General features: G+C 59.6%; 51 protein-coding genes (1 of these 51 running past the window's edge). 26 read left to right on the top strand and 25 right to left on the bottom strand.

The window, feature by feature from the left end; all coding sequences use genetic code 11:
* The 12 genes from WB650_RS05250 to WB650_RS05195 form a co-directional block, all read right to left on the bottom strand.
* A protein-coding gene (locus WB650_RS05250) for a DUF2950 domain-containing protein (protein WP_422303800.1) crosses the window boundary here: on the bottom strand, nt 1-368 show its beginning. 559 nt of this gene lie to the left of the window's left edge; only the first 368 of its 927 coding nucleotides appear in the window; it begins with the start codon at nt 366-368; its stop codon lies beyond the left edge, outside the window.
* A 30-nt stretch (nt 369-398) separates the two neighbouring features.
* Nucleotides 399-2,009, bottom strand: coding sequence for a DUF3300 domain-containing protein (locus tag WB650_RS05245; RefSeq protein WP_423959673.1), 1,611 nt, complete (start codon nt 2,007-2,009; stop codon nt 399-401).
* 57 nt (nt 2,010-2,066) lie between these two features.
* Complete coding sequence (locus WB650_RS05240; RefSeq protein WP_422303780.1) at nt 2,067-2,657, bottom strand: PqiC family protein; 591 nt, start codon at nt 2,655-2,657, stop codon at nt 2,067-2,069.
* On the bottom strand, nt 2,657-4,246 hold the full coding sequence (locus WB650_RS05235) for an intermembrane transport protein PqiB (protein ID WP_422303779.1): 1,590 nt from the start codon (nt 4,244-4,246) through the stop codon (nt 2,657-2,659). The genes WB650_RS05240 and WB650_RS05235 overlap by 1 nt, the downstream gene beginning before the upstream one ends.
* Nucleotides 4,239-4,895 carry a paraquat-inducible protein A gene (locus tag WB650_RS05230; protein WP_422303778.1) on the bottom strand — a complete coding sequence of 219 codons (657 nt, stop codon included), beginning with the start codon at nt 4,893-4,895 and terminating at the stop codon, nt 4,239-4,241. The genes WB650_RS05235 and WB650_RS05230 overlap by 8 nt, the downstream gene beginning before the upstream one ends.
* A complete protein-coding gene (locus tag WB650_RS05225; protein ID WP_422303777.1) occupies nt 4,892-5,566 on the bottom strand; it encodes a paraquat-inducible protein A in 675 nt (224 codons plus the stop codon). The genes WB650_RS05230 and WB650_RS05225 overlap by 4 nt, the downstream gene beginning before the upstream one ends.
* A 6-nt stretch (nt 5,567-5,572) precedes the next feature.
* Nucleotides 5,573-6,019 (bottom strand): hypothetical protein, encoded by a 447-nt coding sequence (locus WB650_RS05220; RefSeq protein WP_422303776.1) that lies wholly within the window; start codon nt 6,017-6,019, stop codon nt 5,573-5,575.
* An 18-nt stretch (nt 6,020-6,037) separates the two neighbouring features.
* Nucleotides 6,038-8,557: an arylsulfatase gene (locus WB650_RS05215; protein WP_422303775.1), complete on the bottom strand. Its 2,520-nt coding sequence runs from the start codon at nt 8,555-8,557 to the stop codon at nt 6,038-6,040.
* A 114-nt stretch (nt 8,558-8,671) separates the two neighbouring features.
* Nucleotides 8,672-9,664, bottom strand: coding sequence for a hypothetical protein (locus WB650_RS05210; RefSeq protein ID WP_422303774.1), 993 nt, complete (start codon nt 9,662-9,664; stop codon nt 8,672-8,674).
* An 11-nt stretch (nt 9,665-9,675) separates the two neighbouring features.
* Entirely contained in the window at nt 9,676-10,494 is an 819-nt protein-coding gene (locus WB650_RS05205) for a DUF2092 domain-containing protein (protein WP_423959670.1), read from the bottom strand.
* Nucleotides 10,495-10,571: 77 nt separating this feature from the next.
* Complete coding sequence (locus tag WB650_RS05200; protein WP_422303772.1) at nt 10,572-10,889, bottom strand: hypothetical protein; 318 nt, start codon at nt 10,887-10,889, stop codon at nt 10,572-10,574.
* A gap of 566 nt (nt 10,890-11,455) precedes the next feature.
* Nucleotides 11,456-13,903, bottom strand: coding sequence for a tetratricopeptide repeat protein (locus WB650_RS05195; protein WP_422303771.1), 2,448 nt, complete (start codon nt 13,901-13,903; stop codon nt 11,456-11,458).
* A gap of 141 nt (nt 13,904-14,044) precedes the next feature.
* Here WB650_RS05195 and WB650_RS05190 point away from each other — a divergent pair, with 141 nt between their 5' ends.
* On the top strand, nt 14,045-14,737 hold the full coding sequence (locus tag WB650_RS05190) for a response regulator transcription factor (protein WP_423959668.1): 693 nt from the start codon (nt 14,045-14,047) through the stop codon (nt 14,735-14,737).
* Nucleotides 14,738-14,783: 46 nt separating this feature from the next.
* Here the strand turns inward: WB650_RS05190 and WB650_RS05185 are convergent, their stop codons facing one another.
* Both WB650_RS05185 and WB650_RS05180 read right to left on the bottom strand, forming a co-directional pair.
* On the bottom strand, nt 14,784-16,130 hold the full coding sequence (locus WB650_RS05185) for an ATP-binding protein (RefSeq protein WP_422301824.1): 1,347 nt from the start codon (nt 16,128-16,130) through the stop codon (nt 14,784-14,786).
* A gap of 213 nt (nt 16,131-16,343) precedes the next feature.
* Nucleotides 16,344-16,808, bottom strand: coding sequence for a response regulator transcription factor (locus WB650_RS05180; RefSeq protein ID WP_423959666.1), 465 nt, complete (start codon nt 16,806-16,808; stop codon nt 16,344-16,346).
* Nucleotides 16,809-17,057: 249 nt separating this feature from the next.
* Between WB650_RS05180 and WB650_RS05175 the strand changes: the two genes are divergently transcribed.
* The 6 genes from WB650_RS05175 to WB650_RS05150 all read left to right on the top strand — a co-directional run bounded on the left by WB650_RS05175 (nt 17,058) and on the right by WB650_RS05150 (nt 23,523).
* A complete protein-coding gene (locus WB650_RS05175; RefSeq protein ID WP_423959664.1) occupies nt 17,058-18,377 on the top strand; it encodes a hypothetical protein in 1,320 nt (439 codons plus the stop codon).
* A 39-nt stretch (nt 18,378-18,416) separates the two neighbouring features.
* Nucleotides 18,417-20,057 carry an arylsulfatase gene (locus tag WB650_RS05170; RefSeq protein WP_422301819.1) on the top strand — a complete coding sequence of 547 codons (1,641 nt, stop codon included), beginning with the start codon at nt 18,417-18,419 and terminating at the stop codon, nt 20,055-20,057.
* Nucleotides 20,058-20,146: 89 nt separating this feature from the next.
* On the top strand, nt 20,147-20,422 hold the full coding sequence (locus WB650_RS05165) for a hypothetical protein (RefSeq protein WP_422301817.1): 276 nt from the start codon (nt 20,147-20,149) through the stop codon (nt 20,420-20,422).
* An 85-nt stretch (nt 20,423-20,507) separates the two neighbouring features.
* A complete protein-coding gene (locus WB650_RS05160) occupies nt 20,508-21,269 on the top strand; it encodes a hypothetical protein (protein ID WP_422301815.1) in 762 nt (253 codons plus the stop codon).
* On the top strand, nt 21,266-22,552 hold the full coding sequence (locus tag WB650_RS05155) for an OmpP1/FadL family transporter (RefSeq protein ID WP_423959662.1): 1,287 nt from the start codon (nt 21,266-21,268) through the stop codon (nt 22,550-22,552). Before WB650_RS05160 ends, WB650_RS05155 begins: the two co-directional genes overlap by 4 nt.
* Nucleotides 22,553-22,638: 86 nt before the next feature.
* Nucleotides 22,639-23,523 carry a hypothetical protein gene (locus WB650_RS05150; RefSeq protein WP_422304895.1) on the top strand — a complete coding sequence of 295 codons (885 nt, stop codon included), beginning with the start codon at nt 22,639-22,641 and terminating at the stop codon, nt 23,521-23,523.
* An 81-nt stretch (nt 23,524-23,604) separates the two neighbouring features.
* Here WB650_RS05150 and WB650_RS05145 read toward each other — a convergent pair whose 3' ends face one another.
* A complete protein-coding gene (locus WB650_RS05145) occupies nt 23,605-24,012 on the bottom strand; it encodes a hypothetical protein (protein ID WP_422304894.1) in 408 nt (135 codons plus the stop codon).
* A 456-nt stretch (nt 24,013-24,468) separates the two neighbouring features.
* On the bottom strand, nt 24,469-25,200 hold the full coding sequence (locus tag WB650_RS05140) for a Crp/Fnr family transcriptional regulator (protein ID WP_422304892.1): 732 nt from the start codon (nt 25,198-25,200) through the stop codon (nt 24,469-24,471).
* A 367-nt stretch (nt 25,201-25,567) separates the two neighbouring features.
* On the opposite strand from WB650_RS05140, the gene WB650_RS05135 reads away from it, so the two are divergent.
* Nucleotides 25,568-25,894 (top strand): hypothetical protein, encoded by a 327-nt coding sequence (locus tag WB650_RS05135; protein WP_423959659.1) that lies wholly within the window; start codon nt 25,568-25,570, stop codon nt 25,892-25,894.
* A 9-nt stretch (nt 25,895-25,903) separates the two neighbouring features.
* A complete protein-coding gene (locus WB650_RS05130; RefSeq protein ID WP_422304898.1) occupies nt 25,904-26,326 on the top strand; it encodes an outer membrane lipoprotein-sorting protein in 423 nt (140 codons plus the stop codon).
* Between the two features lie 131 nt (nt 26,327-26,457).
* On the opposite strand, the gene WB650_RS05125 is transcribed toward WB650_RS05130, so the two are convergent.
* Nucleotides 26,458-27,855, bottom strand: coding sequence for an MATE family efflux transporter (locus WB650_RS05125; RefSeq protein WP_422304888.1), 1,398 nt, complete (start codon nt 27,853-27,855; stop codon nt 26,458-26,460).
* A gap of 104 nt (nt 27,856-27,959) precedes the next feature.
* Between WB650_RS05125 and WB650_RS05120 the strand changes: the two genes are divergently transcribed.
* The gene (locus WB650_RS05120; RefSeq protein WP_423959657.1) at nt 27,960-29,441 is read left to right on the top strand and encodes a glycosyltransferase family 39 protein; all 1,482 of its coding nucleotides are present in this window, start codon (nt 27,960-27,962) and stop codon (nt 29,439-29,441) included.
* A 92-nt stretch (nt 29,442-29,533) separates the two neighbouring features.
* Here the strand turns inward: WB650_RS05120 and WB650_RS05115 are convergent, their stop codons facing one another.
* Nucleotides 29,534-31,597, bottom strand: a complete 2,064-nt coding sequence (locus WB650_RS05115; protein ID WP_422304884.1) for an APC family permease — start codon at nt 31,595-31,597, stop codon at nt 29,534-29,536.
* A gap of 89 nt (nt 31,598-31,686) precedes the next feature.
* A complete protein-coding gene (locus WB650_RS05110; RefSeq protein ID WP_422304882.1) occupies nt 31,687-32,589 on the bottom strand; it encodes a bifunctional 5,10-methylenetetrahydrofolate dehydrogenase/5,10-methenyltetrahydrofolate cyclohydrolase in 903 nt (300 codons plus the stop codon).
* A gap of 130 nt (nt 32,590-32,719) precedes the next feature.
* Between WB650_RS05110 and gcvT the strand changes: the two genes are divergently transcribed.
* Genes gcvT through gcvPB form a run of 3 tightly spaced genes read left to right on the top strand, consistent with a single transcriptional unit; the run spans nt 32,720 to nt 36,788 of the window.
* Nucleotides 32,720-33,853, top strand: a complete 1,134-nt coding sequence (gene gcvT / locus WB650_RS05105) for a glycine cleavage system aminomethyltransferase GcvT (RefSeq protein ID WP_422304881.1) — start codon at nt 32,720-32,722, stop codon at nt 33,851-33,853.
* 53 nt (nt 33,854-33,906) lie between these two features.
* Nucleotides 33,907-35,259 carry an aminomethyl-transferring glycine dehydrogenase subunit GcvPA gene (gcvPA, locus tag WB650_RS05100; RefSeq protein ID WP_422304880.1) on the top strand — a complete coding sequence of 451 codons (1,353 nt, stop codon included), beginning with the start codon at nt 33,907-33,909 and terminating at the stop codon, nt 35,257-35,259.
* Nucleotides 35,259-36,788 (top strand): aminomethyl-transferring glycine dehydrogenase subunit GcvPB, encoded by a 1,530-nt coding sequence (gene gcvPB / locus WB650_RS05095; protein WP_422304879.1) that lies wholly within the window; start codon nt 35,259-35,261, stop codon nt 36,786-36,788. Before gcvPA ends, gcvPB begins: the two co-directional genes overlap by 1 nt.
* Nucleotides 36,789-36,824: 36 nt before the next feature.
* Here gcvPB and mobA read toward each other — a convergent pair whose 3' ends face one another.
* Complete coding sequence (gene mobA / locus WB650_RS05090) at nt 36,825-37,442, bottom strand: molybdenum cofactor guanylyltransferase (protein WP_422304877.1); 618 nt, start codon at nt 37,440-37,442, stop codon at nt 36,825-36,827.
* A gap of 39 nt (nt 37,443-37,481) precedes the next feature.
* Entirely contained in the window at nt 37,482-38,105 is a 624-nt protein-coding gene (locus WB650_RS05085; RefSeq protein WP_422304876.1) for an esterase/lipase family protein, read from the bottom strand.
* A gap of 156 nt (nt 38,106-38,261) precedes the next feature.
* Here WB650_RS05085 and WB650_RS05080 point away from each other — a divergent pair, with 156 nt between their 5' ends.
* Entirely contained in the window at nt 38,262-39,143 is an 882-nt protein-coding gene (locus WB650_RS05080) for an SDR family NAD(P)-dependent oxidoreductase (RefSeq protein ID WP_422304875.1), read from the top strand.
* On the opposite strand, the gene WB650_RS05075 is transcribed toward WB650_RS05080, so the two are convergent.
* The 3 genes from WB650_RS05075 to WB650_RS05065 all read right to left on the bottom strand — a co-directional run bounded on the left by WB650_RS05075 (nt 39,100) and on the right by WB650_RS05065 (nt 43,824).
* A complete protein-coding gene (locus tag WB650_RS05075) occupies nt 39,100-41,181 on the bottom strand; it encodes a prolyl oligopeptidase family serine peptidase (protein WP_422304874.1) in 2,082 nt (693 codons plus the stop codon). The genes WB650_RS05080 and WB650_RS05075 overlap by 44 nt on opposite strands.
* Before the next feature lie 73 nt (nt 41,182-41,254).
* Nucleotides 41,255-42,019 (bottom strand): hypothetical protein, encoded by a 765-nt coding sequence (locus tag WB650_RS05070; protein WP_422304872.1) that lies wholly within the window; start codon nt 42,017-42,019, stop codon nt 41,255-41,257.
* Nucleotides 42,020-42,309: 290 nt separating this feature from the next.
* The gene (locus tag WB650_RS05065) at nt 42,310-43,824 is read right to left on the bottom strand and encodes an aldehyde dehydrogenase family protein (protein WP_422292884.1); all 1,515 of its coding nucleotides are present in this window, start codon (nt 43,822-43,824) and stop codon (nt 42,310-42,312) included.
* Between the two features lie 144 nt (nt 43,825-43,968).
* Between WB650_RS05065 and mutS the strand changes: the two genes are divergently transcribed.
* From mutS to WB650_RS05005, 12 genes are all read left to right on the top strand, one after another.
* Nucleotides 43,969-46,545, top strand: coding sequence for a DNA mismatch repair protein MutS (gene mutS, locus WB650_RS05060; protein WP_422304870.1), 2,577 nt, complete (start codon nt 43,969-43,971; stop codon nt 46,543-46,545).
* Nucleotides 46,546-46,611: 66 nt separating this feature from the next.
* On the top strand, nt 46,612-46,968 hold the full coding sequence (locus WB650_RS05055; RefSeq protein WP_422304868.1) for a type II toxin-antitoxin system RelE/ParE family toxin: 357 nt from the start codon (nt 46,612-46,614) through the stop codon (nt 46,966-46,968).
* Nucleotides 46,965-47,243, top strand: a complete 279-nt coding sequence (locus WB650_RS05050) for a helix-turn-helix domain-containing protein (RefSeq protein WP_422304865.1) — start codon at nt 46,965-46,967, stop codon at nt 47,241-47,243. The genes WB650_RS05055 and WB650_RS05050 overlap by 4 nt, the downstream gene beginning before the upstream one ends.
* A gap of 100 nt (nt 47,244-47,343) precedes the next feature.
* Nucleotides 47,344-48,585, top strand: coding sequence for an N-acetylmuramoyl-L-alanine amidase family protein (locus WB650_RS05045; RefSeq protein ID WP_422304864.1), 1,242 nt, complete (start codon nt 47,344-47,346; stop codon nt 48,583-48,585).
* A complete protein-coding gene (glnD, locus tag WB650_RS05040) occupies nt 48,582-51,332 on the top strand; it encodes a [protein-PII] uridylyltransferase (RefSeq protein WP_422304863.1) in 2,751 nt (916 codons plus the stop codon). The genes WB650_RS05045 and glnD overlap by 4 nt, the downstream gene beginning before the upstream one ends.
* The gene (locus WB650_RS05035; protein ID WP_422304862.1) at nt 51,329-52,291 is read left to right on the top strand and encodes a tyrosine recombinase; all 963 of its coding nucleotides are present in this window, start codon (nt 51,329-51,331) and stop codon (nt 52,289-52,291) included. The genes glnD and WB650_RS05035 overlap by 4 nt, the downstream gene beginning before the upstream one ends.
* A gap of 1 nt (nt 52,292) precedes the next feature.
* A complete protein-coding gene (locus WB650_RS05030; RefSeq protein ID WP_422304861.1) occupies nt 52,293-52,955 on the top strand; it encodes a site-2 protease family protein in 663 nt (220 codons plus the stop codon).
* Nucleotides 52,952-53,710, top strand: coding sequence for a segregation and condensation protein A (locus WB650_RS05025; protein WP_422304860.1), 759 nt, complete (start codon nt 52,952-52,954; stop codon nt 53,708-53,710). Before WB650_RS05030 ends, WB650_RS05025 begins: the two co-directional genes overlap by 4 nt.
* Nucleotides 53,711-53,735: 25 nt before the next feature.
* Nucleotides 53,736-54,410, top strand: a complete 675-nt coding sequence (gene scpB / locus WB650_RS05020; RefSeq protein ID WP_422304859.1) for an SMC-Scp complex subunit ScpB — start codon at nt 53,736-53,738, stop codon at nt 54,408-54,410.
* Nucleotides 54,411-54,446: 36 nt separating this feature from the next.
* Nucleotides 54,447-55,616 (top strand): M23 family metallopeptidase, encoded by a 1,170-nt coding sequence (locus WB650_RS05015; protein ID WP_422304858.1) that lies wholly within the window; start codon nt 54,447-54,449, stop codon nt 55,614-55,616.
* A 32-nt stretch (nt 55,617-55,648) separates the two neighbouring features.
* Complete coding sequence (locus WB650_RS05010; protein WP_422304857.1) at nt 55,649-56,458, top strand: SDR family NAD(P)-dependent oxidoreductase; 810 nt, start codon at nt 55,649-55,651, stop codon at nt 56,456-56,458.
* A 52-nt stretch (nt 56,459-56,510) separates the two neighbouring features.
* Nucleotides 56,511-56,741, top strand: coding sequence for a hypothetical protein (locus WB650_RS05005; protein WP_422304856.1), 231 nt, complete (start codon nt 56,511-56,513; stop codon nt 56,739-56,741).
* A 39-nt stretch (nt 56,742-56,780) separates the two neighbouring features.
* Here WB650_RS05005 and dnaB read toward each other — a convergent pair.
* Nucleotides 56,781-57,671: replicative DNA helicase (gene dnaB, locus WB650_RS05000; protein WP_423959651.1), on the bottom strand; the 891-nt coding region annotated here is incomplete at its 5' end.

Genomic DNA, 57,671 nt, shown 5'->3' with positions numbered 1-57,671 from the left:
ATCCAACCGCTATCCTTCTTTACCAGTGGGATTGGAACCGGCCAGTTCCCGGCGCCGACATAAAGGATGACGCGTCCTTGATCGTCGTATTCGAGCCGGTGCATTTCCTGGTAGCGGCGCGCAAATTCCTCACGCGCATTCTTGTCGGCGACTGGATCTCCCGAAGATAGGATCTGATCCGCGTCGGGACCCAATATGGAGCTCAATGTTTTCGTGTCGTCCGCTTTGTCAGCGGCGACCAGAGCGCTGGCCGCAGCATCCGGTGACGGAAAGACTTTCTGCGTGGAGGTCTCATCTGCTGACGCGAATGGCGTCAGTAACAAGCACCCCAAAAGAAGAACGGATACAGCGAGGAATCTGAATCTCATCGTAATAATTTTATTCGTCATTGGAATTCCTCATTTCCCCTTTTTCCCGCCGCCGCGATTCCCGCCGCCGTTTCCGCCGCCACCTCCACGATTAGCATTGCCGCCGCCTCCGCGATTGGCATTGCCGCCGCCTTTTCCGCCTCCGCCTGCGGGTTTCTGGTTCCCCTTGAAGCTGGATTGCCCGCGGTCACTGGATGCTCGTGCATTTCCGCCGGGCTCATATCCGCCTAGGGCGCTATTGCGGCCGCCCGTGCTGCCGTTGTCCTTCGCAAAGCCTCGGGCTGGATCTGCCGCGCGATTGGCGGGTCTGGTAGCAGGCAGATTAGCAGCAGTGAGATTGGCCGGCCGATTTCCAACGGCAGGATTTGCGGGCCGATTTCCAGCGGCGGGATTTGCAGGCTGATTAGGACGATTCTTCGCGAGTTCCTTATTTTTCAGATTAGATCCACCTGGATTGTTGGGAAGCGTGCTCGCTTTAGGAAAGTTAGGTTTCGCGATCTCCGGGTTCGCCGGTCTCGCGGTTTTCTTGTCGTACGGCCGGGTCGCGGGAATTCCCGGATTGTTAGGATTGTTGATTCCGCCGCCACCATTGTAAGCAGGCCTGGTCGCCGGATAAGGCGCCGGTCGTGCCGGGTATCCTGGACGAGGATAGTTTCCATTGGGCGGACGATACGCGGGCGGCCGGTAACCTCCGCCTCCAGCAGGATATCGTCCGGGGTACACGTTGTTGTTGGTCACATAGACATTATTGTTGTACTTGACCGAGCTGTGGTAGCCGCTGCCGCCCCCATACCAATTGCAGCCCCAGTTATTGTTACCGTTGTTGATCAGCGAACCGAGCAAAATTCCCGCTCCAAAGGACAAGGCACCAGTGAGAAGCAAATCACTCCCCGTATATCCCGCAGGCGCCGGGACTGGTGCTCCGTAGGCTGTCGTTGGATTGTACTGAGGGACATAGACCGTATTCGGCTGGGCCGGCTGAATGATCACGGTCTGCTGCACTGAGGGTTGTGCGCTACCTTGTGCGGCTGCAGGAGCAGGCTGGACTTCAACTTTCTGTTGGTCAGTGGACTTAAGCGTTCCCGCGGCCATCGCCATGTTGCGGAGGGTCTGGATCGCATTCATTACGTCGGCGGGCTGATTGTAGTATGCCTCGCCGAGGTCTGAGGTCCACGCCAGGTTGTCGTTCATGGTTTGCAGCACGGTAGGAAACTGAGTCAGCGACTTTATGCTGGGATCCCATGCTTGCTGATTAACCTGGTTCGCCAACTGATCGCCAGTCAGGTTAGGGTTCTGCTTCATCCAACGATCGGCTTCCACCACCTGAGTCGGATAGGTTGAGCCGGCAAGGATCTGCGCAACCAGAACGTCAGGGTATAGCGCGATCGGGGAGACCAACTCCTGCAAGTCCTGCGCTGTCGCTGCTCCTGGGGGAGGACCGGGTTCAGCAGCCGCAGCAGGAGGAGGCGGAGCGGGCGCGGCGGTCGGAGCGATGCTCGGCTGCGCTTGAGTCGAAGGCGCAGCGGCAGGTTGCTCATCGCCTCGCGAACAACCGGTGATCACCGGCGAGGTCGACATCAGGACTGCCGCGGCAAGTATCAACGGCAAAGATCGACCCCTGGGACGAGATAGTAGTTTCATTCTGCTCATGAGATCAGTTTTTCCTTCACCTCGGATGAATCGGCTACCGGGGTAGCGTTACGATTTCTGCTCTGCTTCAGCGCGAATCGCTGCCGCGATGTCGCCGCTCATCTTTGCTATCGCCTGGCTGTGGGCCGCCGCGAGTGCGTCGTAGCTCTGACCCTGCACGGGTTCGCGCGCAACCGTGCGGCCCGACCGGATTGCTCCACTCGCAGTCTTCCGAACTGTCCAGACCGCCTCGACAACTGCCGCCTGTCCTTGTATCGACTCGAAGCGCTGCACGTCGATCGTGACTCTGTAGTCCGGGACAAAGTTAGCCAGCTGCGAATTGGCTACCTCGGGGGTACCCAGCAGCACGACGAGATCGCCGGCAACAGCGCGCGCGATCGAATCGTTCAGCGGCGAGACCCATCGATTGAACTCATCAACCTGGACGCGGTTCGGAGCTACCTGCACCACGAATTCAGGCTGATCGACGGACGCAGGTATCGTAACCGGACCTACCATCACTGCGGCGGCCGTAGCCGGTGTACCATCTGCCGTCGCCGTCGAGGACAGTGCGTAGAAGCGCGACGGGGAAGTACTGCATCCCGCTGCTGCCGCAGCGATCAATGCGATCGAGATCAGTTGCGCGATACGTCGTGCCATTACTTCGCCTCCCCGGCCTTGCCTCGAAGGAGCGCCTCGGGGTGGCGCTCGAGATAGTCTGCTAGCACCCGCAACGATCGCGCGGCGCGACTCACTTCCTGCAGCGTGTTGCCTATTTGCTGGACCTGCGAGGAATTCGGCTCGGTAAGCGCGCTCGTATTGTCAAGAGTACCGCGTGCGCTCGTCAACGTACCTTGTGCGCTAACCAGTGTTGTATTCAGCTGGGCGATAGCTTTTTGCAAATCTTCGCCGATCTCCTGGAACGGCACCTTGTCGAGTTTCTTGATAATGTTCTCGACCGTCGCCTCGGTCGACTGGAACTGTCCCGGTGTGGTCGGAATCTGCGGTGGCTTCTGCGACCAGTCCACCGTCGCCGGTGGCGCACCCGGGAAAAAGTCGATCGAAACATACGCGGACCCAGTAAGCAGGTTACCCGTTGCCAACTGCGCACGGGCCCCATGAGCTATCAGGCTATCGATCAACCTTCGGCGCATCGACTCGAGATCAATGCCGGCTGAGGCATCAACGACTCTTACTCCAAGCCGAGTCGGGTCCAGGCTGATAGTTACAGGCACCGAAAACTCGAATGTCTTCAGGTCAATCTGCGCCCGGACATCCGTAACCGCGCCGATGGGAATGCCGTGGAACTCGACGGGCGCTCCTACTGTCAACCCTCGCACCGATTCCTTGAAGTTGAGCACATAGGTCTGCGGATTGCGCGGCGGCGGATTAAAGGCTTCAGTCCTATTGGCGTAAAGAGTAAAGACTGCGTTCGCTTCGGCCGGCGGCAAAACCGGCTCGCTCGCCGCTGTTTCGAAAGCGACACCACCTATAAGAATCGACAACACCGACTGGGTCTGCACAGTTAGACCGCTCGCCGAGAGTGAGACGTCGATCCCGCTTGCATGCCAGAAACGAGTGTTAGGGTTGACGTATTGGTCGTACGGCGCCTGCACGAAAACCCTTACGGTCAGATCCTTGCCGTCCTTGTCGAGCGCATAGGATGCGACCTGCCCGACCTGTACACGCCGGAAGTAAATTGGAGTGCCGGTGTCGAGCGAGCCTAAGTCAGCAGTCTTCAAAGTGAAAAAGCGGCCGGGAATGTCGCCGGTTATGACGGGTGGGGTTTCTAGCGCCGCAAATACGCGCTTCTCTTCCTGCGAAGAACCGATTTCCACGCCTATATAGGCGCCCGAGATAAGAGTGCCTAAGCCGGAAACATTAGCGCCCGATATTCGGGGCCGAACGACCCAGAATTTAGTGTCCGCAACCAGAAATTCCTCCGTCTTAGGCGCCATCTGGGCGGTCAGAATCACACGCTGGTGATCGGGCGACAGCTCAATCTTTGAAACGGTTCCGATATCAACGCCGTTGTAATGGATCTTTGTTTTGCCAGCCTCCAGTCCTTCCGCCGATTTCATGGTAATCGTTATCGTGGGGCCTTCAGCCAATACTCGTGTAACTGCCACCCAAGCTCCGACAACCGCTGCCAGAATCGGAATGAACCAAACGAGCGAAAGCCGCGTGCGCTTCTTGGGCACGTTCCTGGATTCGGGGACTGACGAGCGTGGTGGATCGTGGTCAGGCATACGTAACCTCTCTCGAATCTGCCTCTTGCGAGCTTATGGAATCCCAGATGAGCCGCGGATCGAATGATTCGACCGCGAGCATCGTAAACACCACCACCGCGGCGAAGAAGATCAGCCCCGGCCCGGGTTCCACCGACATGAGGGGTTGGAGCTGAATCAGAGCAGCGGTGAAGGTATCGACGAAAACGTCGACCATCGACCAGCGGCCGATGAACTCGACCATCCTGTACATACGAATCCGCTGCTCGTTGTTTGCGATTGAGCCGCGCTGAGTCGTGATCAGGAGGTACCCAAGCGCGAGAATCTTAGCGCTGGGTATCATGATGCTCGCGACGAGCACGATGATCGATAGCGGCCATCCCGTCGGCGACCACAGCAGTACGACACCTTGCAGAATAGTGTCGGAATCGGCGCCTGCCGCGGTGGTGGTCGTCAGCACGGGGAGCACGTTCGCCGGGATGTAACAGATTGCAGCGGCAATAAGGTACGCCCATGTGCGCTGGAAGCTGGCAGCCTTTCGAAATTCAAGTTTCTCATCGCAGCGCGGGCAGCGTCCTTCATGCTCGCCCGGCTCGGGACGCGAGAGTAAGCCACAACCTTCGCAGCTTTGGAGACCTCGCTGCATCGCGGTAATACCGGGCGCGCTCACGACCTTCCCTCCAGCAGGCTCTCACCCACCGCGTCGTGTTGCGCTTCGTCCGCCCATTGGATCCTCTCCCACACATCTCGAGAATCGAAGGCGGCCGACATCCCCGCCAGAACGAAGACGAGCACCCAGAGCACGAACAGCGCCATTCCCGGAATCACAGTTGCGTAGTCCGCAATTTTGACCAAGGCGACCAGCACGCCAACCATCATGACTTCGATCATGCTCCAGATGCGTGTGGTCGGGTGATAGCGAAGCAGCGTTCCCACCCATCTAGGCGGTCGCGCGAGCATCCCGCCGAGCACGATAGCCAGCATCAGACCGATTTGCAGTGCGGGCGCGATAACTGCCGTGAATAGGACTAGCACCCCGACTATCTTCTGCCCGTTGTCCCAAAGGTGCTGTGCGCCGCCGATCACAGTGGTCGAGGCGTCTCGTCCAACGATCGTAAGACCAAGCATAGGAACCGAGTTCGCAATCACGTAAAGCAAAACTGCGCCGACGGTGAGCGCCAGTGTCCGGTTGAGTGAGTCCACCCGATGGCGCCATAGTTCTTTGTTACATCGCGGGCAGCGCGCCGACGCGCCGGGTTCAAGATCCGGAATCCGCTGCAGCAAGTCGCAATGCAGACATGCAATAAGTGATGTATCTCCGACCGGTTGGTTATAACTCATTGCGCACTACGACTGATGGAGATTCGGGGTCCCTTCAACGAGTCCTAATGATCGAACGCTCATGATGCACCAGGCAGTCATGGCAGTATGCAGTACGACCGCCGGCCATAACGCCACGCCGACGCGCTGCGACCCGATACCGAACGCTCCAAGGACAAATGCCGCGCCGAGATTGTACAGCACCATCGCGGCGATCATCCCTTTCGAGGCGCGGCTTTGCGAGTCGCCTCGAGCAAGCCAGAATGCTGCACCCAACGTAATCAAGGCCATGCCGCCAATACGCGCCACGGTCAAGGCATCGGCCGCGTCCAATGGCGCGCCGAGCAGGAGTCTCGCCGCTTTGGAGGGAAAAATCAGTAGCGCGAAGCCAGCACCTGCTTCAATCACCGCGGTCGCAGATTGCAGAGCGTACACTGACGGAGAACTGTTCAGCAAGACGTCCGCAGCTTCCATGATCGTAATTCCAACGGTCTAGTCCCTGGCTCTCGCCATTTTCTCCGCGATGGCTTTTCGATCCGAGTCCGTCAATTGCTCAGGGCCGAGGTTGAAAGTCAGCTTGTCGATCGTGCCGGTGAAGCGGAATGGCAGCTTGTAGTCATCGTTCACTGCCGTGCGAGTGTCGCTCCCAACATCGAATGTCTCGTCTATCGACATAAGGAGCGGAATCGTATGCGGGATCTTCTTGCGGGCGATCTCATTGCCATCGACAGTGAACACTCCTGTGCCACCTTTGCCGGGTCCAGGTCCGTCGTATTTGAAGTCGAACACTATAGTATGCTTGCCCGGCTTGAGCGCCTCAGCTGTCAAGCCGTGGCCTAACACTCCCCCCTCCCAACGGTAATGGGTGAGGTCGAGCATGTTGTAGTCAAAGACCGGCTTGCCTTTGAGCAAATATAGGCCATAGCCGCCGAAGCGGCCGCCCAGGGTCACGATCATTCCTTCAGCGCCACCCTGCGGGATTGTCACTTCGGCAGTGATGGTATAGTCCTTGTCCAGAATGCTGGGAGCGTTTCCCACCGGGATGTTGGTGTTCTCACCCTTATAGGTGAAAACAGTTCGCCCTGCGACCGCGCTCGGTCGCGGCGTTAGAAGACGCGAGAAGCCAGTGTTGTCCAAAGGCAGTACCTGATATTTTGCGGCTTCAGTCAGGAACAATGCCTGCATTTCCTTCAGCTTGTCCGGCATTTTCGAGGCTAGGTCGTTGTTTTGCGAGTAATCCTCGGTGATGTGGTATAGTTCCCAGTTATAGTCGTTGACGTCGGTCAGCTTGCCGGTTGCAAGAAGCCACGGAGCGGCAGGCGGCGTCGTCGAGGCAATCCAACCGTCGTGGTAGATAGCACGGTTACCGACCATCTCGAAGTACTGTGTTTCGTGCTTCGATGGAGCATTGGCGTTGGCCTTGTCGAACGTATAGGCCATGCTCACTCCTTCAATCGGTTTCTGCTTAATGCCATTGACTATCTCAGGCGCCTTGATACCCGTCGCTTCGAGGATCGTCGGCACGATATCAATGACATGATGGAACTGCGGGCGGATGCCGCCAACATCAGTGATGTGACCGGGCCAACTTATCGCCATCCCTTGTCTAGTGCCGCCAAAATGCGACGCCACCTGCTTGGTCCACTTGAAAGGGGTATCGAATGCCCACGACCATGCCACCGACATATGCGGATAAGTCTTGTCCGAGCCCCAGTCCGCGTAATGCAGTAACTGCAGAGGCAAGGGAAGGGTCAAGATGCCGTTGTAGGCGGTCATCTGGTTATAGGTACCCTCAAGCGTCCCTTCGGCGCTGGTGCCGTTGTCGCCACTGATATAGATGATAAGCGTGTTATCAAGCTTGCCTTCGTCCTGAACTTCCTGGATAACGCGGCCAATCTCACGATCGGTGTAAGCAGCGTACGCGGCGAAGACCTCCGCCTCGCGCGCGTAAAGCTTCTTCTGAAGCAGCGAGAGCGAGTCCCACCTCGGCAGCTTTGCGCCGCCATAGGCAGCCTGTCCGTCCGGCCACGGAGTGAGCTGGGTTTCTGCTGGAATCACACCGAGCCGTTTCTGGTTGGCGAATATTTGTTCGCGCAACTTTTCATAGCCCGTGTCGAACTTGCCTTTGAACTTATCGATCCATTCCTTGGTCGGCTGGTGCGGCGAGTGCGTGCCGCCCGGTACGTAGTAGACGAAGAATGGCTTATCCGGCGCGGCCGCGTTTAGACCGCTTATGTATTTGATGGCATCGTCAGCCAGGTCGGTAGTAAGGTTGTAGCCAGACTTGCCGACCCACGGAAACACCGGCGTCGTATTGCGATAGAGATAGGGCGTCCACTGGTCGGTCTCGCCACCCAGGAACCCGTAAAAGTACTGGAAGCCCTCGCCTACTGGCCATTGGTCGAAAGGCCCAGCTGCGCTGTACTGAAAAGCGGGGATATTGTGGTCCTTCCCGAACCATGAGGTGGAATAGCCGTTGTCCCGCAACATGGTACCGATGGTCGCGCTATCCGGACCGATCACCGAATCGTAGCCCGGATAACCGGTGGACAATTCGCCGATCACACCGTATCCGACTGAATGATGGTTGCGACCTGTAATCAGCGCGGCGCGTGTGGGCGAACAAAGTGCGGTTGAGTGGAACTCCGTGTAGCGCAATCCGGCGTTGGCTATGCGATCCATCGCAGGCGTCGGGATGACTCCGCCGAAGGTGCCCGAAACGCCATAGCCCTGGTCGTCGGTCATGATAAGGAGGATGTTTGGCGCGCCCTTGGGAGGCACTACGCGCGGCGGCCACCACGGTGTGGAATCCTTGGCGCTTTCCTTGATCACGCCGCCGAACGGCATCGGCGGCGGCGGAAGTTGCTTGCCATCGAGAATCACCGTGGCGCTGGGCGACCCCGGCACGCCGTTGATCTGCTGCGCTCGAGCCGGCGCTGTGCAAAAGCCGACCATGATGAATAGGGCGACGACCGTCAGTGTAAGAACAGTTTTTTGGCGTATAACGTTCATCGCTTCATATCCCTATGTGTACTCTTTCAACACTCCGTAGTCGTCGAAAACATCCCAATCCACTTTCCGTTCCTACAGGACTCCAGGAATCGAGCTCGCGAGTTGGGAAACGAATCAACCTGGAGGAGGCACCACGCGATAGTAGACTCCATTCGCGCCGTAGGATGGCAGGAACCACGTGTTGGTGTTGTTGCAAAAGTAGTAGGTCGAGCCGCTGACGTATTGTTGGATACATCCAGCAGGCGTCGTCGGGTAGATCGCACCCATAGCGTACGCAGTGTTGTAGCTGCCGGCGGCGTAGCCAGAATTGTAAGCGTTCGCCGCGTTTGCGTTCGAGTTCGCGGTGGCGACGGTCGCACCGACAACCGCACCGACCGCGACGCCCGCAGCAGCGGCGCCAGCGGTGCTCCAGCCCCCGCAATTGGAACAACTGCTGCCGTAGTAATTCACTGTGGTAGGTGGATGGTAGGTGCTATAGCTACCGCCATAGTAAGTCCCGTTGTTGCTGTACGTAGTGGTCGCGTAGCTATTGCTCGCGTGATAGGTATTACTGTTGTAGGCGGAAGTACTCCCGTAGCTGCCGTAAGTATTGTGATTATAGGTGCTGCCGTTGGCGCCTTGGCCACTCCACGACCCACCACCGCCGGATGCGGTACCGCCATTTTCAGTGTGGCCGCTCCATGAACCTTCGCCGCCCGACGCGGCGCCTCCGTTGGCACCATGCGCATTCCACGATCCTTCTCCGCCCGACGCGGTGCCGCCATTTTCAGTATGACCGCTCCATGAACCGTCCCCACCTGACGCGGAGCCGCCGTTGCCGCCTTTGCCGCTCCACGAACCGCCTCCACCCGATGCCGAGCCGCCGTTGCCACCTCGTGCGTTCCAGGAACCTCCCCCGCCTGATGCGCTGCCGCCAAAGGCGCCCTTGCCGCTCCAGGAGCCACCTCCGCCCGATGCCGAGGCTCCGTGCGCACCGTTGGCGTTCCATGAACCGCCCCCGCCAGATTCAGAGCCACCGTACCTTCCAGCATGAGACCAGGCACCGGCGAGGCCGGGCATAAGCGCCGCGATCGAGAGACCTAGTAAGCCGATCAATACTCTTTTCATGATGCGACTCCTCAATTTGCCTTTGATGAGGCTGTTCTCTTTGGAGGCTTAATACCTGGCGGAAGCTGAGGGTCAGGCCGGCTGAACGAGATTCGCTTGGCCGAAGCCAGGCCAGGTGACGTGAAGGCGTTTGGGGCGACTGCCTGGTCGATTTGCCAGTTAGAGAATTCGATCTGATGACGCAATCCGACCGGGTCGGCGTGGAACACCGCGCGTGCCATCCGGGGCAGCTTGTCGTCGGCACCGATCCAGAGCTGTTCAAACACCCAGTTGTTGTTAACCGCGACCATGTCCGTAGTGACCCCTCCCATGACGTGCGATTGACCGATGTAGAACGCGGTCGTCATTCCGTCGGCGATTCCTTCATACGGATCTGCGACGATCACGTCGGTGAACGGGTAGTAGATGGCGGCGTCCCGGTGCGCTGCCTCCAACATAGCGTCGATCGTGGGTGGAGCGCTGGCCACCGCGACTAGGTTCTCGGCCGGCGCATAGGCGGACATCGTCTTGCCGTCATAGTAAAACTCGTTCACAGGACCATCACCCGGTGTTATCACCTTGAGTTTGTCAGGCCGCTCCAGGGTTACATCATCGCGTACCGTATAGATGAGTGGCGGACCGAGCCGGCTCGGGTTCTCGTAGCTGATAACCGCTGTGAACGACATCGAGTGCGCTGCGGCTAGCTTGGCGCATGCTGCTTTGAGAATTTCGATCGCCTTGGGCTCGAGCACCGGCGCGGGCGCGGGCAGCGTCGGCACCGACGCCTTCGCAGACTTCGATGCCTTGTGCGCCGTCTGGGCATTGGCGGGTATCGTTAGAAGTACAGCCAACGCTACTACGAGAACGCGCGCAGTTGACCTCGCGACGAATGTTGATGGCCAGGATTGAAGTGCTTCCTTCGCGGCGATCATGGGATCATCCCGCATTCGAACATCTTGTTCGCGACAGGCGCCGCTACTCTGTCGATGAACATCCGGCGCATCTGCGGATCGTTGTGCAGAAAGTTCACGGCTTCCTGTTCCCTCTGCGATTTTGGCTGCTGTCGCTCTTGCCACAATTGCTCGCAAGACGAGTTCTGGTATTTCTGGACTACCTTGTTGGAAACCCTGTCCAGTACCGGGTATTGGCCGTACTGGGCGCCGGATATTCCAGCAAACAAGAGCATGGGAAGGACGCCGAGGACCGGCACCACAATTCGACGGAGGATCGCCTTTGCGTTCCACATGAGTGTTCTCCTTGATCCCACTTCTGTTCTCTCCGATTCACTGGAATCGAGAGAGAGTTGAACTTGAGTTTCGAGGAGCACATTCTGCGACGCGCAGAAGTTTCCTGCTATTGTACCAAAGTACAATACCTCAGCCGGAAATACGGCGAGGTGACATTGACTCAAAACTTCAAGGAAGAAACGGCACAACCCCCCGAAGTTTGCCCGGGCGAGCGACGACAGGTGTTTTGGCCGTTTAGACAACGGCGCTACGCAGGCGCTCGATTTTGTCTTTGCTCGCCCACGTCATTTGACTATACATTTTGTAGTAATATGTTTCGACCTGTGAGATTGCGCCACACGCTATCGCGCTCACGTTTCTGATGCCGTTTCTTTGCTGCCTCGCTCTGCCCACCGTCGCGCGCGCGCAAACGGAGCAGTCGGTGTATACCGACGCCCTGGTCAACTCTCAGGGAAAGCTTCAGCGGAACCAATGGCACCGACTTCTCGATAACCGGTGGCACCTGCGCCGCGACTCCAGGGGCTGGTAAGGCATGCACGATAACTGTGACCTTCAAGCAGCGTTATCAGGATTTCGGTTTTGAATCCTGCAAGTGCCCGTGTAGCTCTTTCAGCATCTGCTGGACCTGTTGATTATCCGGCTCCAGCTCAGCAAGACGATTCGCATAGGTCAATGCTTTCGCGGGATCGCCAGACTGTTCCAGGAAATTTACCAGCGCGATGAGTGAATCGAGATCATAAGGATGCGCCTTGATGGAACTCTCCAACGTCTCGATTGCTGCGGCGGTCTTTCCTGCATCGTTTAACGCGATCGCGTAAACGTAGGCATAACGCGCATTGCCTGGTTCGTCGCGCGTGGCTGCTCCGAGAAACTCCAGTGCTTGCGCGTTGCGCTTCTGGCGCACCATTAGCAGACCTAGCGCGTGCTCGAGCGATGCGTCGTCCGGCGAGCGGCTGAGAGCATTCTTGAGGACGCGTTCACCCTCATCATCGCGGTTCTGTGCGCGATAAAGGTCTGCAAGATTGACGGCGCCCGGCGCAAAGCTCGGGTCGAGCGACAACGCGGTCTTGAGTTCCTGCTCCGCCTGGTCGAAGTGATTCTGTCTTGCATACAACAAACCCAGATTCATGTGCGCCTCGGGGCGATCCGCGTTCAATTGCTGCGAACTGATGTACTCGTCAGTGGCACGATTGAAAGCAACGGAAACCTCTGCGGGAAGGTTCCCCGCGGGCAACCCAGCAAGGACTTCCGCCGCTTCGGTCCGCACTGCGCGGACGGGATCGCTGAGTAGCGGCGCCAATGTATTCACGCTGGTTGCTGGATCGGTGTTCGACAGTGCGTGAGCGGTGGCGCGGCGCACGAGAGCCCAATCGTCGACAACGCCAGCGTGAACGGCATCGTCGGTCGGAAGCGGCGCGAAGTTGGCGAGCAAAGCAAGCGCAGTCGCGCGCGCAATCGCAGGCTGCTCGCGGTTCGCGACCAATCTCTCGAGTGATTGTTGTGCGCCTGGTGCTCCCGCCTCGCCGGCATTCAGGGTCTCAGCAAAACGCTGGAAGCCTTCAGGCGCATGCCTGTACCACTTATTGACTGAATCCAATGCCCACTGCGTCGATTTGTCGGTGTGGCAATTGGTGCACGCGTTGGGAGTGCCAAGCTTCACCGATAGGTCAGGGCGCGGAATCCTGATGCTGTGATCGCGGCGCGCATCGACGACCATGTACGTGCGCGTCGGCATATGGCATTCGACGCATCGCGCTCCGGCCGATCCCATTTTGTGAAAATGATGCGTCGGCGAATCGTACTTCCGCGCCGAATGACACTGCATGCAAACGTTGTTGCCCTCGGCGCGGAGCCGCGAACTGTGCGGCTCGTGGCAATCGCTGCAGGTCACGCCTGCATGAAACATCCGGCTCTGGATGAAGGAGCCATACTCGTAGTCTTCCTCCTTTATCTGGCCGTCCGGGAAATAGTGATCTTCATCGAGCAGCGCGACATGGTAATCATCGCCCACCGGCTGGCCGTGCACATAGTCTTCGTGAATCTCGCCGCGCCGCGCATGGCATCGCGCACACGTCTCGATTTCCCGCTCTGATTGACGCGGCGAGCTTCGACGCGCATTGCCGGTGACTGGATCGATCGGCCACGCAACGCCTTTGCGCTCATCGAGTGCGATCGTCAGGCCCTCAGTCGCGTCGAGTCTCTGCCAATCGCCCTGCTTCTTCGCCCACGACAGGTGATTCGATCCGGGACCATGACAGGCCTCGCACGAGACATCGATCTCCGCGTAGGCAGTCGAAAACGTGCGCGTTCGAGAATCGTAGTTCTTGCGCAGGTTGGTCGAATGGCAATCGGCGCACATGTAGTTCCAGTTCTGATCGATACCCGTCCAGTGCTGCGTGTCCGGCGCCGTGATCTTCTGTCCGGGATACAGAAAGAACCAACGTTGGCCGCCGCGCTCGCGGGTCCTGGTGTCCCAAGCTATCCCCAACGCCTGCAAGCGCCCGCCCGGCATCGCGATTAGATATTGCTGAAGTGGGTAAACGCCGAACGTGTATCCGATTTCGTAATCATGCAGCGCGCCGTCGGGGCCGTCGGTACGCACCATGAACTTCGAGCCATTGCGGGAGAAGATCGTCGTTACGCCATTGTTATCGAAGCTGGCGTGATTGAAATCGCCAAGGACCGTGGAATCCGTCGCCGGCTGCATCGCCAGTTGATGATGCGATCCGCGCCAGAGAGAATTCTCCTGCTCGTGACAGGTCGCGCACTCCGCCGCTCCGACGAATTTCGCGTCGAGCACCGGCGGTGTTGCTGCCACCAGACTCACAGATTCCTTCGTCCGCCGAACCAGAAGTGTGATCGCCACCAGCAGCGCAAGTATAGGCAGCAGCCAAACGAGACGGAGCCGAGACTTCGACGACTCCATCGACGACGGCGCTCGCGTCGGGGTCGTTACCTTTCCGATAGCAGCGGTGTTCGACTTGCTGTTTCGCGGCTTTTTTTTCTTACTCAACGTTCACTCTTGAGGATGATTCCTGGCGCCGCGATCGCTCTTCAGAATTTGATATGTGACAAAAGTCCAATTGCTCGATGCCGTCAACGAGCTGTAATATCTCGACAGCTCTGGCTACTGATCACCCGGGGAGGGAAATTCGTGGCAAGCACAAAACCTTGCACTGGACTGCAGAGTGTCGCGGCCAACGGCGTTCAAAACATGAAATCTCAGCCGATTTCCAAACGCGTCAGAGTCGCAGTTATCGAGGACGACGATAGCGTGCGCCAAGCCCTCTCGTTCCAGCTCCGCACGGCAGGCTTCGAGGTGGCAGCCTACTCTTCCGCAGAAGAACTTCTCGAGGCTTCCGACGCGAAGGAATTCGATTGTGTGGTGGCGGATATTTACCTGCCGAAAATGAACGGGCTCCAACTTCAGGAGGAACTCAACCGCACTATTCCCTACGCGTCGATCGTGTTCATCACGGGTCACGGCGATCTGTCACTCGGTATGCACGCGATGAGAAAGGGTGCTGTGGACTTCCTCGAAAAGCCGGTTGACGAGCGTGCGCTGTTGAGCTCGATAGCTCGCGGCGCCGATATTTCCCGCCGGCGTCGCGCCGAGAGATCGCAGCTGGTCGGACTTGAACAGCTGCATCGCTCACTGACCTCTCGCGAACGGGAAGTCTTCACGCTGATAACCTCTGGCTTGCTGAACAAGCAAGTCGCCGCGGAGTTGGGGACTACAGAACGTACCGTTAAGGCGCATCGCGCAAGCGTAATGGTCAAGATGGATGCTGGGTCATTGGCCGATCTGGTGCGAATGGCTGGAGTCCTGCAGATTCACTCGAGCTGAGCGGTTGAAGGAACCGCGAGAGGGTCAACGACCCATCCGAAAACCTTCAACCCATGCGTCTCGATGCGCTTGATCGTTTCCTTTCAGCCATCGGGAGCGTGAACGTGAACGTGCTGCCCTGGTCTGGATTCGGCGACGCCCAGATTCTTCCGCCGTGACTCTCGACGATAGAGCGGGTCACGAGCAGGCCCAGTCCCATCCCGTCGATCTTGGTCGTAACGAATGGCTCGAACAGGCGTTTCGCGACGGCAGGGTCAATGCCCCCGCCGCTATCGCATACGCAAACTGCCGCCCATCCGATCTTTTCTGGAGCGACCTTGATTACAACGTCGCGTCGAGGAGACCTCGCTTCCGTGATCGCGTCGAATGCGTTCATCACCAGGTTCAGCACGCACTGCTGCAGCTGGATCGAGTCGCCGATAACCCGTTGGCCTGGGGGCGAGACCTCGATCCGTACGGCGATCTTCCGGACGGAGGCCTCGCCGGCAGTGAGTTTTACCACCTCGCCGATCAGTGGTCCGATGCCGATCGGGGCTTTGTGTTCGACCTGGTTCTTGAACATCGAGCGGATTCGCCGAACGATATCAGCAGTCCGCTTGGTGTCCTCGATCGCGCTGTTGACCGCTTCCAAAGCCATGGCGGGTTGCGGATTTCCCTGGGTCAGCAAGCGCGCGACGCCGCCAAGGTTGCTCAATATCGCTCCAAGCGGCTGGTTGATTTCATGCGAGAGCGAGGCGACGAGTTCGCTCATCACGTTGCGACGCGAAGCGACCCTGAGTTCGGTGCGGACCGCCCTGATTGCTATCTCGGCTTGCTTGCGCTCGATCGCGCTGCCAAAGAGCCGTACCGCCATGGCCAGTTGATCGAGCAATTCAGGCGGCCACTTTCGGGGCGATCGGAACTTACCGAAGCTCGCTGCGCCGATAACTCGGCCACCGGCCCACATCGGAATGGCCGCAGAAGCTTTAGGTCCGTATTTCGCAACCATCCGCCGTGTATCCGGGTTATCGGCCGGAATCTCGCTCGGATCCGCGAAGACGAGTGTTTCCCCCGACATGACTAACTGGGTGCTTCTTTGAATGAGCTTCTCTGGTTCGTAATTCTTCGGGAAAGCGGGGAAATTCGGTCGAACCCAGGTATGCGTTGCACGTACCGGTTGGTCCGGTGAATCGCGCTCGTATACGGCGCTCCGGTCGAGATCCAGCGCCCGGCAGATTTTGCCCAGCCACGACTCGATTTCGCGGTCGACTTCGTCAGCCGGCGCGCGCGCCATCGCGGCGGACAGCTCGCCTACCAATGATTCGAAGCGCGAAATCTCATGCTGATCGCGATCGACAAGCGCACGCCGGTCACGTTTCGGCTCGAGAGTTTTCTTGGTCGGTCGTGGTTGCATCAGTGAAGAATAAAACCGTTCGCTGAGGTTCAGTCGTTTGGATCCGAGCCGGAAGTGGGAGAGGGAGGCGACGGAGCACGATCCTTTCGTTTGGCAAACTTTACAATATGTTTCCGCGATAAAGCGAGCGCGTATTGCCAGTCGTTGCCCCGAAAATTCAGGGTCACGAGGATTTAACGAACGGTTTGTTCGCTGTTGAGCAGTTGGCGGTGCTTAGTGCGGCAGATTCGACTGATTGGGCAACGCCTTCCTGATGGCGCGCAGCAGGCTTTTTTCGTCGAACGGCTTGAGCAGACTGGCGATCGGCTTTGCCTCGCGTATCAGTTTTTTGGTCTGCGCATCGTCGCGGCCGCTGATCAGGATTGTCGGCAGATGCCGGCCGGCCTCAGTCATTTTTTTGCAGAGTTCGATACCGGTCATCGCCGGCATGTAAACGTCGAGCAGCAGGCACGCGTCGCCATCTGGAAAGTCGTTCGTCAGGAATTCTTCGGCGCTTCCGAAGTCGAGAACATTGAATCCCAGGATTTGTAGTTGTCGTCGTAGCGCCCGGCGGATGGACGCGTCGTCATCTACCACAATAACTGTGGCCGTCGATTTGTTCGGCAACTGACGATACCGGCTGTCGTGGGAGGACGGCCGCCCGTCATCCGCAAGCTTCCTTGCGACGTAACTATGCATCGCGCGGCGCCCAGTCGGCCATTGTACCAAAGTACAATACCGCTCTCCTGAAAAATGGACGAATCTTGGCCGGCAAGTGAGCCATGAATCTCATACGTCATTCGCGGCAGTCGAGTTACAAACTGGCCGGAAGCGAAAGCAGCCGGCCCAGAGCTGAAAGCGCATCGATTCCGAACGCTGCAGTAAAAAAGAAAACGGTCAGGAGAAATGAATTTGAACTCCAGAAGTATTAAGCGCGCGACGGGCTTGATGTCAGTACTGCTCGCAGGATTGTTGCTGGTGGGATGCTCTCAAACATCCTCACCCGCACCGAGCCAGGCTGCGCAAGCGCCTGCAGCACAGGCGCCGCCGCCACCTATGACCAGTATGCAACCCTCCCAACCCGGCGCGGCGGGAGGACAGTACGAGGAACCGCCGGTCGTCAACGTGGCCGACCTGCTGCCCGCGACTCCGCTCTCGGGACAGGGATATACAGTTCTACCGCAAGCGCCGACTAACGGCGCGATGGGCCAATACACCATCGTCGCGGACCCGAGCGTGTTTCATGATGACGCAGGCACCTACTACGTCGAAAGCCTCGACATGCTGAAGATTCGGCTTTCCGAAATTCCAGCGATCGCTCAGCTCGATAGCATGAGCAACAGCAGTGTATTTGCCAAATCGCTGGTCACGAGCGCAGTGCGTCCAGTGGGCGCCGCCGCCAATATGGTCATGCATCCGATGGATACCGTTACCGGGCTGCCGAGCGGAGTCGGAGATCTATTTGGACGCGTCAGTATGGGCGCGGGAGAGATAGCATCGTCGGCTACGAATTCCTTCGGCAGTGGAAAGGCTGCCGGTCAGGCCGGCAACGCTACGCTCACTGCGTTGGGCTATGACCAGGTCCGCCGACAGCTCGCACACGAGCTACACGTCGATCCTTATAGCTCTGATCCTATTCTCACCAAGAAGCTGAACCATGTCGCCTGGGTCATGTTCTCGGCCCGCATGACTGTCTCCGCAGCCATGATGGCGGTGCCGGGCTCGATGATCATCACTGCAGTCACGGTGACAAACGATCTCGTTTATCAGACACCGAGAGCCGACCTCATTATCCTCGTTCAAAAGAAGCTGAAGAGCTTCGGCCTGTCGCAGGAGGAGATCGTAGCCTTTACCACCAACACCGCGATTCCTTTGAGTCTGCAAGTTGATGCAGTCAAAAATCTCGAGGCGCTCGGCAACATTCCCGGTCGTCGGGCGGCAGCGGTCGATATCGGCAACATGATGACTGAATACCAGGCGCGCTTCCTGGTCACCTCGCTACATATGCTCGCTCAATGGGGCCAGCAGTCGAGCCCTATCACCAGGATCTATGCCCCCGGAGTGCTAATCGCGCACGATCAGAATCGCAATACGATACTTCCCGCGCCGGTCGATTACCTGTCATGGACACCACGCATAGCGGGATTTGCGACTGATCCCCAGTTGATGGCACAGCACAATCGCGTCTTGTGGATCACCGGCAAAATGACGCCGCTCGCGCATCAGCAACTGACGGCCAACGGCTGGAATGTGCACGAAGGCCAATAGCAGTAAGGGTTAGGTTAAATTCCAGGAGGGAATTTTCTTATGTATGTCTGGAAGAATAGTTATTTTGCGATCGCGATCCTGGTCGGCGCAATCATAGGATTGTCCAACGCGCGCTCAGTTTGGGCGCAAGAGAAACAGCCTAACATCGTTGTCATCATGGGTGACGACATCGGCATGTGGAACATCGGTGCCTATCATCGCGGCATGATGGCGGGTAGGACGCCTAACCTCGACAAGCTCGCGAAAGAAGGTATGTTGTTCACCGACTATTACGCCGAGGCAAGCTGCACGGCAGGTCGGGCGAACTTTATCACTGGCGAGCTGCCTATCCGCACCGGTATGACCACTGTCGGCCAAGCCGGTGCCAAGATAGGCATACCTGCCGAAGCGGTGACCATCGCCACGATCCTTAAGTCCGTGGGCTATGCCACAGGTCAATTCGGCAAGAACCACCTTGGCGACCTCAATGAGTTCTTGCCCACGGTTCACGGCTTCGACGAATTCTTCGGCTACTTGTATCACCTCGACGCGATGGAAGACCCTGCCCATCCCGACTATCCGCAAAACCTCTTGAATGTCGTCGGCCCGCGCAACATGGTTCATAGCTGGGCCACCGACACTGATGATCCGACGGTAATGCCGCGTTGGGGCGCGATCGGCAAACAGAGAATCGAGGACGCTGGCCCGCTCTATCCGAAACGGATGGAAACGGTGGACAACGAAATTCGCGACCTCGCCATCAATTTCATGGACAAGGCACAAAAAGACGGCAAGCCATTCTTCGTCTGGCTCAACCCGACGCGCATGCACATCGTCACCCATCTTTCGCCCAAGTACGAAGCGATGCGTAACTCGGAAAATGGTTGGTCGGAAGAGGAAGCCGGCATGGCCCAACTCGATGACGATGTCGGCCTGGTAATGAAGAAAATCAAGGACATGGGCGTCGACGACAACACTATCGTAGTCTTCACCACTGACAACGGCACCGAAGTCTTTACCTGGCCTGACGGCGGTCAGACGCCATTTGCACAGTCCAAGGGAACAGTCCTCGAAGGTGGTTTCCGTGTGCCATGCCTACTTCGCTGGCCGGGACATACGCCGGCGGACTCCGTGCAGAACGGCATCTTCTCGGGGATGGATTGGCTTCCTACCTTCGTGGACGCAGCCGGCAATCCGAACATCACTCAAGAGCTACTGAAGGGCAAAACGATCGGCGACCGGACTTACAGGAACCATCTGGATGGTTACGACCAGATGGCAGCCATCACTGGCAAAGGGCCGTCAACGCGTCACGAGATCTTCTACCTCGGCGAAAGCACTGTCGGTGCTGTGCGGATTGATGACTATAAGTATCGTTTCATCGACCAACCCGAGGGTTGGCTGGGTCAGAAGACCCATCCGGACGTGCCTTATATCACCAACCTGAGACTGGATCCCTTCGAGCGCACGGGCTGGCCCAACGATGGAACGAAAGAAGGTGCCCAGCAATACTTCGACTGGTTCAAGTACGAATTCTGGCGCTTCGTATTCGTGCAGCAGTTGATGGCCAAGGAACTGCAAACCTTCATCGAGTATCCGCCGATGCAACGGGGTGCGAGCTTTAATCTTGACGCGGTGAAAGCTGAGATGGCGAAAAAGATGGCGGAAGCTCAGACAGCAAGCAAAGGCACTGGGGAGTAACTCGCAAGACCTTCGTCGCACTTAAGGTATCAATACTGAATGGAGGTAGTTCAATGACGAATCGAAACTCAAGAGTGAGGAGAGGAACAATGCCAAAACGGATGCTTTTAGTGATCGCAGTAACGGGGCTGCTGACACTTGGCGGATGCTCGTCGTCGCCTGATCCATCCGCATCACAGCAGGCGGCGCTGTCAAAGACTGAGTTACATTTCGATGTCAATAAGTGCCAGGATATGGGAGCTGGATTGTATAAGTGTCCTGCTTCGGACAAACCCATTTGCAATCCCGACTACAATGGCTCGGTCGAATGCGTCCGGATCGGACCTAAGGGTGGCATCTTCATACAAAGCCCGTCGAGCAACTAGCGGGGACGGCGACGGCTGTTACTTGCGCCGATGGTTCTGGAGGACTCAAGGGCGCAGTCGCTAGAGAGAGAAAGGAAGGAACCAAATGCGAAAGCTTGTAACCGCAACGCTCGGTGTGTTGCTGTTGGCTTCAGGATCGGCGCGGGCCCAGGGAGTCGTGCTGCCTTTGCCGGCCGCGGATCAGCAAAATATAACTGCCCAGCTTGGGCCGGGTGTAGTCGGCGCCGCGTTGCCGAGTAGCCCTATCAACGACCCGTCCCTCTACTTTCCGCTCCAACAAAAATCACAACAGTTCCAGGTTGTTGCGGGGCCGCACGCTGGTACCGTGCAGACGCTTGGGCTCTGGCAGGCACGGCGCCCGGGAGGAAGGAAGGCCTGGCGGTTTCAGATGACGCCATCGTTGGCGGGCTTCATGCGCGAGACGGACCAGGGCGACATTATAATGGCCGCCCTTACCGACTCGGGCGAAGGCGTCGTAGTTGTCACTACCCCCGCCAATCCATTCGTGCCCAAGGGCATGCAGCCAGGTGAATCGCGGAGCTACACGCAGCAAGTCTCGGTAAACTATCTCGACGACCCGAGCGACCAGAGGTACTCAGGCTCGATCAACGGTACCTACACCTACGTCGGCACCTATCAGGTAACTGTACCGGCAGGCACATTCCCGGCGGTCCTGTTCAGAGTCAACTGCGAAGGAAAAGTAGGTCCAGCTCATACGCAAAACACCGGCTACAATCTTTTCGCACCCGGCGTCGGCATGGTCGCGATGATCCTGGAGGAGGACGTAACCGCCTTCTGGCTGTTTAATATCGATAGCACTACCGGCAAGGTGTTGATGTCAAAATGAATGACCTGCGAGTATTCAGCCGCATTCGTAGGACCCTATGTCTTGCGACCGTGATCCTGCTGGCCTTAGTCACGTCTGCGCGCGCCGCCGGCTTATTGCTGTATGAGACCGGCGCACCCGACTTGGGTACCGCCAGCGCCGGACGAGCGGCGATGGCTGGCGACGCCTCAACTGCTGCTGCTAATCCGGCAGGGATGACTCAACTCGACCGTTCGCAGCTATTGACTGCGTCTGGCGCTCTGCTGCCCTTCACCAACTTCGACGTAGCCTCACAGACGACAACGTCGGGCGGTGGCGGCGGCAATGCTGGCGTGTTCTCACCCATCGGAGGGTTCTTCTACGTCTACAGACTTTCGGAGAAGTTGCGACTCGGCGTGGCGCTCGACTCAAATTTCGCTTTTACCGGCAACTACGGTAAAACCTGGGTCGGACGCTATTACGTGACCTACGAATCAATTCTTTCCGGTACAGTCAATCCTTCGGTCGCCTACGAGGTGAACGACTGGCTCTCGGTAGGAGCAGGTGTCAGCTTTTCGGTCGCGCGACTGAAGTTTCAATCGAAGGTTAACAACGCTCTTCTGCGTGCGCAAGACGGCGGACTGGCGTTCGAATCGTGGGATGAAGCCTTCGGTGGCAACGCTGGCATACTGCTAAAGCCCATCGCCAAACTTCGCATCGGACTGACTTATCAATCGCCTGAGGACTACAAGTTCGGCTTTAGGCCGCATCTCACGAACCTCGGTCCCATTCTCAACCGTATTCGCAATCGAATCGGCGGATCCAAGATCAATATCCCGATGGAAGTGCCGCAGCAGGTCATGCTCAGCGGACTCTACGAAGTCACCCCCTACTGGAGCCTGATGGGCAACGTCGGATGGCAGAACTGGTCGGCGTTCGGCGAGTTTCCAGTCGGAATTTCGACCGCCAAGCAGAGAACGGTCGAGGCCAACCTGCATTTCTCAGACACGTGTCAGATCGCGATCGGGCAGCAATTGCGGATCGGTGAAAAATGGCTGTCGTCGGCGGGTTTCGCGTATGACAGTTCAACGGTCTCGAAAAGCAACCGCCTTCCGACCCTGCCTATCGATCGCCAACTGCGATACGGTACCGGTATCCAATATCAGATCAACAGTGACATAACGGCCGGCGCCGCGTGGGAGTTCATGGATGCTGGGCCTGCTCCGTACGCTGCCCGCCGCGGGCCGCTCGCAGGGACTCTGCAAGGGCATTACTCGACGAACTATCTCAACTTTGTCGCGCTCAACATCATCTGGAAATTCTAGATTCAAGTTGCAATTGCGTCAGTCGACGCTGCCAACTACGATTTTACCTGCTATGCTTTTGCTAAACTCGTAGAATGGGGTCATCAATGGACAAGCACATAAGCAAGCATCCCGAAACGCAGCATATCGCCAGCGACGTAATTCACTACCGCGAGTACAAAATTCTGCTGCAGCCCGATCGGTTTACGAGCAAACACGGCTTTCTCGAATTTTGGGAACAGGCGTCCAAGACCCTTAAAAAACTCCACCTCAAGGTGGATGTCGACAAGCACGCATTCGATAGTCAGGTCCGTGAAGTGCTGTTTTATGACACTCCCCAGTTTGACCTCTACAACAATCACTTTATTCTGCGAAAGCGCACTTTTTACGACCAGGGATGGCCTCGACCCGGCCACGAACTGACCTTCAAGTATCGCGCACCGGAACTCAAGGACGCCGCTTCCGTCGACGTGCGTCCGCAGTTGGGCGGGCACGACGAAATTAAGTTTAAAGAAGAGTTGTTGCTTGAGCGCGACCGCCTCGGCGGGATGCGCAGTGTCTATTCGCATGGATGCGTGCTCACTTCCCCTAAGATTGAGCTCGATCGTGGCATCGAGGATATCGCCCGCGCCTTTCCGACTCTCAAGCACATCGACATAAGGCCCCGAACCAAAATGATGCTGGTCAACAACGTAGCCGTCGAAGAAGTCCAGAACACCATGGGCGTGATTCACTTCGGGCACCACTTCAAGGGTAAGACCACTATCGCGATATGGCGGAGCCGAGCGCTGGAAAAATCGCTATCAGGCGAGTTCGCGTTTCAGTGCAAATTCGATCGGATCGACGAGGTCAGCAAGGAGTCCCTTGATCTCTCCGAAGAGTATTACAAAAGAGTGCAGCTCGATTGCGCGGAATGGATTAAGCTTGGAACTACAAAGACCGCAATGGTATACGGGCTCGGCGAAGGTCAGCAGTTGAAGAACCGCGAATAAGTGGAGCGGGCGGACCCGGCTCGAACTGACGCCGTCCGAGCCTGGGACGCTTCCTCCCACCGATCAGTGTGCGAACTCGATTCACGGCAGGTTGGGTATCGCATTAACGATCTTCAAGGTACGCCGGACGAAGCCGATCAGTTCTTTGATGTCGAGCACCTCGCTGACGTCGCCTCCGGTATCAGCACCGCCTAGATAGTCCCTCGAATAATCGTGGATCTCATCGAGCTCATCGAGCAGTGCGCACGCGGGGTGCTGCTCGCCGGTCTTGCGGATTTTTTCGACAATGCTCGCTAACGTGTCATCCGAGCCGAAGAAACCGGGATAGGTCCAGGTGCAATAGGTCTCGACTATGAATCGCATTTTCGTGACTATCTCTCTCGGCCTGCCCACTCCAATTTTGTAAAAGTACAACAGGTCGATGATATCCGACGCGACGCGTGCTTTGCGTGGATCCTCGAGGTCGAACTGTACAATTTCTGACGTCATCATTTAGATGTTGGTCTAGCGGAGCGTGGTCAAAGGCGTGCAGAAGGACCACTGATCAGGCTGGATCAAAGTCGGGCTCGATTCCTATGTCGATCCCGGCTGGCTGACACTACATTGGGCGCCATGCGGAAGGCTATCGCCACGCTGCTTCATTTGGCTATGTGGAGAACCAAAAGTACCGTATCCTGATACGCTACTCCCATGAATCAAGTCTATTCAACTTAGAAAGAAAAGTTACGCCCACAAATAGTTTCTTAATTCACCGCGAGCCAACCTTAAAATAAGTTCCACACGTAACGTGCCGGCGGTATCATTTAACCGCTCGTAACTACTAAACAGTGATCGTCGGCTATCACTTCCTTGAAAGCCGAAGGCACGCCTGGCCAAATGCCCTCATGGTGAAGTCAACGGATGCCTTTTTTTCTATTGGCTTTTTTGCTGCGGACGACGCCCTGGTCAGGAGGTCAGACCGACCAATTTGGCATGCGAGCCAATCGATTGCTGGAGTTGGGCGACGCGCACAATGAGTTGCCGTCCCTGACGAACAACGAAAGCTTCGCGCTCGAGCCGCGCCAGGTGTTCAGTCACTCTGGGCCGCGAGGCTCCAACCAGGTTGGCGATGTCCTTCTGGCTGAAAGATACTCTCAGCAGTGTGCCGCGCGATTCCTCGATTCCGAAGTCGGCACATAGTTCGAGCAGCGTAATCGCGATTCGCTCATGAAGTCCGAGATTCAAAAAACTGCTGCTGCGTAGCAATAGCCGGTACCACTGCGTCAAATCGTTTTCGTGGAGATGCCTGAACGCGGACTCTGCAGATTTCTCGGTGATGCTTTCGAATTCGTCGAAGCTAAGGGTACCAACTCTGCAATCGTTGTAAGCTTCGCACTGGAAATTGGACCGGCTGATGGGCAACGCCGGAAGCTCAGGAATCAGGCCGGGTGCGATCAAGGCGACAGTCACGCGCTCACTGCGCGCGTTCATGCAGGTGATCCGCACGATGCCGGTTAACAATATATGCACTTGGGCGGCGAGCGCGGTCTCCTGCAGAATAACGGACCGCCGTTTGAAGTTGGCCAGCGTGAGCACATTCACCAGCAAGTTGAGCTCTGCGGGCGAAAGCCAGCAAAGGGCCTTGAGGCGGCTCAGGTGGTCGAGGTCGGTAGAACCATGGCTCTTGAGTTCATTCAAAGCTGCACGACTCGTGTGAGTTCACCAGTATACGCTTTTGGCGGGCACAAGAGAAACTGATGTTACCTGCGGGACAAAACTAGTCTTCCGGAAAGAACCTCAAGAATGTGCCTGCGAAGTGACCGATGAGCGGCTCGAATGACCCAGCAAAGACCCACTCGATCGCCGCAGACATGCGGCCCTTACTCTGGTGTGGAGCTGTCATCACAAAAACTAACGGAGATGTCATCGTGAAGAACTCATTGAGAACTGCTTTTAATTTCCTGGTTCGGATACCTATGGGACTGGCTATGCGAGCGCCGCTCGTGCAAGAAGCGGTCGAGATCGAAAGCGAATTCGCAACTTCATATAGGGTTTGGTACTAGCTATGAGTTACACGTATCGTCGAAATATAAGCGTAGCCATGATTCCAGGCCTGGTATGGTTGAGCGTCGCGCGCATATCTCGCGCTGCGAGCGATCAACAAGAGCAAGCTACCGTCGATCGGGTAGCGAGTCTTTTCAGCAGCAAGTCGAGCATCGGTACCGTGAAGATGCAGATTTCCAACGAAGACGGACAGCGCGATCTATCGATGAAGATCTGGTCGCTAGGCGACAAGGTCCTTGTACGTATTGTCAGTCCTCAGGATGAAGCAGGCACCGCCATTCTGAAAGAAGGCTGCGACATCAGGTACTACCTGCCTAAATCGAACTGAACGGTCAAAATCCCGGCTTCTATGGCGATGACTTCGTGGATGGGAAGCGACTTCACTATCGATGATCTCGTCAAAGAACCTTTCCTTGCACGCGATTACACTATTGCCACCTCCTTCGAAGGTCAGCGTGGCGGGGTGGCGGTATATGAATACACCTTGACCCCAAAGCCGGATGCGGCGGTCGTGTGGGGGAAGATCGTTCTGCAGTTTCGCCAGGCCGACTCGGTTTCGACCTGGCAGGGTTACTATAGCGAGGACGGGAAGCTTGCGCGGGAGCTCACGTTTTCTGAATACAAGACAAAAAGCGGCAAGGTCATTCCGACCCGTCTGGTCATGCAGTCGGCAGACAAGGCTGGCGCGCATACAACAATAGATTACGAAGATATCGCTTTCGACGTACCAATCTTCGCAGGCCTCGCAAATTCAGTTTAAGGAAGGCATTAACCCGCGAAATCCACTCAACCAAGATAAGGCTGCCAGCCGCAAACTTATTCACCTGGACGTCATCTTGGACGAAGAGGCCGGAACTCCGACCGAACCGACGGCGGCTGTGCGCAGCCGGGTCAGACTTCGATGGTTTCCCACTTTCCGGTTTGGAAGCGCCAGACTTTTACGATTGAGCGGACGATGTAGTCGGCGAGCAGCGACCACCAGATGTAGTTGATGCTGCCGCCGTGATACCAAATTAAAATCGTCAGGAAGAGTCGCATGCCGTAGAAGCCGGCGAGGGAGCCGTAGAGCGGAAATTGGGAATCGCCTGCACCGCGGAGTGCGCCGGTAATGGTCCAGTCGATCGCCATCAGCGGTTGTGCGGCGGCGAGTGCGTACATGAACTGCACGGTGTACGCGATGACCTGTTTGTCGTCGATGAAGAGCGCGGCGATCCAGTGGGCGAAGACGATAAACAGCAGACCCATCGCGGTCATCAGGACTATCGACATCCGGGTCGCTTCCCATCCGGCCTTGCGCGCGAACTTCGGGTCACCCGCCCCGAGGCCCTGGCCGACGAGCGTCGCGGAGGCGGCGGAAAATCCGAAGCCGGGCAGGAATGAGAGCGCGAGGATTCGCACGCCGATGAAATACGCGGCGATCTCCTTGGCGCCGTAGCGCGTGATGAATCCGACGTAGGCAACGAAGCCGAATTGGATCAACAATTGTTCGATGGCGGCGGGATTGCCGACGCCGAGGATTCGGCGACCGAGGCTGAAGTCGGGCCACAGACCGCGCCATCGGAAGTTCAGCACCATCCCGGGGATCGACAATGCCCAGAAAAATAAAATTCCGCCGAACGCGATCGCGAGCAAGGTCGCGACCGCCGAGCCGTCGACGCCGAGTGCCGGAAATCCGCACTTGCCGAAGATGAGAACGTAGTTGAGGAAGATTGCGAGCACGTCGATGATGCCGCCGATCCACAATGGCGTGCGCGTGTCGCCGGCGCCGCGCAGTGCCGACGCGCACATCAGGAAGATTCCCTGGAACGGCTCCGAGAGCATCACAACTTGCAGGTATCGCGCGCCCATATCGGCCATCCGGCCATGTACCTGGAACACGCCCATCAGCGGATGCGCGAAAATGATTACTGGAATCGCGATGATGGTCGAAACCAGCACGCCGAAGACGACCGACTGCTTCAGCACCTCCTCGGCGCTGTCGCGATCGTTCGCGCCCATGTAACGCGCGACCAGTGCGATAGTGCCGGTTCCGACCGCGGCGATGCCGGCGCGCACTGCGCCGAGAATCTGCGTCGCGAGGCCGACAGCGCCGACGGCGTCCGCGCCGAGCCGTCCCACCATCAGCATCGAAGAGAGTCCGAGGATCGAATCGAGACCGAAAGACAGGATCACGGGCCAGGCGAGCGCCCATACCTCGAAGCGGATCCGCTCGATCGGTGGCAGGGTGATCGCGACCCCGCCTCCGCCCTCCGCACCGACTTCGGGGACCTCTTCGAGGAACTCGGACATGATTCTGATCAGTTACGCCAGCCCGAGGCGTGATAGTCAATGGACTTTGCGTCTGGCGTGCACGGCGGCCCGCCCCACTATCAAAGCGAACCGAAGAAGATTGCGTGCGCGAAATCCGCTACTATCCCGCGCGGTGGGCGGACAACAGAATCGCGATGGGCGCTAGAGCGTCGCGGCGGCCGATCGAGATCTTCGCAGCGATTTTCGTCGCTGCAGGATTTATCTATTCGCTTCATCTCGGCACTGACGCACTCGGCGCGAGCGAGGCATACAGCGCGTGGGCGGCGGGGAAACAGGGAGTCGGCGCGATCGTTCGCACGCCTGTGCTGCACGATCCGGGCAAGCAGGTTTTCTATTACGTCATCCTCCATTACTACACGCGAATATTCGGGATGAGCGAAGCCTCACTGCGATCGCTGTCGGTGATCTTTTCGCTGGCGACGCTGGTGTTGGTGTTCGCGATCGGCTGCGAAATGTTCGACGACAACACCGCGCTGGCGGCGGCTGCGATGTGGGCATTCAATCCGCTGGCGGTGGTGTTCGCGCATACGGCACGAATGTATTCGATGCTGATAGCGATCGCGCTCGCGCAACTGTGGACGCTGTGGCGGGTGCGCAAGCGTCCGAGCGCAAGCGGCGCGGTGGCATGTGGCATCGCGGGAGCCGCCCTGCTCTACACGCACCTCGGCGGCATCCTGTTTATCGGAGTGGGCGTGGCGATGCTCGTGCGCGATTACATCGGCGGGAAACGAAATCCGATGGCGTGGCTGGCCATTGCCATCACGATGGCGCTGTTCATGCCGTACGTGCCGGTAGCGCGCGCGCAGAGCGAGACGCTGATCGCAGGCCATTGGCTCGACTGGATCGGAACCGGATATGAGTATCCGCTGCCCCTCAAAATACTTGTAGCGCTCGCAGCAGCCGCCGTAGCGCTACGGTTTGTTGTGAGCCAGACGGGCGTATCGGATACAGACGGCCAGCTCGTGTGGCTCGGTGCGTGGACGATCCTTCCGGGACTCATGTTGGGCGCGGGCTCGGTCGTGATTCGCCCGATGTTCAACCTGCGTTACGTCGCGCCGTCAACCGCGACGCTTGCATTGTTGGCGGCGGCGGGATTGGCGCGGGTCAGCGTGAAATGGCGCAATCTGCTGCTGGCAGGCTTCGCGCTGGCATGCTTGATCATGCTGCCGTTCGACCGGCCCGACCCGCAGCCGTGGCGAGATTTCGCCAGGCAAGTATCGCAAGGCGGTTCATCCGATCCGGTCTTCTTTGAATCCGGGTTCGTCTCGACCGGGAACGCGCCGAGCGTCGCCAATGACGGGTTTCCATTCGGCTATTACTCAGTTCCGTTCGATTACTACTTCCATGGGAGCAATCCGCGAATAGCTATTCCGGGATTTGATTCGCCGTCTGCGCGAATGACCGTTGAGGAGCGGGTGTTATCGGCGGGTGGAGGATGGCTCGTCAGTTGGAAGGATGGTGACGCGGTAGATTCTGAACTTCCTGATCCGAAGCGGTTCAGAGCGGTCGAGAAATATCGCGGTGAGCATCTGGCGTTTTACCGGATCACGCCGGTTGGAAAGTGATCGCGGCGACATAAAGAAGGCGAGCATGGCGGCCCGCCCCACTACATAAGAGCGCTATAAAAGCGCTTCGACTGCTGGGCGAGTTGGGGCGATTACGCGGCTTGGGAGGTTTGCGGGATCGACATTGAGCCGGCGCCGACGCGGATTGGGAGGATTACGAGGCTGTAGCCGTAGAGTTGCAGCCAGTTCTGGAGTTCAAGCGAGGTGTGATTGTGCAGGAAGCGACCGATGAAACCTTCGATCTCGTCGGAGAAAATGAGTTTGCCGGCGAAGAACACGACGTGCGGGAATTCGTGCGCAACTTCCAGGCATAGCCGGCGCAACTCGACGACGACATCGGGCGCGAGGCCGGCCCGCAGTTCGGGATGATAACCGAGGTCGGCGGCGAACTGGCAATACTCATTCAAGTCGTCGGTCATTCGCTGCTCGAGCTCGTGCACTTCCTCGGGACCCTTCAACAACGCCGCATCCACTTCGCCGACTCCGATGAAGACCACATTGCGGAACTCACCCGGGAACAATTGATGGACCTGGATCAGCGTCGCGAGCCCCAGGCCGTTGTAACCGCTGACCAGGATAGCGGCGGTCGGCGCGTTGGGATCGCGATCGGCGGGCTTTTGCTTTTTGACCGCGTACAGTTTCGGCAGGATGTCGGCCTCGAGCTGTTCGATTGCCTTCGAGACCTTCTCGTAATGACGGCGCACAGTGTAACACACCGCGATCAACCCGCCGGTGATTACCACAGTTACCCATCCGCCTTGAAAAAATTTGAGCGTCAGCGTGATGACGAGGATGGTCGCGGTGAAGAAGGTCCCGACGCCGTTGATGAGCAGCTTGCGAAGCCAGTGCTTTTCGTTCTTGCGCTCGAGCCACCAATGCGTCGTCATGCCGAGCTGCGAAAGAGTGAAAGTCACGAAGACGTTGATTGCGTAGAGGACGACCAGCATATCGACTTTCGCCTCAGTGCCGACGAGCAGCAGCATGGCGGCGAGTCCGATGGTGATGACGCCGTCCTGCGTCACCAGGCGTGCGCTCAGGTTTGCGAAACGTCGCGGGAGCCATCGGTCGGACGCCATAGTCGCGAGCACTCGCGGACCGTCGACGAAGCCGGTCTGCGCGGCAACGAATAGCAGCGCGCCCTCGGTCAGCAGCGTGAAGGTGATAATTGGGGTCCCAACGTGCACGCCGAATATCTGCCAGTTGGAAGCGAGCCGTTCGAACATGACGGCGTTGAGGGTCTTGCCGACCTCGGCTTCCACGTTGAGCAGCAGGTAGCCGAGTAAAATTCCGCCGGCGAGGAACGCGAGCGAAATCGCCATGTACATCATGGTGCGCTTGCCGGTCTCGGCGCGCGGCTCGCGCAAAATCGGCAGGCCGTTGCTGACGGCCTCGATTCCGGTGTAGGTGCCGCCGCCGAGGCTGTAGGCGCGGAAGAAAATCACCGCGAGCGCGAACATCCCCATACTATTGGCGCTGGCGTGGACCTCGCGCACGGCGTGGCCGACGATTGACGGCAGCTCGGGCGCGCGGCTGAAGATCGCGTAGCCGACCAACCAGGCATGCATGATGATGAAGGCGATGAAAATCGGCAGAAGCGACAGCACCGATTCTTTGACACCGCGGAGATTCATCAAGACCATCAGCGCTACGACGAGAATGCACAACCAGAACTTGAACGGCAGCCACGAGACCGGCAGGAAGCTGAAGATCGCGTCGGCGCCGCTCGCGATCGAAATCGCGATAGTCAGCACGTAGTCGACTACTAGCGCCGATCCGGAGACCAAGCCGAAATACTTGCCGAGCAATTTGGTCGCGACCAGGTAACCGCCGCCGCCGGTCGGAAAGAGGTCGATGGTTTGAGAATACGACGCCGAGATGATGAAGACGGTCAGCGCCATCAGCATCGCGAGGAACACCGCTAAGTATTGATGGTGTCCGAGCGCGAGGAAGGCTTCCTCGGGACCGTAGCAGGAGGAGCTCAGGCCGTCGGAGCCCAAGCCGACCCACGCGAGAAATGCGACCAGTGAGAGGCTGTGGAAAATTTCCGGATCGCGGACATCGCGCGGCGGTCCTATCAGGACGTCGCTCAGGGTGCGTTTACCCGAGCGCTCGCCGGTTGAGCTGGTGGTCTTCGAGCCGGTGGTCGGTGATGCCATTCGATTTGTGCGGACGTTCCCCTACTGCAATTTGCAAATGTACGGGAAACGCGAACGTTGCGCAAAGCAATGTGCCTCGATATGGCCCCTCAGACGGAATATGCCGCGCGCGGCAATCCTAGCTGATAGCGCGTTGCGTCGATCAGGTTCTGCATCAGTGATGCCACGGTCATCGGGCCGGTGCCGCCGGGGTTGAGCGTAATCCACCCGGCGACTTCTTTGACGGCTTCGAAATCGACATCGCCCACGAACTTGCCGGGACCGACCCTGCGAAAGCCAACGTCAATCACGCATGCACCCGGCTTCACCATCTCGGCCGTAATCAGGTAGGGCTGGCCGGTATGCGCGCCGACGCATGGAATGAGGATGTCGGCCTCGCGGCAAATTGCGGCAAGGTCGCGGGTGTGGCGATGGCACCACGTAATCGTAGCGTTGCGCAGACGTCCGCCGAGAATCAGCGCGGTCGGTTTGCCCGCAATATCGCTGCGTCCAATGATAGTCGCTCGCGCGCCGTCCACCGGCACCTTGTAGTAGTCGAGCAAAGTGAGCACGCCCCGCGGAGTGCATGGAATGAAGCGTCCCCATTCACCGCGGTAGAAGCCGCCGACGCTCGCCGAGCTGACGGCGTCGAGATCTTTTTCGGGCGCGATGGCGTCGAACAGGCGGAAACGGTCGACCGAATCGGGAATCGGTAACTGGAGCAGGATCGCGTTGACGCTCTTGTCGGCGTTGAGATCGCCGATAACGTTGAGCAACGAACCGGTGGTCGCCTCAGCCGAGGTCATCCGCACCATGCGGCTCTCGCATCCGAGTTCGGCGGCGACGCGCTGCTTGTTCTTAACGTATTGGCGCGACGCTGGATCGTCGCCGACCAGGATTGCCGCCAGCGTGGGCTTGCATCCGAAGCGGCTCTTGAGCTCGTCAACGTGGGCGCGCAATTCGGGCATCAGATGCGCACTCAGCGCCCGGCCATCCATGATGATCGCAGCCATCGGAGTATCAGTCGATTATAGCACTGGATTGCGGCGAGCAAGGCGCTGTGGACAGAAAGTCGGCGGCTGTTGGCAAATCACGCGTCGTCTCTCGTTCGCCTGAAAACGGTCTGTTACAATTTTTGCGCTGATGAATGCGCCCAAGCGCACTGTTCTATTTGACCTTCACCAGAAACTCGGCGCACGGATGACGGTTTTCGGTGGTTTCGAGATGCCCGTGAGTTACCGCGGGATTATCGAGGAGCATCTTGCGGTCCGAAATTCGGCGGGGATTTTTGATCTCAGTCACATGGGAGAGTTCGAAATCAGCGGACCGCATGCGGTCGAGACGCTCGAGCGCGCGTTCACCAATTCCGCGGCGCGGCTCAAGCAGGGCCAGGCGCAATACACGATTATGTGCGCGGAGGACGGCGGCACGATCGACGACCTGATCGTGTATCGCCTTGGACCGGAGCGCTACATGCTCTGCGTCAACGCCTCGAACATCGAGGTGGATCGCGAATGGATCGTCGAGCTGAACGGCGGACGCGCGAAGTTCGAAGATGTGAGCGATGCGACTGCGCTGATCGCAGTGCAGGGTCCGGTAGCCGTCGCGATACTGGCGACGCTCGCGGAATTTCCGATTGCCGATGTCCCGCGCTTCGGCGTCGCCGAAGGAACTGTCGCCGGAATCACGTGCCTCGCGGCGCGCACCGGATACACCGGCGAAGACGGCTTCGAGCTGTTCGTGGACAACAATGGCGCGCGCCAATTGTTCGAGGCAATCCTCGAGGTCGGCGCTGCCGCCAACGCCAAGCCAGTGGGGCTCGGCGCGCGTGATACTTTGCGGCTCGAAGCGGGACTGCCGCTCTATGGTCATGAACTCGATCGCAACTCGTCGCCGCTGGAGGCCGGTCTGGGAGTCTTCGTGAAGCTCGGGCGTCCGTTCGTCGGCGAGAAGGCGCTTGCGGCGCAACGCGATCACGGAATGAAGAAGACGTTAGTCGGTTTGCAGACCGACGACGGCAGGATGGTCGCGCGGCAGGGCTACCGCGTACTTCGAAACGGCGAAGAGGCGGGAGTCGTGACCAGCGGGACGTTCGCGCCGTCGATTCAGCGGCCGATCGCGATGGCGTATCTAAATGTCGAAGGTGCGAAGAATTCGCCAACCGTCGGCGAGTCGCTCGAAGTGGAGATTCGCGAGCGGAAAGCACGGGCAACAATCGTGCGGCGGCCGTTCTATCGGCGCGACGAAGGCCATGCGGCATCAACTGCGAGCGTGTGATTGAATTGTAGGCGAAGTGGAGGCTGGGTGGGGGTGAAGGACAAGCTGATTCCATGAGATTCATGCCACATACCGACAGCGATGTCGCGTCGATGCTCGAGACGATCGGCGCGAGGCATCTGGACGACCTGATCGCGCACGTGCCGGCGAACCTGCGCGCGAGCGCGACGATCAATCTCGAGCGCGGGCGCAGCGAAGCTGATGTAGTACATGAGATTTCCGCACTCGCCGATCGCAACACCGGCGCGTCGGGCTTCGCGAGCTTCCTCGGCGCCGGCTATTACCGGCATTACGTGCCCGCAGCGGTGCGCGCCGTTATCGCGCGCGCGGAATTCGCGACCAGCTACACGCCGTATCAGGCCGAGGCGAGCCAGGGGACTACGCAGGCGATTTTCGAATTTCAGACGCTGATCACGCAGCTCACCGCGATGGAAGTCGCCAACGCCAGCATGTATGACGGCGCGTCTGCTGCGGCGGAGGCGGTGCTGATGGCGCGACGGCTGATGCCGAAGCGCGCGGTCGTCGCACTCTCGCGCGCGCTGTGGCCCGATTATCGCGCAACCATCCGCACGTATCTGAGCGCGCTCAAGGGAATCGAAATCGTCGAAGTTCCGTTCGACGACGTGACCGGCGCGACCGACGCTGCCGCGCTCGATCGTGTCGCCAACGATCGATTGCTGTGCACGGTCACCGGCTATCCCAACGCGTTTGGCGTGATCGAGCCGCTTGGCGCGATCACTGAAAGAACCCATCGCGCGGGAGCGCTCGCGATCTCCGCCACTGCCGAGGGAATCGCGCTGGGTCTGATCCGCGCGCCGGGCGAGCTTGGCGTCGATATCGCGGTCGGCGAGGGTCAGAGTTTCGGACTGCCGCTTCAATACGGCGGACCGGGCGTCGGCTTCATGGCGGCAAGAACGGCTCATCTCCGGCAGATGCCGGGACGGCTGGTTGGGCAGACTCGCGATCGCGACGGGCGCCGCGCGTTTTGCCTGACGCTCAATACTCGCGAGCAACATATCCGCCGCGAACGTGCAACCTCCAATATCTGCACCAATCATTCGCTGTGCGCGCTGGCCGCGACGGTCTATCTCTCGCTGATGGGCCGCAGCGGATTGCGCGATCTGGCGGAGAGAAACGTCGAGCTGTCGCATCGAGCGGCGGAAGTGCTCGCAGCTGCGGGCATCCAGCGACGCTTCTCGGGACCGTTCTTCAATGAATTCGCGCTGAAGCTTGCGAACCCGGCGACCGCTCTGGAAGCTGCTGAGCGCAAGCAGATACTTGCGGGCGTACCGCTCGGCGATGACTATCCTGAACTCTCTGATGCGCTCCTGGTTTCGGTTACCGAAATGAATCGCGGCGATGAGTTCACTCGGCTGGCGGCGGCAATTGCGGGAGGCCAACGGTGATGGCGAGCGCGGGCAGAATCGGACCAATCGCGTTACCTGAGAGTCCTACAAGCGTCGACCGGATCGAACCCACAGCGGGCGTGCCGCTTATTTTCGAACTTTCGTCCGAGGGTCGGCGCGGAACTGATCTGTCGCCTCGTGCTGCCGGTGATCGGAGCGGCGCTGAACTCCTGGGCGCGGAGCTCTGCCGCGCGGATCTCCCCGGCTTTCCCGAACTCAGCGAGCCGCAGGTGCTGCGGCACTTTCTGCGGCTGTCGCAGCTCAACTTCGCGCAGGCGCTCGAGTTCTATCCGCTCGGATCGTGCACGATGAAATACAACCCGGTCGTGAACGACGAGCTTGCGGCGCTCACCGGGTTGGCGGGACTGCATCCCGCGACACCCGCGCATCTGGCGCAGGGCGCGCTCGAATTGATCGCGCGGATGGAAGCTGCGCTCGCCGAAATCACCGGCATGGACGCGGTGTCGCTGCATCCGGCGGCCGGCGCTCAGGGCGAGTTGACGGGACTGTTGATGGTCCGCGCGTATCATCGCAAGCAGGGCGAGGTGCGGCACAAGGTGATCATCCCGGATACCGCGCACGGCACCAATCCTGCCAGCTGCACGCTCGCGGGCTTCGAGGTGATCGTCGCGAAATCGAACCGCCGCGGCTACCTGGAAGCGTCGGAGGTTCGTCGTCTGATGAGCGACGACGTGGCCGCGATGATGGTCACCAATCCGAACACGCTCGGAATTTTCGAGCCGGAAATTCAGGAGATCGCGGCTGCGCTGCATGAGCGCGGCGCGATGCTCTATCTCGACGGCGCGAACATGAACGCGCTACTCGGCGTTGCCAAGCCGGGGCACATGGGCGCCGACATCGTGCAACTTAATTTGCACAAGAGTTTCTCGACTCCGCACGGCGGTGGCGGTCCGGGCGCGGGTCCGGTCGCAGTGAGAAAGCATCTCGAGCCGTTCCTCCCGCTCCCGCGCTTGAAGCATTCCGACGCAGGATACGAAATCGACGCCGATCGCCCCGACTCGATCGGACGGATGCGCTCGTATCACAACAATTTCGGAATGATCGTGCGCGCGTATGCGTATATCCTCGCGCTCGGCGGCGACGGCCTCGGGATGGCGAGCCGGCTCGCGATCCTTGGTGCGAACTACGTGCGCAAACGGCTTGAACCGCACTTTCCGAGTGCGACCGGCGAGCCCTCGATGCATGAATGCGTGCTGTCGCATGACCTTGAAAAGCGCGCCCACGTGAGCACGCTCGAGATCGCTAAGCGTCTCCTCGATTTCGGAATTCATCCGCCGACGATCTATTTCCCGCTGGTGGTGCCGGGCGCGCTGATGATCGAGCCGACCGAGACCGAGAGCAAGCAAATCCTGGACAGCTTCGTCGATACGATGGAGCGGATTTACGACGAAGCGTTGAACGATCCCGAGCGGGTCAAGAATGCGCCGCAGACCTTGCCGGTCTCGCGCGTGGATGAAGCGTTAGCCGCGCGCCGCCCGATATTGAGGTGGGAGAAACCTCTCCCCTAGCCCCTCTCCCTTCTGGAGGGGGGAAGAAATCCGGATTTATTTCGAGAGCCCCGCTAGTTCGAGGGCGCGACGGTAGTCCTCGGGGGTGTTTACGTTGAAGAAGCTGGTGAGCTGCGGATCGAGCTTTCTCACTTCTTCTTCGCCGACTTTTCTTGCATTGATTGCGCTGGCGCTGGCAGTCAGGCGCTGTTCGCCGCCGGCCGTGAGGGACTCAATCGCGTTTGCACATCGCTTGCGATAGACCGCGTGCAGCGGCTGCAGCTTGCCCCCTACTTCGGGAATCACTGCGTCAAAATCGTCGATCATCGCGACCAGGTCGGCTGCAACGTCGGAATTCAACATCGGCAGATCGCATGAGCAGGCAAACGCGATGCCGTGATCGAGCGCATTCAGGCCGCGACGGAGCGCGTCCAGCGGGCCGGCGAATGCGGTCTCGTCGTGAACGATTTTCAATCCGGGAATTTCGATCCGAGGCAACGCTTCCGACTTCGGCGCCGCGACGATCACAATTTCGTCGAACCACCATTTGAGCTCGATGACAATCCGCGTGAGCAGCGGCATCCCGCCGAAATCCAGCGCCGCCTTGGACTGGCCCATCCGCGAGCTGCGCCCACCGACCAGCACGATCGCTCCCGCTTCTTTCGCTGATGGCACGCGATGAGTCTAGAGGGCGCGCGATTGACGCGCCAGCGCTTACGCGGCGGCTCGGCTTTCGGGTGCGCGGTTTGCGCGCAACTCGGTGCCGATGATTCGCAGCGCTTCGGGGTGAAAAATCAGCGCGAGATGCCCGACGTCGTACAGCGTGACGATCTGTCGGAACGCGGCGCTATTCACCATCGGTTCGATCGGCGCCGGCACTATAGGGTCGTCGTCGCCGAAAATCCCGACCTCGGTCGGACTCCATTGTCCATATGAATACGGCGAGCCCAGCGTGATTAGCGAGCGCACCGCGCTTTTCGGCGCACTGGTGGTATAGCGCCGCGCGACGGTACCGCCGAAGCTGTGACCGATCAGATGGACGCCGTTGCCGCCGGATTTTTCATCTGCGACGCGGCCGAGTTGGGCGGCAGAATCGGCAAGCGACTGCCACCGCGGGTACTCGAAATAAGAAACGTTGTCGAATCCCACCAGCCGCAGATACGCCGCAAGCGCCAGCAGATTGGAGCGGCTGCCGCCGAAGCCATGCAGCAAGATGACGGGTTCGCTCGACGGCTCGCAGAAGTACGGCTCGCCTCGTCGCACCAGCCAGTCCATCGGGTACGAGCTGAGCAACGCGCCCGCCGCGGCGATTTCTGTAATGACGGTTCTCGATTTCACTGCTTAAACGCTCCGCCATGAAAAGCTAACCACCTCCCGCCGGTACAGCAACCGCGGTCGATGAGGGTTTGCGCATGGCGGGAGACGGGCGCACAATTCCAATCGCGACGCCCTACCATCAGTTAGGTGCAACGGCGCCCAAGCGAGGTGACGGCGATGAGCGAAGCCAAGCGGGAATCCAAAGGTCCGGTGCGCGGATACTTCTTCGACAAATCAGTGGTCGTGACCGGCGCGTCGAGCGGCATCGGCCACGACGTCGCGCTGGCGTTCGGCGAACAAGGCGCGCAGGTAGCGCTGCTCGCACGCCGGCGCGTTCAGCTCGAAGAACTCGCGCACAAAATCAACAAGGCGGGCGGAAAGGCGCTCGCGCTCGATTGCGACGTCACTGATCGCGCGCGCGTGTTCTGGGCGGTGGATCAGGTCAAGGAGGCATTCGGCAAAGTCGACATCCTGATCAACTCGGCGGGCTTGCTGATTGCGGAAACAGTCGAGCAGATGCGTCCCGAAGATCTCGAAAAAATGATGGCGGTGAACGTCTTCGGCGCGCTCAACGCGATGCAGGCCGTGCTTCCCGTGATGCGCAAGGCGAAATCGGGGAACATCGTGAATATCTCGTCACTGGCGGGACGTCGCGGCGTCAGTCCGCTCGGCGGTTACAGCTCGACCAAGTTTGCGCTGGTCGGAATGACAGAGGCGCTGCGCGTCGAGCTGTTCAACACCGGAATAAAAGTCTCACTGGTGATGCCGGGCGTGATCGACACACCCATGGCGCGCAATGCGCTCAAGCACGACACGCTCAAGGGCGTCTCCGCGATGATGGCGATGCCGGCGCGATGGGTGACGTGGGCGGTGCTGGCGGCAGCCGCGTTCGGACTCACCGAAGTAGACGTCCCTCCCGGCGCCGCGGTCGCCGAAAAACTCGCGTCGCTGTTCCCCGGCGTCACCGACGCCCTGCTGAGCGTCGGCACCAGGGTCATGCAGGGCGCCGCAACGTTCATGGGAGGCAACGCCAAGGCAGAGCAGAAGACCAAGTCCTAGAAGGCACGTCCAGTTCGCGGGACAGGAACGCCAGTTGATCCGCGAGTTCATCGATCGTTGCGTCCATCGGTAGGGTCGCCATGTGCCCCGCTTCTGCCCGGTAGTGAAGTACGATCGGATGCTTTGACCCCGACGCCCATTGAAGCTGCGCCGCCATTTTTCGTGCGTGCATCGGATCGCATCGCGTGTCCGAATCTCCGGTGACGAACATCACCGCCGGGTACGGCGTTCCGGCGCGCACGTTGTGATACGGCGAGTAGGCGAGCAGGTACGGGAAGTCATTCGGATCGTCAGCGCATCCGTATTCGCCGATCCAGTAATGACCCATTGGGTCCTTGTGATGACGCATCATGTCGAGCACCGGCCGATGGCAAATGACGGCGCGAAACAGATCGGGGCGCTGCGTCAGAGCGGCGCCGACCAGCAGACCGCCGTTACTTGCACCGGAAATCGCGAGCTTCGACGGTTGCGTGTAGCGATTGACCACCAGCCATTCCGCGGCTGCGATGAAGTCGTCGAATACGTTCTGCTTGCGCTCGCGCCGCCCCGCCTGATGCCACTCCTCGCCGAATTCGCCGCCGCCCCGTAGGTTGGCTGAGGCGAAAACACCGCCCGTCTCGGCCCAAACAACTGCCATCGTCGAGTAAACCGGGAAAGGGCTGAGGTTGTATCCGCCATAGCCGGTCAGCAATGTCGGCCGCTCGGAGTCGAGAGCAAGCCCGCGCTTGTGGAAGAGGTACATCGGAATCCTGGTTCCGTCCTTCGACGGATACCAGACTTGCCGCAATTCGAATCGGTCGAGGTCGGGAACACCTTGCTGACGCCACCAGATTTCACGCTCACCGGTGCTCAAGTCGTAGCGGTAGATCGTCGGCGCATGATTGAACGAGCTGAAGTAGAAAAACGATTCGCTGCGTTCCCATCGCCCGGTGAATCCCGCGGCGATGCCGCGGCCCGGCAAATCCACCTCGCGCACAAAGGTTCCGTCCGGTTCGAACACTCGGACGCGCGAGTGCACGTCCTCGAGATAGGTCGCGACCAATTTACCGCCTACGGTCGCCACGCCCTCGATCATCGAAGGACCCTCGGGGATGATCTCGCGCCAATTTTCGCGTGACGGATTGGCGAACTCGACCCGAATGACGCGGCGCCGGGGCGCCTGCCAGTTGGTGAGCATGATGAACGCATCGCCTGCGTCGGAACCAGTCGAGAAAGCGTCGAGATCGTCGGCGATCGGAATGATCTCGCCCTCGGGATCGAGCCGCTGAAAATACGGGTCGTTGCGATCACCGCTGTTGGTGCTCGCGGTCCGGTAGCCGCTGCCGATCATCAGGTATTTTCCGTTGTCAGACACGAACGCGCCGGCCCATCGTTCGGGTCCCCAGTTTGATCCGAGTATTTCGCGGTCTTCGGATACCGCCGTGCCGACGCGATGGAACCTGATGCGCGGACCCTGGTCGGTTCTGACCGAATAGTAGAAGCCACTGCCGTCAATCTTCCATGACGCGTTGTTGTACCTCGCTCTCGGAAGCCGGTCGGCTAAATCACGGCGAGATGCGACATCCATCAGATTGATCGAAAACTGGTCTTCACCGCCGCGACGCACGCCGTAGGCGAGAACCGAACCATCGCGCGAAATCCCGACGATGTGAACGCCGGTCATCTGATCCGCGCTCAGGCTATTTGCATCGACCAGAACTTCTTCTTCCCCGTGCAGTCCATTTCGCCGGCAGATCGAAGCGTGCTGCTCGTCAGCGCGTCTTCGCGAATAGAAGTAGTAACCCCTTCGCTCGAACGGAAAGCCCATCGCATCGACCTTCATCATGCCTGCCAATCGTGCGCGGATGCGTTCGCGGATGGGCGTGTCCAGAAATGGGCGGGCGTACTCGTGCTGCGCGGCGAGCCATGCGCGGGTATCGGGCGCGGATCCATCTTCGAGCCATCGATAAGGATCCGGCACTTCGACGCCATGCAGAATTTCACGAAAGTCCTCGCGACGCGTGGTTGGCGGGGGCCGGAACTGATCGCTTGATGCCATTTGCGGTTACCTGCGGCGCGAGTGCGCGACCGCTATCGTAGTAGGCGGGATGGCTTAAGTGAAAACCAGCCGACTACATAAAATACGGCTTCGACATTTCGTCGAATCTGCCGTACATCAGCCAGACCTTGACGTTGAAGGCGTGCGGATGCTCGACCGGTTCGCGGCCGACGGTCTTGAGTCCGAGCTGTTTGTACATCTCGTAGAGCGGCTCGACCGGATTCGTGATCAGCAGCTTGGGGCGTCGCGAAAAAACGAACAGGCGCGCCGTGTCCGACATCATCTTGACCAGGCCCTTGCCCTGGTAGGTCGGGTCGATGACCATCCCGCCAAACTCGAACACTTCCGACGCAAGCATCCCCTTGAACAACTGCGCGGGATACAGATGACCGAGCGTCAGTGGCGCGTCCGCAAGGCATCGCGCCCAGAACGCGCCAATCAGCGGGGGACGGCGACGCTCGCTGCCTGCCCCCACATTGTAGAGGCCAAAATGAATCGCGAGCGGCCATAGCAGCACGTGCACGCGCTTTTCCTGGACGTTGAGCATCTTCCACGTCCGCTTGTGCAGCGCGGCCAGCTCGCGCAAACCGAGAGGAGTGCCTATCGGACGAACTTCGAGGCGCGCTTCGAGGGAAGAGTGCGTCGGAGGCCGCAGCGGGGGAGATCGAGGCTCGCGCGCCGCACGCTTGGGCGTTTCAGGTGAAGGCTTTTCTTCCGCCGGAGGATGTTCGGCCGCCGGATCGTCGGGATTTGCGGGAGGGTCTGCTTGATCACCGCGATCGGACGCCTGCGCCGAGAGCATCGCCTCGATCGGATCGTCGGTTTTCTCGACCGCCATCAGTGAACCCCGCCGCGCCGCGGCACTTGCTGCGACGCGATTTCACCACCACCCAACTTAATGCCGTCCCGCGGGACAGCTCATCCACACGTCGTGAGACGTGCGCCGGCCGCGATCGGTTCAACACGGCACGACGCCAACCACCACTGGCTCACTACTGTTCAATAATAAGCAATCGAAGGACAAAACGAAACACTGTTATGTATCAAATTCGTGATTTCTTTACGTCGCGAAAAAAAGAAGGAGCGCCCTGCTGGACGCCCCTTCTCGACATTCGAATCGTTCTCGTACTAGCCGATCTTTGCGTACACCGACTTGATCTGCGTGTACAGATCGATCGCGTACTTGCCCAGTTCGCGGCCGAAGCCGGACTGCTTGTAGCCGCCGAATGGCGACATCGGATCGATCTGACCGTAGGTGTTGATCCAGACCGTCCCGGCCTTCAGTTTGCGGGCCACTCCGAGGGCGCGGTTGATGTCCTTGGTCCATACCGCGGCGGCGAGGCCGTAGGTGGTGTCGTTGCCCTGCATGACGACGTCGTTCTCGTCCTTGAACTTGATCGCCGAGGCGACCGGCCCAAAGATTTCTTCGCGCGCGATCTTCATCTGGTTGTTCACGCCGGTGAAAACCGTCGGCTGGATGAAGTAGCCGGCTTCCTGCTTGCCCGGCTCGCCGCCTGTCTTTGCGGTCGCGCCTTCCGCCTTGCCGGTCTTCAGGTATCCCTTGACGCGGTCGTGCTGCTCCTTGGAAACGAGCGGACCCATGCGGGTGTTCGGGTCCAGCGGATTGCCGAGGGTGAGCCCGCTCGCCATCTTCGACAGCTCGTCAGTGAACTGATCGTAGACGGCCTCCTGCACGAACACTCGCGAGCCGGCGCAGCAGACCTGCCCCTGATTCATGAAGATACCGAGCGCGGAGCCGAAAACCGCGGACGGCATGTCAGCGTCGGGGAATATGATGTTCGGCGACTTCCCTCCGAGCTCGAGCGAGACGCGCTTCAGGTTGCCGGTCGACGCCTGCAGGATCAGCTTGCCGACTTCGGTCGATCCGGTGAACGCGACCTTGTCGATATCGGGATGCTCGGCGATTGCGCTCCCGGCGCCGGGGCCGAATCCCGTGATGATCTGGACGACGCCCTCGGGAAGCCCCGACTCCACGATAAGTTCGCCGAGGCGAAGCGCCGTCAGCGGAGTCTGCTCGGCCGGCTTGAGAATGACGACGTTGCCACATGCGAGCGCGGGTGCAATCTTCCACGACGCCATCAGCAGCGGGAAATTCCACGGGATGATCTGTCCGCATACGCCGACCGGCTCGCGCAGCGTGTAGTTGAACATCGAGGGATCCGACGGATTGGTCTCTCCGTAAATCTTGGTCGCGAAGCCGGCGTAGTAGCGGAAGGTCTCGGCGGCGCCGGGGATGTCGATATTCTTGGACTCGAACAGCGGCTTTCCATTGTCGAGCGTCTCGAGCTCGGCCAGCTCCTCCGCATGCTTGTCGATCAGTTCCGCAATCTTGAGCAGCACGTGGGTGCGCTGATGCGGACTCATCTTGGACCACTTGCCTTCCTCGTAGGCCTTGCGCGCGTGCTTGACGGCCTCGTCGACGTCGGCCTTGTCGCCCTCGGCGACGAGAGCGAGCACCTGCTCGTTGGCCGGATTGAGGGTCTCGAAAGTTTTGCCTGACTTCGACGGTACCCATTTGCCGTTGATAAGAAGTTTTTTGGGTGAGCTCTTGAGGAACTCAAGCGCTGCACTCGACTTGGCGCCGCGAGTCGCTGATTCCAATGACGCTGATGCTGCTGCCATATTTCCTAATCTCCTGTCGTTGATGTGTCGGCGAACTAAGGCCTGATTAACACTCGCACCATAGTAAATCGAGATGTAATCGGTAAAGCGAAATGTGGGCGCGCAGCCCTTGCTATTGCTATTCTGTGCCGCAACCGTTTTTCAGTGGCAGTCAAGCAAACACCCCTCATCGCGCAATATCTCAGCGTCAAGCAGCGCGTCCCCGACGCGATCCTGTTTTTCCGCCTCGGCGATTTCTACGAGATGTTTTTCGAGGACGCCGAAGTCGGCGCGCGCGTGCTCGATATCCAGCTTACGTCGCGCAACAAGGACGGGGTGCCGCTGTGCGGCGTGCCCTACCATTCCGCGGAACCCTACATTGCCAAGCTGCTGAAGGCGGGCCACAAGGTCGCGATCTGCGAGCAAGGCACTCCAGATCCAAAGACCCCGAAGCTGATGCCGCGGCAAATCGTGCGCGTGATCACGCCGGGCACTGTCGGCGAGGAAATGGTGCTGACGGCGGCCGAGAAGAGTTACCTGGTTGCGGTCACCGGCGCCGAGGGGATCGGATTTACGCTGGCGGCGCTCGACGTCTCAACGGGAGAGTTCCTGGCGACGCAGGTGCGCGAGGCTTCGACGCTGTGCGAGGAGATCGCGCGGATCGCGCCGCGCGAAATAGTAATCGCCGCCAAAGACGGCGAGTTGAGCGCGATGCTGAAAGACCTGAACTGCTCGCTGACGACACTCGACCACGAATCGTTCGGCGCCGAGAGGGCGACGGCGGCGTTCTCGAAACGTTTCGCGACGGCCGCCGCGGACCTGCACGAATCGATCGCGCACACGGCGGGGATCGCGCTGCTTTATGTCGAGGACACCTTCGGCCACGACCTCGCGCACATCGCGGCGCCGCGTCTCTACCGTATCGCTGAGTACATGGTGGTGGACGAGACCACCCGGCGGCATCTCGAGCTGATCGCGTCGACCGACGGCGCCCGCAAAGGATCGTTGCTGTCGATTCTCGACGAAACCCTGACCGCGGTCGGCGCGCGCACGCTGTGCAACTGGATCATCTATCCGCTGATGGCGCTCGACGCGATCCATGCGCGGCACGACGCACTCGAAGAACTTTTCGACGCTGACCTTGGCGGCCCGCTGGCGGAGTCGTTGAAGCGAATCGGCGACCTCGAGCGGCTGGCGGGACGAATCGGCGCGATGCGTGCGTCGCCGCGCGACTGTCTACGACTGGGCGATGCGCTCGGCGCCGCGGACTCGCTCAAACAGGGGATGAGCGCACTGAAGACCCCCCTCATCCGCGAGCAGGCCGCGCGAATCTCGCCGATTCCGGCGCTGGTCGCGCAGATCGCATCGACTCTGTCCGACGAGCCTCCTATCAATCCGCGCGACGGCAACGTGATTCGCGCAGGCCTGAGCGCCGAGGTCGACGAGTTGCGCAGTTTGGCGTCCGGCGCGCGTGGCGTGATCGCAAAATTGGAAGCGACGGAGCGCGAGCGCACCAGCATCCCGTCGCTCAAGGTCCGCTACAACAATATCTTCGGCTACTACATTGAGATCACGAAAACGAATCTCGAGCGCGTGCCCGCCGACTACGAGCGCAAGCAAACGCTGGTCAGCGCCGAGCGCTTCACTACGCCCGCCCTCAAGGAACTCGAGCGGAAAATCCTGACGGCGGAATCGGCGCTCAAGGAACTCGAACTTCAGATTTTCACCAAGCTGCTGCGCGACTTGCAATCGCACGCCGCGGCGATACTCGAAACCGCTCGCGCCGTTGGCGAATTCGACGCGGTGATGTCGCTGGCGAAAGTCGCGCGGCATCGCGGCTACGTGCGCCCGACTATTAACACGAGCCTGAGGATTCGGGTGCGCGACGGACGTCATCCGGTGCTCGAAGCCGGGATGCGCGCGGGCGAGTTCGTGCCCAACGACCTCGACGCCGAGCCCTACGCGCGTCAGATCCTGCTGATCACCGGCCCCAACATGGCCGGCAAATCAACCTATCTCCGCCAGGTCGCGCTGATTGCGATCATGGCGCAAATCGGCAGCTTCGTTCCTGCCGCCGAGGCGAGTATCGGACTCATCGATCGCGTGCTGACGCGAATCGGCGCGCGCGACGAACTTCGTCGCGGCGAGTCCACCTTCATGGTCGAGATGAGCGAGACGGCGCGCCTGCTCAAAGGATTGTCGGAGCGCAGCCTGTTATTACTGGACGAGGTCGGACGCGGCACCAGCACGTTTGACGGGCTCGCGATTGCGTGGGCCGTTGCCGAGTACCTGCACGATCAGACGCGCGCGAAGGTGCTGTTCGCGACGCATTTCCACGAGCTGACCGACCTCGCGCGCGAGCGTCCGCGGGTCAAGAACCTGAGCATGGCGGTCCGCGAATGGGGCGACGAGGTGATTTTCCTGCGCCGCGTGATCGAGCAGCCGGCGTCGCGAAGTTATGGCATCGAGGTGGCGCGCCTGGCAGGATTGCCCGATTCGATAATCACCCGCGCGCGCGAAATTCTCGCCAACCTCGAGCAGGGCGAGCTGGACGAAGCTGGGATGCCGCGAATCGCCCGCGACCGCCGCGCCAAAACCCCCGCGCCCCAGCTCGGCCTTTTCTCGCCCCGCGAGGAACGCATCGTCGATGAACTGCGCGCACTCGACATCGAGCGAATGACCCCGATGGACGCGCTGAACGCCCTCGCCCGCCTGGCCGCCCGCCTCAAGCAAGAGAGGTAGAAAGACAGAACGCGCCCCACGCGTTCTTGTATATTTTAAAGTACATTGTACTATAAGAGGTACAGGATGGGAGAAGATCCACGGCGCCGAAAAATACCGCTGATTTTTTTCTGCTTGCGACAAGGACAAGACCCTGTCCGAGAGTGGTTGAAGGATCTGCCGGAAATCGAGCGCCATGCGATCGGGAAAGACCTATTGCGGGCGCAATGGCGGTGGCCGGTAGGGATGCCGCTATGTCGCCCGCTGGGAAAAGGACTATGGGAGGTCCGCACGGACTTGCCGACGAAACATACGGCGCGCGTACTGCTCTGCCTTTACCGTTACCATCTGGTCGCGCTCCATGGGTTCATTAAGAAAACGCGCGCAACACCGGATGATGATTTGGCCTTGGCTCGAAAGCGTCAGAAGGAGTTGGAACGATGAGTAAGAAGCATATGGGTTCCAGTATCGATGACTTCCTCAAGGAAGAGGGAATCTTTGAAGAGGCACAAACTCAAGCGGTCAAGGAGGTTGTCGCATGGCAGCTCGCCGAGGCCATGAAAAAACGGAAGATCTCCAAGAACAAGATGGCCGCGCGGCTCAAGACAAGTCGCAGCCAGGTTGACCGCCTGCTTGATCCGAAAAGCGACATCACACTTTCCAGCCTGCAACGGGCTGCGGCGATGGTTGGTCGCAAGGTCTCAATCGAGCTGGTCTAGGGTGAAGCAAGAGCCGGACTAGGTCCGTCGCAATCGCCCAAACCGGCAGCTATTCTTGATTGCTGTGGGTAGGTTGCGGGTGACGCGGAAACTGACGGCCTTGGCAGTCGCCATTGCCACGATTGGTGCGATGGTCGTTCCGGTGCGCGCCAGTGTTCCCGCGTCGATACTGACCTCCGCGCGCATCGAGCATCGCGGGCTGACTCTCGAACTCCATTTCGGATTCAGCGGGCCCGTTCCTCGACTCGATCTCAGTACGCATGGCAACGAAATCTGGATCGCGCTCGGGCGCACTCGCATTGCGATTCCGCCGCGCCCGTTGTTCGGCTCCGAAACCGCGCCAATTTCGAGCGTCCGCGCCATTCAGTCTGACACCAATTCGCGAATCGTGGTCGAGGTGATTGGCAAATCCGACTATGCGGTCGCGCGGCTGCGAGACCGAAACGAAATAGTTCTGCGCGTCGCAACCACCGGCGCCGATCCGAATATCGCCGCACCGATTATCGTTCACAACTCGCCGCGGCGCCCTGCCCCACCGGTCGCGCGTCCTGTTGCGTTCGCGGCGGCGGAAAATACACGTCCTGTTTCTCTCGCGCAGCCGGTCGCGCCCACATCCATCGCCGTGAACGAGGACAGCGGTCAGGCGGGTCATTTTGTGATGATCGATCCCGGTCATGGTGGCTACGATCCTGGTACCGAGTCGTCCGCCGGCGTAATGGAGAAAGACTTGGCGCTCCAAATCGCGATGCGCTTGAAAGGCGCTCTGGAAACCCGCGGCATCCGCGCCGAACTCACGCGCTCGACTGACGTTTTCATCAGTCTCGCCGAGCGCACCCGAATCGCGAATAGCGCCGGTGCCGATCTGTTCGTCTCGATCCACCTCAACTCGAGTCCGAACACCGACGCCACGGGAATCGAGGTCTACTACCTGAACAACACTACTGACCGCGCGACGATTCGGCTGGCGCGGATGGAGAACGGCGGTGCGGATGGCTATGGCACCTCGAATGACTCCAACTTAAACTACATCCTGACCGACCTGCGTCAGAACTATAAGGCGATTGAAGCGTCCTCTCTGGCGAGGATGATCGATGCGCAGGCGGTCGCCGATCTCGACAGCGGACTTGGGCTGAACGTGAACGCGCTCGGAGCGAAGATGGGACCATTTTACGTGCTGGTCGGCGCACACATGCCGGCCGTGCTGGTCGAGTGCGGCTTCATGTCGAACGCCGCCGAAGCCGCGCGGCTTGCGTCGCCGCAATACCAGGACGTGGTGGCGGGCGCGACCGCGACGGCGGTGGTGCATTACTTCAACGGCGATCTCGCGGCGGGAGATTTGTGAGCCTCGTCACCGGCGCGAATCGCGTCGAGCCCGCCGCCTCCGCGATGTCTTCGCCACGCGGCGCGGACGCTCTGCTTGCGCAATTCGTCGCGAGCAAAACTCCGGGCGTCATTGCCCGCGCATATCTTCAATCGGTCCGCGCCGAGCTGGCCGAGCGTCATTTCGCGGGTGCGAGCGGCAGCGAGATCACGACCGCGATGACTGCGGCGATGGACGATCTACTGCGCGCGCTGTTCCGCTATGCGGATGCAGAGCATGCGAAGCGCGCTCCCAAGCTCAATCAGAAACTCGCGGTGGTCGCGCGCGGCGGCTACGGGCGGGGCGAGTTGAATCCGCAATCCGACATCGACCTGCTGTTTCTGCACGACTACAAGCGCGGCCCATACGCGGAAATCGTCACCGAAATAATTCTGCACGCGCTGTGGGACGCGGGCCTGATCGTCGGCCATGCCGCCCGCACGGCCAAGGAAAGCGTGCGGCTTGCGAACGAGGACCTGAAGGAAAAAACCGCGCTCCTCGACGCGCGCTTTTTGTGCGGCGACGAAAAACTCTACGCCGATCTGGATAAGCTGCTGATCGCCGAGGTCCTCAATCGCAACCAGGACAAGTTCTTCGCCACCAAGCTCGAAGAAAGCCGCAAACGCCACGCCCAGTATGGCGATTCGATCTACCTGCTCGAGCCGCAGATCAAGGAAGGCGAAGGCGGGCTGCGAGATCTTCACACCGCGATGTGGCTCGCCAAGGTCAAATACAAAGTTCATTCGCTCGAAGAGCTGGTGCAAAGGGCCGTCATCACCGAACCCGAAGCGGCCGAGGTGATCGAGGCGCGCGATTTTCTCTGGCGCGTGCGTAACTCGCTCCACTTTCTGACCGGGCGCCATTTCGATCAGATCACCTTCGAGATGCAGGAGCGGATCGAGCCGATCTTCGGCCTCAAGCCCGAGGAAGGACAGGCGGCGGGCTCCGCCTTGATGCGCGCGTACTACCAGCACGCATCGACGATCCATCGCTTCGCAGAAGGTCTAATCGCGCGCGTTACCGAGAACAGCGTCGGCGGAAGATTTTTTCGCCGTACACCAACCCGCAAGATTCGCCCCGGCGTGATCGTCCAGGGCACTCTGCTGAGCGTTGTACAGTCCGATTTTTTCGAACGCGATCCGCTCAACCTGATCACGATCTACGCGGATTGCCAGGCGCAGAACGTGAGCCTTTCGGGCGGCACGTATCAGTTGGTGCGCGACCATCTTGGCTTGATCGATGACGCGATGCGCCAAGACCCGCGTGTTGCTGAAGCCCTGATGACGATTCTGTCCGCACGACAACGCGTCGCCGAAACGCTCGAGGCGATGCATCTCTCGGGCGTGCTCGGCATGATCATCCCCGAGTTCGGCAATCTCTACGCGCGCGTTCTGCACGACCTCTACCATATCTACACCGTCGATCGTCATTCGCTGGTCGCCGTGCGCGAGCTCGAACGCCTGCGCACGGGAGAATTCAAGGATTCCACTCCGCTGCTAACCGAAGTTGCGCGCGAGCTACCTCATTTGCCGCTGGTCTTCCTCGCGCTGCTGCTGCACGACATCGGCAAGGGCCACGGCCATGACCATCATGAGCGCGGCGCCCGCCTGACCGCGGAAGTGTCGCAGCGCCTTGGACTGAACAGCGAGGAAATCGATCTGGTCGTTTTCCTCGTGCGCAATCACTTGATGATGTCGCAGGTCGCGCAGAAGGGTGACCTCGACGATCACACCACCGTCGAAGAATTTGCGCATACCGTCGGATCGATCGATCGCTTGAAGGCACTTTACCTGCTGACTTATGCCGACATGCGCGCGGTCGCGCCGAAGGTCTACAACAACTGGCGCGACATGTTGCTGAGCGATCTCTACCTGCGCGCACTCAAGGTGCTCGAGCAAGGCGATCGCGAGGCCGCCGATCCTGCGCGTCGTCTGGCAACCGTCAAGGCCGGAATCCGGCAGTACCTTCTCGCCACGGAGGCTCCAGAAGCTGACGTCACCGCTTTCCTCGCCGAGATGCCTGATCGCTACTTTTTCACCGTGCCGGAGGACGACATCCCGCTGCACTTCGATCTGATGCGATCGCTCGACGACCGCCCGCTGGTCTGCCGCATCCGGCATTTTCCCGAGCTCGAGTTCAGCGAGTTCATCGTCGTGACGCGCGACCAGCCAGGACTCTTCGCGATGATCGCGGGCGTTCTGACCGCCAACAATCTCAACATCCTGTCGGCTCGAATCACGACGCGCTCGAACGGTCTCGCGATGGACGTGTTTCGCGTGTCGCATCAGATGGGCGAGGCCTCGATGGCGCTCGAGGAGGACCGCTGGCTGCGGGTCGAGCATGATCTTGAACGCGTCATCACCGGCCAGCAGGATATCGCGGCGCTCGTCGCCGACGCGCATCACGTGCAGAGTGCCGGCCGCAAATTCGTCCGCCACGTGCCGACCGAGGTGACGGTCGACAATCGCACCTCCGAGCAGTTCACGGTTATCGACGTTTTCACTCAGGACCGCGTCGGCCTTCTGTTCGCGATCACGCACACGCTCTTCTGCCTCGGCCTGCGGATTCACCTCGCGCGCATTTCGACCAACGCCGATCAGGCGCTCGACGTTTTCTACGTGAGCGATAGCGCGGGCGGAAAAATCGAGGATCTCGATCGGATGCGTGAGCTGCGCGCCGCCTTGCTCGAAAAGGTCGAACAGAATCCGCGCGCAGGAGCAGCGTCGTGAGTGCAGCCGGCTGGGACGATCTGATCGATCGGCACTTGTCGCGCCAGGCGGTCGAGCGCGGCCTCAGCCGACATTCGATGGAAGCGTACGCACACGACTTGAGCCTTTTCCAATCATGGTGCCGCGATTCCGGCCTCGAACCCGCGCAGCTCGACGCCGCCGCGCTGACAGCGTACCTCGAAGCGCTGGCGGACCAGGGTTTCGCCGTCAGTTCGCAGCGTCGGCATCTCGCGAGCCTGCGCGGACTCGCGCGCGAGTTGGTGGATGAGAAAATCATCGAGCGCGATCCCGCGCCCGCCGTGAAACTCAGACCGCATCCGCGCAAACTGCCGCGAACGTTGTCGCCCAGCGATATCGAAAATCTTATCGGCGCCATCGACGCTCGCGATGCGCGCGGGCTCCGCGATCGCGCGATGCTCGAGATGGCCTACGGATGCGGTCTGCGAGTCTCGGAGCTGGTCGGTTTGCAATTGCATCAGGTGAATCTCGCGGCTGGCGCCGTCGTAGTTTTCGGCAAGGGCAGCAAAGAGCGGATGGTGCCGATGGGCGGCGCTGCGATTCGCGCGCTTAAGGCCTACCTGGAACGGCGCGACGAGATTCTGAATCCGCCGAACGACGCCAAGCGCGCCAATAAGAAAGTTACGCGCCGGGTTTCCGCAGTGTTCATCACCAGGCTCGGGCGCGCGATGACCCGTCAGGGCTTTTTCAAGGCCCTCAAAGGATGGGCCGCCAACGATCCGCGGCTCGCATGGGTAAGCCCGCATACGTTGCGGCACTGCTTCGCGACGCATCTGCTCGAGGGCGGCGCCGACTTGCGCGCCGTGCAGGAGATGCTCGGGCACAGCGACATCTCGACCACGCAGATTTACACTCATCTCTCAAAGAGCCACCTGCGCAAGGTGCATCGCACGTTTCATCCGCGCGCGACTCGTGCGAGCGCGGCGGAAGGTACGGACTGACTTGGACGATCTCAGCGGAACCGTTGCGACCATCTGTATCGTCGCGCCTGCAGTCATGTTCGCGATCATCGCGCATGAGGTGATGCACGGCGTGGTCGCGCTGCGTCTTGGCGACGATACCGCACTGCGCGCGGGACGTCTCACGCTGAATCCGATTTCACACATCGATCTCTTCGGGACGATTATCCTGCCGCTCGGATTGTATCTCTTCGGCCTGCCCGTGCTCGGCTACGCGAAGCCGGTCCCCGTCGATTTTCGCGTGCTGCGCGGTGGCCGCAGCGGGATGCTGAAAGTCGCGGCCGCCGGACCGCTGACGAACTTCGTGCTCGCGATCCTGAGCGGACTCGCGCTGCGCGTGTTGCCCGCGTTCCTGCACGGATCGCTTGGCACCACCGTCGTCGTACCGCTGGCCCGCATGCTGCAAGCGTCGATGATCGTCAACGTCGAGCTGGGTGTCTTCAATCTATTTCCGGTGCTACCGCTGGACGGCGGGCGCGTGTTGTTCAGTCTGCTGCCGATCGCCGCCGCGCGCGCCTACGCACAGACCGAGCGTTACGGCTTCCTCATACTGATGGTGCTGCTGTATATGCATTGGCTGGATCTCGCGATTTACCCGGTGATGAACCTGGCGTTCAATGCGATTACGTGGGTGGTGCAACTGTGAGCAACCAAAACGAAGCCGGCACGCCGCCCAACCTCGGGGCCGACGGCGGCGTCCGCTTCCGGCTCCCGATTTACGAGGGCCCGCTTGACCTGCTGCTGCATCTGCTCAAGCGCGCCGAGCTCGACCCGCATGAAGTCACGGCCAGCGTTATCACCGAGCAGTACCTGGCGTGGCTCGAGCTGCTCGACCAGTTGAACCTCGACGTCGCCGGTGAGTACCTGGTGATGGCGGCGACGCTGCTGCTGATCAAGTCGTTCGCGATGCTGCCGCATCCGGAGCTGGCCGACACCGAAGAAGCCGAGGAGCTGAAGCGCGACCTGGTCGAGCGGCTGCTCGAATATCAGCGTTATCGCGAGGCTGCCGAGAAGCTCTCCGAGCGCGCTCTACTTGGCCGCGACGTTTTCACCACCCCCGGCGAGAGCGCGCCCGAAGATGCCAATGCCAAGCAGTATACTGTTTCGATTTTCGATTTGGTCGAGGCGATCGGCGCCGTGCTCAAGCGCGTCGCGGACAAGACGCCGCGCAAAATCGAGCTGCGCGATATACCGGTTGCGGAATGTATCCCGCGAATTCTGCGGGCGCTGGAAGGCGCGGGACGAATCCCGTTCACCGCGCTGTTCGACGATGCGAGCGATCGATCGCTTGTGATCGCGACCTTCATGGCGCTGCTCGAACTAATACGCCGGCGCGACGTTCGCGCGTTCCAGGAAGAGCGCTTCGGTCCGATTTTTCTCGATCGCGGCGCCGCGGCATGACGGAGGCTGAGTGGAAGAAGAGCGATTGAAATCAATTCTCGCGAGTTTGTTGTTCGCGGCCGGCGAGCCCGTCTCGATTGCGCGCCTCGCCGCCGTCTTCGACGACATGCCCCGCGCCACCGTTCAAAAGGCGCTCGCCGAAATGGCCTCGCAGTATGCCGCCGAAAACCGCGGCATCGTAATCGACGAAGTCGCTGGCGGCTACCAGATGCGCACGCCCAAGGATCACGCCGGTTACGTTCGCAAGCTGCTCGCGGCACGGCCGCCGCGTCTCAGCCGTCCGCTGATGGAGACGGTCGCGATAATCGCGTATCGGCAGCCGATCACGCGCCCGGAGATAGAACAGTTGCGCGGGGTCGACACGGGCGGCGTGCTCGAAACGCTGCTGGAAAAACGACTGGTCAAAATTGCCGGCCGCAAGGAAGCGCCGGGACGTCCGATGGTCTACGAAACCACGCCTGAGTTCCTCGAGTTGTTCGGACTCAAGGATATCGAAAGCCTGCCCGACCTCTCCGAGTTCCGCGAAATCGAGCGCGCCGTCGAGCAGGCGAACACAGGGCCGGTCGAAGGCATCGAAACACATCCCGAAGATTCCGCCGTGACGGCGGAGCCGTCACCGCACGAGCCTGACGCGTCAGAGGCGCCAGCCGAATCCGGGCCTGTGACACCTGACGACAACGAAAACGAAAACTCGCACTGACCTTCGTCCGCTCTCGACATTTGGAGAAAGAGACTGATGCGCCGATATCGACTGCTGATTTTTGTCGCGCTGACTTCGTTTGCGTTCGCGGTACCGTCGTTCGCTCAGCCGTCAACCGCGCCGGAGAATGACCCCCTTTACATGCGGGTCGTCGCAACGCCGTATCCGCCCGAAGCGCAAATCCTCGACGGCGCCGGTCATCGCCATTCGGCCTACGAATTATACGTCACGAATTGGGGCAAGACGCCGCTGAAGATCACCAAGCTCGACGTGAACGGAAAGGACGACGAGAAAATTGTCGCGACCGTGTCCGCCAGCGGCAAGCAACTGGCCGCGATGTTCGTGCCTGCTACCGGCGACGGCGCCAAGCCTAACGATCCTGCGCTGAAGCCGGGAGAGACCGGAGTCTTCTTTATTTTTGTCGATTGGCTTCCCGGCCAGGACGATCCCGACACGTTCGATACCGCGATTACGATCGAGCAACACGGCGAGCGCAGCGGCTCGGGGACAATTCATACCGCCGCTCTCGATGTAAATCAGGACGATCCGATTGTGATTCGCTCACCGCTGAGCGGCAAAAATTGGCTCGCGGCTAACGCTCCATCGAACACGTCGGCGCATCGCCGAGCGATGCTGCCGATTAACGGTCAGCCGCATATCGGCCAGCGCTACGCGATCGACTGGATTCAGCTCGGCGACGATGGCAAGTCGTTTAGCGCTGACGAGCACGACAACAAGAGCTATCACGCATGGGATCAGGAAATTCATGCGGTCGCCGACGGCAAGATCGTCGAGGTGAAGGACGGCATCCCTGAGAATATCCCGAACAGCGGCAAGCTCGCCGTGCAGATGACCTACGACACACTCGCCGGCAATCACATCATTCAGGAGCTGAGCGAAGGTCACTACGCAGCATACGCGCATCTGCGGCCAGGCTCGATCAAAGTGAAGGTGGGCGACACCGTTCACGCGGGCGACGTGCTGGCGCATCTCGGCAATACCGGCAATTCATCGGAGCCGCACTTGCACTTCCAGGTCTGCGACGCGCCGTCGTTCCCGGCCTCGGAGGGCCTGCCGTTTGCGATCGATCAGTACACCTACGATGATTACAAGATCGACAAATCATCGACGCCGGCGCTGACGGTCAAGTCATCGCATCCGATGACGAAACAGGAGCCGATGGAAGACGAGCTCGACTCGTTCTAGTCGAAATCATCGACAGACTTGAGGAGGTGACGATGGAAGACGTCAAAGGCAGGACCGCCTTCATAACCGGAGGAGCGCGCGGGATTGGTCTGGGAATCGGCCGCGCATTTGCTCGCGCAGGGATGAAACTCGCGATTGCGGATATCGATCCTGATTCGCTGGCGGCGGCGAAGTCCGAACTCGCGAAGCTCACCGCGGTCGAGACGTTTAACCTCGACGTGCGAGACCGCGAGGCCTACGCGCGCGTCGCCGACGAGGCCGAGGCGCGCCTGGGGCCCGTCTCAATCCTGTGCAACAACGCCGGAGTCGCCGCTGCGACCCGTCTCACCTACGAATTCTGGGATTGGATGCTGGGAATCAATCTGAACGGCGTGATCAACGGGATACAGACGTTCCTGCCGCGGATGCTCGAGCGAGGAGGCGGCGGGCACATCGTCAACACGGCGTCGGGCGCGGGACTCGCCGCGGAAGGCAGCGGCCTTATGTACAACACGTCGAAATTCGCGGTGGTCGGCATGTCTGAATCGTTGCGCCGAGACCTCGAGCCTAAGCAGATAGGCGTAACCGTCTTATGCCCGGGCCCTGTCGGGACCAACATCGTCGGGAACAGCCGCATCACGCAGCCAGCCGCGAGGAACGCGGAAGAGGCTAAGACTTGGGAAGCGATAACCGAGCAAGTCACAGCTGTACTGGCGCGCGGTGTTGCTCCCGACAAGGTGGGCGAGATGGTGCTGGCGGCAGTGAAGGAGAACCGGCTCTATGTCCACACCGACCGCGTGATGGAGAAATATATCAAGGCACGAACCAAGGCTCTGCTCGACGCGCTGCCGCCGGCCAAATAGTCCGAACGAGTCGGCACCGAAACGCCAAGACTGCGGAAGCGAGGGATCGCCAATGAAAATCAAAACGCCTCTGGTAATCATGTTCGAAGAAGAAGGTACGGGTAATGTGCTTTGTCACCTGCACCCTAGCGAAACGTGTGGGGACTATCGGGGCTATGCTCTGTTAGTGAGCGATCTCGTTCGAAACGTAGCGAAGTGCTTCGACGTGGAAGAAGATCAGGTCTGGGATTGGGTAGATAAAGAACGCAACAAAGCCACTACTGAAATCATCCGTCGCCAATGATGCGGGATTTCAAAACTGAGACATTACCGAACAATCATTCTAGACGCCGGTATCCTCGAACACTCCGGTCTCCGGGGTGTAGTTCTCGAAGCGGGTGTAGTTGCTGATGTAGGTCAGCTTCGCGGTGTCGGTCGGGCCGTTACGCTGCTTGGCGACGATTATCTCGGCGACGCCGGGCTCCTTACTCTCTTTGCCCTTGTACATTTCCTCGCGGTAGATGAACGCGATCACGTCGGCGTCCTGCTCGATCGCGCCCGACTCGCGCAGGTCCGCCAGCATCGGGCGCCGATTCTCGCGCGACTCGACCTGACGATTAAGCTGTGACAGCGCGATCACCGGAACCTTGAGTTCTTTCGCCAGCGCCTTGAGCGATCGCGAGATTTCCGCGATTTCTTTTTCGCGCGACTCGCCCGGCCGCGCCGATCTCATCAATTGCAGGTAGTCGACCACGATCAGTCCCAAGTTCTTGGCGCGCTCGCGCTTGAGCCGCCGGCATTTCGCTTTGAGCGTGATCGACGTGGTGTCCGACGAGTCATCTATGTAGATATTCGACTCCGAGAGCCGCGCCGCCGCCTGCGCCAGCTTGGGAAAATCGCGCTCACCCAAAAATCCTTGCCGCGCGCGAGCGCTGTCCACCCGCGCCTCCGCGCATAGCATGCGCAGCACCAGCTGCTCCTTCGACATTTCCAGCGAAAAAAACGCGACGCCCATCGGAGGGTCCGCGTCCATCGCGGCGTAGGCTGCAATATTCAGCGCGAGTGCGGTTTTGCCCATGCTGGGACGGGCCGCGATGATCACCAGGTCCGACGGCTGAAAGCCCGCCGTGATTCGATCGAGATCGATGAAGCCGCTCGGCACGCCGGTGATCATCTCGCGGTTTTCGTACAGCCGCTCGAGGATCTTCAGCGACTCGCGCGTCAGCTCCGGCAT

It is taken from the genome of Binatus sp. (SeqCode), from assembly GCF_049584895.1.
Taxonomy (GTDB): domain Bacteria; phylum Desulfobacterota; class Binatia; order Binatales; family Binataceae; genus Binatus.
This window is presented reverse-complemented; position numbering and strand designations above follow the sequence as displayed.

What these genes read in the sequence shown, in the direction of transcription:
- WB650_RS05170 (WP_422301819.1), top strand. Translation starts at nt 18,417, where the DNA reads ATGTATGTCTGGAAGAATAGTTATTTTGCGATCGCGATCCTGGTCGGC.
- WB650_RS05215 (WP_422303775.1), bottom strand. Translation starts at nt 8,557, where the DNA reads ATGAACGTTATACGCCAAAAAACTGTTCTTACACTGACGGTCGTCGCC.
- WB650_RS05015 (WP_422304858.1), top strand. Translation starts at nt 54,447, where the DNA reads ATGCGCCGATATCGACTGCTGATTTTTGTCGCGCTGACTTCGTTTGCG.
- WB650_RS05235 (WP_422303779.1), bottom strand. Translation starts at nt 4,246, where the DNA reads ATGCCTGACCACGATCCACCACGCTCGTCAGTCCCCGAATCCAGGAAC.
- WB650_RS05245 (WP_423959673.1), bottom strand. Translation starts at nt 2,009, where the DNA reads ATGAAACTACTATCTCGTCCCAGGGGTCGATCTTTGCCGTTGATACTT.
- WB650_RS05070 (WP_422304872.1), bottom strand. Translation starts at nt 42,019, where the DNA reads ATGGCGGTCGAGAAAACCGACGATCCGATCGAGGCGATGCTCTCGGCG.
- WB650_RS05200 (WP_422303772.1), bottom strand. Translation starts at nt 10,889, where the DNA reads ATGTGGAACGCAAAGGCGATCCTCCGTCGAATTGTGGTGCCGGTCCTC.
- WB650_RS05075 (WP_422304874.1), bottom strand. Translation starts at nt 41,181, where the DNA reads ATGGCATCAAGCGATCAGTTCCGGCCCCCGCCAACCACGCGTCGCGAG.
- gcvT (WP_422304881.1), top strand. Translation starts at nt 32,720, where the DNA reads ATGAATGCGCCCAAGCGCACTGTTCTATTTGACCTTCACCAGAAACTC.
- WB650_RS05225 (WP_422303777.1), bottom strand. Translation starts at nt 5,566, where the DNA reads ATGAGTTATAACCAACCGGTCGGAGATACATCACTTATTGCATGTCTG.
- WB650_RS05240 (WP_422303780.1), bottom strand. Translation starts at nt 2,657, where the DNA reads ATGGCACGACGTATCGCGCAACTGATCTCGATCGCATTGATCGCTGCG.
- WB650_RS05165 (WP_422301817.1), top strand. Translation starts at nt 20,147, where the DNA reads ATGCCAAAACGGATGCTTTTAGTGATCGCAGTAACGGGGCTGCTGACA.
- WB650_RS05110 (WP_422304882.1), bottom strand. Translation starts at nt 32,589, where the DNA reads ATGGCTGCGATCATCATGGATGGCCGGGCGCTGAGTGCGCATCTGATG.
- WB650_RS05160 (WP_422301815.1), top strand. Translation starts at nt 20,508, where the DNA reads ATGCGAAAGCTTGTAACCGCAACGCTCGGTGTGTTGCTGTTGGCTTCA.
- WB650_RS05150 (WP_422304895.1), top strand. Translation starts at nt 22,639, where the DNA reads ATGGACAAGCACATAAGCAAGCATCCCGAAACGCAGCATATCGCCAGC.
- WB650_RS05155 (WP_423959662.1), top strand. Translation starts at nt 21,266, where the DNA reads ATGAATGACCTGCGAGTATTCAGCCGCATTCGTAGGACCCTATGTCTT.
- WB650_RS05210 (WP_422303774.1), bottom strand. Translation starts at nt 9,664, where the DNA reads ATGAAAAGAGTATTGATCGGCTTACTAGGTCTCTCGATCGCGGCGCTT.
- WB650_RS05010 (WP_422304857.1), top strand. Translation starts at nt 55,649, where the DNA reads ATGGAAGACGTCAAAGGCAGGACCGCCTTCATAACCGGAGGAGCGCGC.
- WB650_RS05080 (WP_422304875.1), top strand. Translation starts at nt 38,262, where the DNA reads ATGAGCGAAGCCAAGCGGGAATCCAAAGGTCCGGTGCGCGGATACTTC.
- WB650_RS05185 (WP_422301824.1), bottom strand. Translation starts at nt 16,130, where the DNA reads ATGCAACCACGACCGACCAAGAAAACTCTCGAGCCGAAACGTGACCGG.
- WB650_RS05180 (WP_423959666.1), bottom strand. Translation starts at nt 16,808, where the DNA reads ATGCATAGTTACGTCGCAAGGAAGCTTGCGGATGACGGGCGGCCGTCC.
- WB650_RS05145 (WP_422304894.1), bottom strand. Translation starts at nt 24,012, where the DNA reads ATGACGTCAGAAATTGTACAGTTCGACCTCGAGGATCCACGCAAAGCA.
- WB650_RS05135 (WP_423959659.1), top strand. Translation starts at nt 25,568, where the DNA reads ATGAGTTACACGTATCGTCGAAATATAAGCGTAGCCATGATTCCAGGC.
- WB650_RS05175 (WP_423959664.1), top strand. Translation starts at nt 17,058, where the DNA reads ATGTCAGTACTGCTCGCAGGATTGTTGCTGGTGGGATGCTCTCAAACA.
- WB650_RS05005 (WP_422304856.1), top strand. Translation starts at nt 56,511, where the DNA reads ATGAAAATCAAAACGCCTCTGGTAATCATGTTCGAAGAAGAAGGTACG.
- WB650_RS05055 (WP_422304868.1), top strand. Translation starts at nt 46,612, where the DNA reads ATGGGAGAAGATCCACGGCGCCGAAAAATACCGCTGATTTTTTTCTGC.
- WB650_RS05065 (WP_422292884.1), bottom strand. Translation starts at nt 43,824, where the DNA reads ATGGCAGCAGCATCAGCGTCATTGGAATCAGCGACTCGCGGCGCCAAG.
- WB650_RS05115 (WP_422304884.1), bottom strand. Translation starts at nt 31,597, where the DNA reads ATGGCATCACCGACCACCGGCTCGAAGACCACCAGCTCAACCGGCGAG.
- gcvPB (WP_422304879.1), top strand. Translation starts at nt 35,259, where the DNA reads ATGGCGAGCGCGGGCAGAATCGGACCAATCGCGTTACCTGAGAGTCCT.
- gcvPA (WP_422304880.1), top strand. Translation starts at nt 33,907, where the DNA reads ATGAGATTCATGCCACATACCGACAGCGATGTCGCGTCGATGCTCGAG.
- WB650_RS05125 (WP_422304888.1), bottom strand. Translation starts at nt 27,855, where the DNA reads ATGTCCGAGTTCCTCGAAGAGGTCCCCGAAGTCGGTGCGGAGGGCGGA.
- WB650_RS05050 (WP_422304865.1), top strand. Translation starts at nt 46,965, where the DNA reads ATGAGTAAGAAGCATATGGGTTCCAGTATCGATGACTTCCTCAAGGAA.
- WB650_RS05220 (WP_422303776.1), bottom strand. Translation starts at nt 6,019, where the DNA reads ATGGAAGCTGCGGACGTCTTGCTGAACAGTTCTCCGTCAGTGTACGCT.